Origin of the sequence: Nocardia sp. NPDC127526 (assembly GCF_042672265.1) — a bacterium.
Taxonomy (GTDB): domain Bacteria; phylum Actinomycetota; class Actinomycetes; order Mycobacteriales; family Mycobacteriaceae; genus Nocardia.
Map to the genome: position 1 here is coordinate 1 of NZ_JBHXVO010000035.1, position 56327 is coordinate 56327.

At 69.0% G+C, this 56327-nt stretch carries 56 protein-coding genes (1 of these 56 running past the window's edge); 30 read left to right on the plus strand and 26 right to left on the minus strand.

All coding sequences use genetic code 11. The features are described 5' to 3' along the window. Positions 1-356: 356 nt before the first annotated feature. The 3 genes from ACFVIV_RS34220 to ACFVIV_RS34230 all read right to left on the minus strand — a co-directional run bounded on the left by ACFVIV_RS34220 (position 357) and on the right by ACFVIV_RS34230 (position 4151). A complete protein-coding gene (locus ACFVIV_RS34220) occupies positions 357-1160 on the minus strand; it encodes an SDR family NAD(P)-dependent oxidoreductase (RefSeq protein WP_379203643.1) in 804 nt (267 codons plus the stop codon). A 135-nt stretch (positions 1161-1295) separates the two neighbouring features. Continuing rightward, complete coding sequence (locus tag ACFVIV_RS34225; protein WP_379203645.1) at positions 1296-2555, minus strand: FAD-dependent oxidoreductase; 1260 nt, start codon at positions 2553-2555, stop codon at positions 1296-1298. A 54-nt stretch (positions 2556-2609) separates the two neighbouring features. After that, positions 2610-4151 carry an alkaline phosphatase D family protein gene (locus ACFVIV_RS34230; protein ID WP_379203647.1) on the minus strand — a complete coding sequence of 514 codons (1542 nt, stop codon included), beginning with the start codon at positions 4149-4151 and terminating at the stop codon, positions 2610-2612. A 138-nt stretch (positions 4152-4289) separates the two neighbouring features. Here ACFVIV_RS34230 and ACFVIV_RS34235 point away from each other — a divergent pair, with 138 nt between their 5' ends. Together ACFVIV_RS34235 and ACFVIV_RS34240 are read left to right on the plus strand one after the other, a co-directional pair. Then, a complete protein-coding gene (locus tag ACFVIV_RS34235) occupies positions 4290-5498 on the plus strand; it encodes a hypothetical protein (RefSeq protein ID WP_379203649.1) in 1209 nt (402 codons plus the stop codon). Between the two features lie 110 nt (positions 5499-5608). Beyond that, on the plus strand, positions 5609-6163 hold the full coding sequence (locus ACFVIV_RS34240) for an NADAR family protein (protein WP_379203651.1): 555 nt from the start codon (positions 5609-5611) through the stop codon (positions 6161-6163). 177 nt (positions 6164-6340) lie between these two features. On the opposite strand, the gene ACFVIV_RS34245 is transcribed toward ACFVIV_RS34240, so the two are convergent. Continuing rightward, positions 6341-6904: an NUDIX domain-containing protein gene (locus tag ACFVIV_RS34245; protein WP_379203652.1), complete on the minus strand. Its 564-nt coding sequence runs from the start codon at positions 6902-6904 to the stop codon at positions 6341-6343. Positions 6905-6907: 3 nt separating this feature from the next. Then, complete coding sequence (locus ACFVIV_RS34250; RefSeq protein ID WP_379203654.1) at positions 6908-7393, minus strand: GNAT family N-acetyltransferase; 486 nt, start codon at positions 7391-7393, stop codon at positions 6908-6910. Between the two features lie 41 nt (positions 7394-7434). Between ACFVIV_RS34250 and ACFVIV_RS34255 the strand changes: the two genes are divergently transcribed. After that, a complete protein-coding gene (locus ACFVIV_RS34255; protein ID WP_379203656.1) occupies positions 7435-7590 on the plus strand; it encodes a hypothetical protein in 156 nt (51 codons plus the stop codon). 105 nt (positions 7591-7695) lie between these two features. Here the strand turns inward: ACFVIV_RS34255 and ACFVIV_RS34260 are convergent, their stop codons facing one another. Beyond that, positions 7696-8604 carry a helix-turn-helix domain-containing protein gene (locus ACFVIV_RS34260; RefSeq protein WP_379203658.1) on the minus strand — a complete coding sequence of 303 codons (909 nt, stop codon included), beginning with the start codon at positions 8602-8604 and terminating at the stop codon, positions 7696-7698. A 218-nt stretch (positions 8605-8822) separates the two neighbouring features. Between ACFVIV_RS34260 and cysD the strand changes: the two genes are divergently transcribed. From cysD to ACFVIV_RS34285, 5 genes are all read left to right on the plus strand, one after another. Continuing rightward, positions 8823-9728, plus strand: coding sequence for a sulfate adenylyltransferase subunit CysD (gene cysD / locus ACFVIV_RS34265; protein WP_379203660.1), 906 nt, complete (start codon positions 8823-8825; stop codon positions 9726-9728). Continuing rightward, entirely contained in the window at positions 9728-11614 is a 1887-nt protein-coding gene (gene cysC, locus ACFVIV_RS34270) for an adenylyl-sulfate kinase (RefSeq protein ID WP_379203662.1), read from the plus strand. The genes cysD and cysC overlap by 1 nt, the downstream gene beginning before the upstream one ends. Continuing rightward, a complete protein-coding gene (locus tag ACFVIV_RS34275) occupies positions 11614-12816 on the plus strand; it encodes a hypothetical protein (protein ID WP_379203664.1) in 1203 nt (400 codons plus the stop codon). Before cysC ends, ACFVIV_RS34275 begins: the two co-directional genes overlap by 1 nt. Beyond that, entirely contained in the window at positions 12813-13769 is a 957-nt protein-coding gene (locus tag ACFVIV_RS34280) for an SDR family oxidoreductase (protein ID WP_379203666.1), read from the plus strand. Before ACFVIV_RS34275 ends, ACFVIV_RS34280 begins: the two co-directional genes overlap by 4 nt. Positions 13770-13851: 82 nt before the next feature. Next, positions 13852-14988 carry a sulfotransferase family protein gene (locus tag ACFVIV_RS34285; protein ID WP_379203668.1) on the plus strand — a complete coding sequence of 379 codons (1137 nt, stop codon included), beginning with the start codon at positions 13852-13854 and terminating at the stop codon, positions 14986-14988. A gap of 3 nt (positions 14989-14991) precedes the next feature. Here ACFVIV_RS34285 and ACFVIV_RS34290 read toward each other — a convergent pair whose 3' ends face one another. Next, positions 14992-15630: a TetR/AcrR family transcriptional regulator gene (locus ACFVIV_RS34290; protein WP_379203670.1), complete on the minus strand. Its 639-nt coding sequence runs from the start codon at positions 15628-15630 to the stop codon at positions 14992-14994. 89 nt (positions 15631-15719) lie between these two features. On the opposite strand from ACFVIV_RS34290, the gene ACFVIV_RS34295 reads away from it, so the two are divergent. From ACFVIV_RS34295 to ACFVIV_RS34305, 3 genes are read left to right on the plus strand one after another with little or no spacing between them, the layout of a single operon-like run. After that, positions 15720-16871, plus strand: coding sequence for an acyl-CoA dehydrogenase family protein (locus ACFVIV_RS34295; RefSeq protein WP_379203672.1), 1152 nt, complete (start codon positions 15720-15722; stop codon positions 16869-16871). A 13-nt stretch (positions 16872-16884) separates the two neighbouring features. Then, complete coding sequence (gene fabG / locus ACFVIV_RS34300; protein WP_379203674.1) at positions 16885-17634, plus strand: 3-oxoacyl-ACP reductase FabG; 750 nt, start codon at positions 16885-16887, stop codon at positions 17632-17634. A 13-nt stretch (positions 17635-17647) separates the two neighbouring features. Next, positions 17648-18106, plus strand: coding sequence for a MaoC family dehydratase (locus tag ACFVIV_RS34305; RefSeq protein ID WP_379203676.1), 459 nt, complete (start codon positions 17648-17650; stop codon positions 18104-18106). 45 nt (positions 18107-18151) lie between these two features. Here ACFVIV_RS34305 and ACFVIV_RS34310 read toward each other — a convergent pair whose 3' ends face one another. Continuing rightward, a complete protein-coding gene (locus tag ACFVIV_RS34310; RefSeq protein WP_379203678.1) occupies positions 18152-18820 on the minus strand; it encodes a YdcF family protein in 669 nt (222 codons plus the stop codon). A 210-nt stretch (positions 18821-19030) separates the two neighbouring features. Between ACFVIV_RS34310 and ACFVIV_RS34315 the strand changes: the two genes are divergently transcribed. Then, positions 19031-19306 (plus strand): Lrp/AsnC family transcriptional regulator, encoded by a 276-nt coding sequence (locus ACFVIV_RS34315; protein WP_379203680.1) that lies wholly within the window; start codon positions 19031-19033, stop codon positions 19304-19306. Positions 19307-19321: 15 nt separating this feature from the next. On the opposite strand, the gene ACFVIV_RS34320 is transcribed toward ACFVIV_RS34315, so the two are convergent. The 3 genes from ACFVIV_RS34320 to ACFVIV_RS34330 all read right to left on the minus strand — a co-directional run bounded on the left by ACFVIV_RS34320 (position 19322) and on the right by ACFVIV_RS34330 (position 21328). Next, positions 19322-19606: a hypothetical protein gene (locus ACFVIV_RS34320; RefSeq protein WP_379203682.1), complete on the minus strand. Its 285-nt coding sequence runs from the start codon at positions 19604-19606 to the stop codon at positions 19322-19324. Positions 19607-19726: 120 nt separating this feature from the next. Beyond that, positions 19727-20782 carry an anthranilate phosphoribosyltransferase gene (trpD, locus tag ACFVIV_RS34325; RefSeq protein WP_379203684.1) on the minus strand — a complete coding sequence of 352 codons (1056 nt, stop codon included), beginning with the start codon at positions 20780-20782 and terminating at the stop codon, positions 19727-19729. A 138-nt stretch (positions 20783-20920) separates the two neighbouring features. Further along, complete coding sequence (locus tag ACFVIV_RS34330; RefSeq protein ID WP_379203686.1) at positions 20921-21328, minus strand: hypothetical protein; 408 nt, start codon at positions 21326-21328, stop codon at positions 20921-20923. A 168-nt stretch (positions 21329-21496) separates the two neighbouring features. Between ACFVIV_RS34330 and ACFVIV_RS34335 the strand changes: the two genes are divergently transcribed. The 4 genes from ACFVIV_RS34335 to ACFVIV_RS34350 all read left to right on the plus strand — a co-directional run bounded on the left by ACFVIV_RS34335 (position 21497) and on the right by ACFVIV_RS34350 (position 25816). Further along, positions 21497-22108, plus strand: a complete 612-nt coding sequence (locus ACFVIV_RS34335; RefSeq protein ID WP_067547297.1) for a heme-copper oxidase subunit III — start codon at positions 21497-21499, stop codon at positions 22106-22108. Positions 22109-22188: 80 nt separating this feature from the next. Further along, positions 22189-23049, plus strand: coding sequence for a c-type cytochrome (locus tag ACFVIV_RS34340; RefSeq protein WP_379203688.1), 861 nt, complete (start codon positions 22189-22191; stop codon positions 23047-23049). Continuing rightward, positions 23046-24200: a ubiquinol-cytochrome c reductase iron-sulfur subunit gene (locus tag ACFVIV_RS34345; RefSeq protein WP_379203691.1), complete on the plus strand. Its 1155-nt coding sequence runs from the start codon at positions 23046-23048 to the stop codon at positions 24198-24200. Before ACFVIV_RS34340 ends, ACFVIV_RS34345 begins: the two co-directional genes overlap by 4 nt. Then, a complete protein-coding gene (locus ACFVIV_RS34350; RefSeq protein WP_379203694.1) occupies positions 24197-25816 on the plus strand; it encodes a cytochrome bc complex cytochrome b subunit in 1620 nt (539 codons plus the stop codon). Before ACFVIV_RS34345 ends, ACFVIV_RS34350 begins: the two co-directional genes overlap by 4 nt. 276 nt (positions 25817-26092) lie before the next feature. Here the strand turns inward: ACFVIV_RS34350 and ACFVIV_RS34355 are convergent, their stop codons facing one another. Further along, positions 26093-27826 (minus strand): DEDD exonuclease domain-containing protein, encoded by a 1734-nt coding sequence (locus ACFVIV_RS34355; protein ID WP_379203695.1) that lies wholly within the window; start codon positions 27824-27826, stop codon positions 26093-26095. A gap of 644 nt (positions 27827-28470) precedes the next feature. Here ACFVIV_RS34355 and ACFVIV_RS34360 point away from each other — a divergent pair. The 11 genes from ACFVIV_RS34360 (at position 28471) to ACFVIV_RS34410 (ending at position 38268) form a co-directional block, all read left to right on the plus strand. Next, the gene (locus ACFVIV_RS34360) at positions 28471-29094 is read left to right on the plus strand and encodes a C40 family peptidase (protein ID WP_379203697.1); all 624 of its coding nucleotides are present in this window, start codon (positions 28471-28473) and stop codon (positions 29092-29094) included. A 145-nt stretch (positions 29095-29239) separates the two neighbouring features. Further along, entirely contained in the window at positions 29240-30301 is a 1062-nt protein-coding gene (locus ACFVIV_RS34365; protein WP_379203699.1) for an NlpC/P60 family protein, read from the plus strand. Between the two features lie 282 nt (positions 30302-30583). Further along, complete coding sequence (locus tag ACFVIV_RS34370; protein WP_379203701.1) at positions 30584-31594, plus strand: hypothetical protein; 1011 nt, start codon at positions 30584-30586, stop codon at positions 31592-31594. A 38-nt stretch (positions 31595-31632) separates the two neighbouring features. After that, positions 31633-31857 (plus strand): hypothetical protein, encoded by a 225-nt coding sequence (locus ACFVIV_RS34375; RefSeq protein WP_379203703.1) that lies wholly within the window; start codon positions 31633-31635, stop codon positions 31855-31857. Between the two features lie 24 nt (positions 31858-31881). Continuing rightward, positions 31882-33039 (plus strand): glycosyltransferase family 4 protein, encoded by a 1158-nt coding sequence (locus tag ACFVIV_RS34380; protein WP_379203705.1) that lies wholly within the window; start codon positions 31882-31884, stop codon positions 33037-33039. Between the two features lie 15 nt (positions 33040-33054). Continuing rightward, positions 33055-33441, plus strand: coding sequence for a polyketide cyclase / dehydrase and lipid transport (locus ACFVIV_RS34385; protein ID WP_379203707.1), 387 nt, complete (start codon positions 33055-33057; stop codon positions 33439-33441). 59 nt (positions 33442-33500) lie between these two features. Further along, positions 33501-33938, plus strand: coding sequence for an SRPBCC family protein (locus tag ACFVIV_RS34390; protein ID WP_379203709.1), 438 nt, complete (start codon positions 33501-33503; stop codon positions 33936-33938). A gap of 41 nt (positions 33939-33979) precedes the next feature. Beyond that, complete coding sequence (locus ACFVIV_RS34395; protein ID WP_379203711.1) at positions 33980-35503, plus strand: ArsA family ATPase; 1524 nt, start codon at positions 33980-33982, stop codon at positions 35501-35503. Further along, positions 35500-36426, plus strand: a complete 927-nt coding sequence (locus ACFVIV_RS34400; RefSeq protein WP_379203713.1) for a hypothetical protein — start codon at positions 35500-35502, stop codon at positions 36424-36426. The genes ACFVIV_RS34395 and ACFVIV_RS34400 overlap by 4 nt, the downstream gene beginning before the upstream one ends. After that, positions 36423-37427 carry an ROK family glucokinase gene (locus tag ACFVIV_RS34405; RefSeq protein WP_379203715.1) on the plus strand — a complete coding sequence of 335 codons (1005 nt, stop codon included), beginning with the start codon at positions 36423-36425 and terminating at the stop codon, positions 37425-37427. The genes ACFVIV_RS34400 and ACFVIV_RS34405 overlap by 4 nt, the downstream gene beginning before the upstream one ends. Positions 37428-37542: 115 nt before the next feature. After that, positions 37543-38268: a lysophospholipid acyltransferase family protein gene (locus tag ACFVIV_RS34410; protein ID WP_379203717.1), complete on the plus strand. Its 726-nt coding sequence runs from the start codon at positions 37543-37545 to the stop codon at positions 38266-38268. Here ACFVIV_RS34410 and ACFVIV_RS34415 read toward each other — a convergent pair. From ACFVIV_RS34415 to ACFVIV_RS34425, 3 genes are all read right to left on the minus strand, one after another. After that, complete coding sequence (locus ACFVIV_RS34415) at positions 38265-38630, minus strand: DUF5655 domain-containing protein (RefSeq protein WP_379203719.1); 366 nt, start codon at positions 38628-38630, stop codon at positions 38265-38267. The genes ACFVIV_RS34410 and ACFVIV_RS34415 overlap by 4 nt on opposite strands. A 9-nt stretch (positions 38631-38639) precedes the next feature. Next, positions 38640-39137, minus strand: a complete 498-nt coding sequence (locus ACFVIV_RS34420; protein WP_379203721.1) for a polyadenylate-specific 3'-exoribonuclease AS — start codon at positions 39135-39137, stop codon at positions 38640-38642. A gap of 125 nt (positions 39138-39262) precedes the next feature. Next, entirely contained in the window at positions 39263-39631 is a 369-nt protein-coding gene (locus ACFVIV_RS34425; protein ID WP_379203723.1) for an Rv2175c family DNA-binding protein, read from the minus strand. Between the two features lie 108 nt (positions 39632-39739). On the opposite strand from ACFVIV_RS34425, the gene pknB reads away from it, so the two are divergent. Continuing rightward, entirely contained in the window at positions 39740-41734 is a 1995-nt protein-coding gene (gene pknB, locus ACFVIV_RS34430) for a Stk1 family PASTA domain-containing Ser/Thr kinase (protein ID WP_379203725.1), read from the plus strand. 238 nt (positions 41735-41972) lie between these two features. Here pknB and ACFVIV_RS34435 read toward each other — a convergent pair whose 3' ends face one another. The 5 genes from ACFVIV_RS34435 to ACFVIV_RS34455 form a co-directional block, all read right to left on the minus strand. Beyond that, positions 41973-43361 carry a class II 3-deoxy-7-phosphoheptulonate synthase gene (locus ACFVIV_RS34435; protein WP_379203727.1) on the minus strand — a complete coding sequence of 463 codons (1389 nt, stop codon included), beginning with the start codon at positions 43359-43361 and terminating at the stop codon, positions 41973-41975. 108 nt (positions 43362-43469) lie between these two features. Further along, positions 43470-44420 (minus strand): phytoene/squalene synthase family protein, encoded by a 951-nt coding sequence (locus ACFVIV_RS34440; RefSeq protein ID WP_379203729.1) that lies wholly within the window; start codon positions 44418-44420, stop codon positions 43470-43472. After that, a complete protein-coding gene (locus tag ACFVIV_RS34445) occupies positions 44417-46021 on the minus strand; it encodes an alpha-(1->6)-mannopyranosyltransferase A (protein WP_379203731.1) in 1605 nt (534 codons plus the stop codon). The genes ACFVIV_RS34440 and ACFVIV_RS34445 overlap by 4 nt, the downstream gene beginning before the upstream one ends. 65 nt (positions 46022-46086) lie before the next feature. Further along, entirely contained in the window at positions 46087-47685 is a 1599-nt protein-coding gene (crtI, locus tag ACFVIV_RS34450; RefSeq protein ID WP_379203733.1) for a phytoene desaturase family protein, read from the minus strand. Positions 47686-47723: 38 nt separating this feature from the next. Further along, entirely contained in the window at positions 47724-48833 is a 1110-nt protein-coding gene (locus tag ACFVIV_RS34455) for a polyprenyl synthetase family protein (RefSeq protein ID WP_379203770.1), read from the minus strand. Positions 48834-49058: 225 nt separating this feature from the next. Here ACFVIV_RS34455 and ACFVIV_RS34460 point away from each other — a divergent pair, with 225 nt between their 5' ends. Together ACFVIV_RS34460 and ACFVIV_RS34465 are read left to right on the plus strand one after the other, a co-directional pair. Beyond that, positions 49059-50057 carry a methylenetetrahydrofolate reductase gene (locus ACFVIV_RS34460; RefSeq protein WP_379203735.1) on the plus strand — a complete coding sequence of 333 codons (999 nt, stop codon included), beginning with the start codon at positions 49059-49061 and terminating at the stop codon, positions 50055-50057. Between the two features lie 106 nt (positions 50058-50163). Next, the gene (locus tag ACFVIV_RS34465) at positions 50164-50913 is read left to right on the plus strand and encodes a hypothetical protein (RefSeq protein WP_379203737.1); all 750 of its coding nucleotides are present in this window, start codon (positions 50164-50166) and stop codon (positions 50911-50913) included. A 19-nt stretch (positions 50914-50932) separates the two neighbouring features. Here ACFVIV_RS34465 and ACFVIV_RS34470 read toward each other — a convergent pair whose 3' ends face one another. The 6 genes in view from ACFVIV_RS34470 to ACFVIV_RS34495 are tightly spaced (at most 34 nt apart) and all read right to left on the minus strand, a layout consistent with a single transcriptional unit that may run on beyond the window. Next, on the minus strand, positions 50933-52225 hold the full coding sequence (locus ACFVIV_RS34470; protein WP_379203741.1) for a glycosyltransferase family 2 protein: 1293 nt from the start codon (positions 52223-52225) through the stop codon (positions 50933-50935). Next, entirely contained in the window at positions 52225-52986 is a 762-nt protein-coding gene (locus ACFVIV_RS34475; protein ID WP_379203743.1) for an LppM family (lipo)protein, read from the minus strand. The genes ACFVIV_RS34470 and ACFVIV_RS34475 overlap by 1 nt, the downstream gene beginning before the upstream one ends. A 3-nt stretch (positions 52987-52989) precedes the next feature. Next, positions 52990-53793 carry a carotenoid biosynthesis protein gene (locus ACFVIV_RS34480; protein ID WP_379203772.1) on the minus strand — a complete coding sequence of 268 codons (804 nt, stop codon included), beginning with the start codon at positions 53791-53793 and terminating at the stop codon, positions 52990-52992. Between the two features lie 34 nt (positions 53794-53827). Further along, positions 53828-54322: a hypothetical protein gene (locus tag ACFVIV_RS34485; RefSeq protein ID WP_379203745.1), complete on the minus strand. Its 495-nt coding sequence runs from the start codon at positions 54320-54322 to the stop codon at positions 53828-53830. Then, positions 54319-55887 (minus strand): phytoene desaturase family protein, encoded by a 1569-nt coding sequence (locus ACFVIV_RS34490; protein WP_379203747.1) that lies wholly within the window; start codon positions 55885-55887, stop codon positions 54319-54321. The genes ACFVIV_RS34485 and ACFVIV_RS34490 overlap by 4 nt, the downstream gene beginning before the upstream one ends. Continuing rightward, positions 55884-56327: the 3' portion of a GNAT family N-acetyltransferase gene (locus ACFVIV_RS34495; RefSeq protein WP_379203774.1), read on the minus strand. 168 nt of this gene lie beyond the right edge of the window; 444 of the gene's 612 nt are visible here — the last part of the coding sequence; its start codon lies off the right edge, out of view; its stop codon occupies positions 55884-55886. The genes ACFVIV_RS34490 and ACFVIV_RS34495 overlap by 4 nt, the downstream gene beginning before the upstream one ends.

The following is a 56327-nucleotide window of genomic DNA, read 5'->3' on the forward strand; positions in this document are numbered from 1 at the left end:
TTCGAGTACCACCTCGGACCCGAGAAGCAAGGAGCTGCACAGCAGAGCGCCCCACCCGAATTCGGATGGGGCGCTTTGCTGTTCCCGCCCCCGCTGCTAGGGCAGCGGGGGCGGGGTGGCGAAGGAGGGAGGGAACAGCAGGCGCGGCCCAGGCGGCTGGTGCCGACGGGCGGCGGCAGCGAAAGGTGGCGCGCCAGCGTTGAGGTCGCATCTGAAACAACGTCGACCGGGAACTGGTGGCGGGGGCTTCTCGGCGGATGCCGCCACCAGTTCCCGGTGATCGTTTGTCCAGGTGGTTGTGAAAGGCGGGGCCGCAAGGGGTTCGGCCCCGCCTTCCCCTCATCGGCGGGCGAGTTTCAGATGCCTAGGGCGTGTTTGAGGCGGGTGGTGGAGCGGGGGGCCATGCCTGCCAGGCCGAGGAGGGCTCGGGGGAAGCGGGGGTGGATTTGGGTGGGGCGGGTGCGGATTGCGGTTTCTATCCAGCGGGCGGCTTCGGCGGGCTCCAAGAGCGGGCTCTCGGTGTAGTAGGTGGGGGCGGTGGGGTCTATGCGGAAGGCCGGGTAGTGGACGGCGGTGATGTGGATGCCGCGGGGGGAGAGTTCGGCGTCGGCGCATTGGCCGAAGGTGGTCCAGGCGGCCTGGGAGCTGGCGTAGGAGGCGAAATTGGGGGCGGCGCCGGTGGTGAGGGACCAGGGGCCGACATTCACCACGTGGCCGGAGCCGCCGGCCAGCATGGCGGGGAGGAGGCCGAGGGTGAGGCGCAGCGGGCCGAAGTAGTTGGCGGCCATCATGCGCTGGTAGTCGGCGAAGCGGTCCAGGGATTGCAGGACGGGGCGGCGGGTGGGGCGGCCGGCATTGTTGATCAGGACGTCGATGCTGTCGAATTCGGTGAGCAGCCATTCGATCAGCTGGTCGACGTCGCCCAGGGCGGAGATGTCACAGCGATGCCAGTGGGCGCGGCCGCCGGATTCGATAATGGCGGCGCAGTCTTCGACGAGTTGGCTCCCGCGGCGCGCGACGAGGAGAACCTCTGCGCCGTGGGAGGCGAGTAATCGGGCGCTGGCGCGACCGATATCGGAGCACGCATCGGTGATGACTATGCGTTTTCCGGTAATGGAGCCGGCGGGGCGGGGACGGCGGGCAGCACGGAATTCGATCATGGGACAGGCAACCTTCACTCACGAACGATGATGGCACCGGCGCCCCGCCGACAGTACCGATACTGCGCCGCACTCCCCAGGGCTCGCGGCCGATCAGGCTGCTAGCCCGTTGCTGGAAGTGCGGCGGAACACATTCTAATCGGTTGGGTCATAACGCCGGGCGCGTTCGGCGACGCAGATCTCGTCGATTCCGGACACGATGTCGCGCAACAACTCCGACGGCAGCGCGGCCGGGCGCAAACGACAGGTGAAGGTAATGAACCCGTGGTCCTCGTTATCGAGTTCGCGCAGGTAGCGGGACCGCACGCCATAGGTCATGGCGGAAATGACGGTGAAGCAGCCGGTCTTCTCGCGATGCCCGGCAAACAGGTCGTGCAGGCCGTGGAAGACCCGGGTGTAGTTCGACAGCGGCGCGAACACCGAGATGCGGTAGGCCGGACCGCGTTCCGAGGAGGAGATGACGGTATCGGCCAGATACTCCGCATCGCGCAGTGTCAGCACCTTCGGAGCGAACATGAGCGCACCGGCGGCGGCATTGCGCACGGGCATGCCGGCGCGGCCGCCCGCGGAGGCGGCAATGGCGCCCAGGGACTTTCGGGCGCGCGCGCCGACCTCGCGGCGGGCGCGCAGCGACAGGTTCGGGGTGGTGGGGTGCAGGCTGGACCACTGGCCGAAGCGGACGGTGCCCAGCTGCACGGTTCCCGTACCGACCGGTCGTGCCACCTTCAGTGGCGCGGTATCCACCCAGCGGCCCACCTGGAGCATGGAATCACCGGGCGACTGGATCTCCTTGAACGAATGCTCCACCCAGGTATCGAAATCCAGGAACCGGTGCGCGTCGGTGGTCAGCCAGATGCGGTCCTTGTCCATATCCGCGACCTCGAGGGTGAGCGCGGTAATGATCCCGGTGCGCCCGCCCCCGCCCAGGATGCGCCGGAACCGCTCGGTGTGATGGGTGCGCCCGCAGGTCCCGAATCGCCCGTCCTGATCGACGTATTCGAGCTCCACCACATTGTCGGAGAACATGCCGAATCGGTGCGAGGCGGCGCTGAGCCCGCCCACCGCCGCGAACCCGCCCGCCGTGATGTCCCGATGGTCGCCGACAATGGGCAGCCCCAGCCCGTGCGCGGCGAGGGTGCGGTCGATATCGGACAGCCGCGCCCCCGCCTGCACCCGGACAGTCCGGGCGTCCGCGTCGACCACCTGCACGCGGTTCATCTTCCGCATGGACAGCACCGCGCCCTGCTCCGGCGGCGCCAGCTCCTCGTCCGGCCGCTCCCCACCGCGGATGATCAGCGGTTTCGTCGACTTGCGCGAATCCCGAACGGTACGAACGACATCCGCGGTATCGCGGGGCAGGAATTCATCCGGGTGAGTGGAGACGGGCGTGCTCATGGCGCTACAGCTAACCACAGTCGCGCCGATCGTGCTCGGGGTTGGACCGGCGTCTCAGTTAGCGGGGTTCAGACGCTGTGTGAACAGCACGTTTCCGGTCGCATCGCACAGGTTTACCGTGAGTTCGCGGGACCGGCCGTCGATGGTCAATTCGCCGAAATGCTGGTACGCCGCATCCAGCGGAGACGTGTTCTGCGCGGGCGGCGCGTGCACGAAAACGGCCTCCGGGCCGAAGGTTCCGTCCAGGTTGTTCGGACCGAACGCGCCCGCGTTCAGCGGGCCCGACACGAACTCCCAGAATTCATCGAAATCCTTGAAGGCGGCGCGCTCGGGCGAATAGCGGTGCGCGGCGGTGTAATGCACATCGGCGGTCAGCCAGACGACACCGGTCACCTTGTTCGCCTTGATGGCCGACAGCACCTCGGCGATCTCGGATTCGCGGCCCGACGGGGCGCCCGGGTCGGCATTGGCGACGCCTTCGAAGGCGGTCTCGCCGTCCTTGACGATCAGGCCCAGCGGCAGATCATTGGCGACGATCTTCCAGGTGGCCCGGGACTCGCGCAGGCCGTCGATGAGCCACTGGGTCTGCGCCTGGCCGAGAATGCGGCCGTCCGGGGCGGTGTTGGCATTGTTCGCGTCCTTGTAGGTGCGCATGTCGAGCACGAACACGTCCAGCAGCGGGCCGTAGGACACCTTGCGGAACAAGCGGCCGTCCATGGCCTCCTTGGGCTCCAATGGCATCCACTCGTGGAAGGCCTGCCAGGACCGCGCGGCGAGGGTGTCCATGCTGCGCTCGGTGTAGCCCTTGCCGTCGGCGACCGTGCCGCCGGGGAACCAGTTGTTCACGGTCTCGTGGTCGTCCCACTGCACCAGCTGCGCGACCGAAGCATTGAAACGCCGGTAGTTCTCGTCGCTGAGGTTGTAGGCGTAGTTGCCGCGGAACTGGTCGAGGGTCTGCGCCACGGCGCTCTTGGCCTCGGTGACGGTATTGCGCCAGATCCGGCCGTCCGGGAGGGTGACCGATTCCTTCAGCGCGTTGTCGGCGTAGATGCAGTCGCCGGAGTGCAGGAACAGGTGCGGGTCGCGTGCGGCCATGGCGGAGAAGATCTTCATGCCGCCCAGATCCGGGTTGATGCCGAAACCCTGCCCGGCCGTATCGCCGGACCACAGCAGCTTGATATCCGAATTCGCGGTGGGCACGGTGCGGAAGACGCCGGTGACGGCCTCGGAGACCGCCCCGCCCTCGCCCTCCAGGGTCACCCGGTAGTGCACCTGCTGCCCGGCGGGCAGGCCGTTGACGCGAATCCGCCCGGTGCCGTCCGAGGCCGGGGTGAGCATGGGGCCCTCGAAACGCTTGGCGTCGTTGAAGGATTCGGTGGCGGCGGTCTCGACAATGAGCTTCGCGGGCCGGTCCGAGCGCGCCCAGATCAGCGCGCCGTCGCTGCGCGGATCGCCGACCGCGACCCCGTGCGTCAATATCGGCCTTTCGCGTACCAGCCCGGGACCGTCATTGGACGAGCACGCCGCCAGACCGGGGGCGATGACCAGCCCGGCGGCGGAGGTGCGCAACAGGGTGCGTCGCGAGAATGTAGCCATGCGCCGACCTTTCATCAGCGAGCTCAACATCAGCTGAACTGTGCCGGACACGTCCGCGAATTCCGGGTACGAGCGCGGTGTGTCGGATGCGCGTTCGGTGTAGCCGGACTGTCATCCGCCGTGCGTATAGTCCGATTCATGGGCTTTCTCGGTGGTGTCTTCGGGTCGGCGCGAAATCGGTTCGGCAACAAGGTTCTTGCCCAGGTGCTGGCATACGACGCGGTGGAATCGGCGGAGTTCGACGAGGAGGCCTTCGAGGTCGTGGTGCGGCGGCGGGGCAGCGACAGCTACGCGAAACTGAGCCTGGAGGCGCTGTTCAAGCGGTGTGAGGGGCGGCCCGAGCACGAACGGGTGCAGCGGGTGGCGGATCTGGTGGAGCCGTTCCTGACCGATCAGCGGGCCGAACCCTGGGAGGAGGCGGCCAAGCGGCTGCGGCCGGTGCTGCGGCCCGCGGACCGCAGCCAGTTCGGCATGGCGGGCATCCGCGCCCGCGATGTGCTGCTCACCCGTCCCGTACTGCCGTTCCTGAGCGAGATGGTGGTCGTGGACAATCCGTCCACCATGCGCTTCGTCACCACCGCCGACCTCGCCGCCTGGGGTGTGGCGGCCGACGAGGTCTTCAGCACCGCGCACTACAACCTGACCGATATCGCCATGAGCACGCTGTCGGCGTTCGAACCCGCCGCGGGTGCGCAGGTGCTCGACTTCGCCGACGAGGACGGGGATTCCTATGTCGGCTCGCTGCCGCTGGTCGGCGGCTGGCTGGCCGGCGCCGAGGCCCGCAGCGGTACGCGCCCAGTGGTTTTCCTGCCCGGGCACGCCGGGATGCTGGTGATCCTCGGCGGTGATCCCGGCACCTTCGACCAGGTGCTCGCGCTGGCCGAGGAACGCTACGACGAGGCGCTGCGGCCGCTCTCGCCCGTGCCCTACACCATCGACGACGACGGTGAGCTCATTCCCTACCGGGTCCCCGCCGGACATCCGGCCTGGCAGTCCATCCGGCACGCCGAGACGCGCCTGGCCGCAGCCGTGTACGGCGGGCAGACCGACAAGCTGCGCGCCGACGACAATCGCGAGGAGGCCATCAGCGCGCTCATGCACCTGCGCGCGCCCGACGGCACCGAGCACACCATGACGCCCTGGACCGGCGGCACGCCCACGTTGCTCCCGCACGCGGACTACATCCTGTTCGTCATCACCGAGACCAATGCCTTCCGGGTGGCCTGGTCCGATGTCGCCGCGCTCGTAACCCTCACGCCCGTACCCGGATACGATCCGCCGCGCTATCGCGTGGACGATCATCCCTCGCCCTCGGTGATGGCGCGGCTGCGGGCACTGGCCAGCTGACCGGCCGCGGCGCGCTGACCGGATGCGGCGCGACATAGCCTGCGGCGGGTCGTATGACGCGCCGGATAATCAGCGGACGGTGTCAGAGGTGTGGGCTATCGTCCGGTGTCGTGGACAGGGCGCAGCTGACAGCTGACATGGCAGACGGTTCCAGACCGGAGTTCCTCTTCTTCTGGGGTCACACCCGCACCCCCGGCCACGCGGTCGGCAAATGGGTCCTAAGCCAGTGGTGGCCGGTCGAGTTCACCGTGGACGGCCAGACCTACCGCAGCGCAGAACATTTCATGATGGCCGAGAAGGCCCACCTCTTCGGCGACGAGGACATGCGCGCCCGCGTCCTGGAGAGTGAGACCCCCGCCGACGCCAAACGCATCGGCCGCGCCGTCCGCGGCTTCGACCAGGACGCCTGGGTGGCGCACCGCTACGACATCGTGGTCCGCGGCAGCATCGCCAAATTCGGCCAGCACGACGAACTCCGGGACTTCCTGCTCGCCACCGCCGGCAAGGTCCTGGTGGAAGCCGCTCCCCGCGACACCATCTGGGGCATCGGCCTGGGCGCCGACAATCCCGCCGCCCAGGATCCCGCGCAGTGGCGCGGCGAGAACCTCCTCGGATTCGCCCTCATGGACGCCCGCACCGCCCTCGCCCCCGCCCATCACCCGTAGCCGGATTCCGTTGGGGCGCCCTCATTTCGGGCGGCAGTGGGGGCTCGGATCGGCCCCGTGAACCGGCACCGGCAGCGGCCCGCATCCGGCAGCGGGCGGCCGGTGGTGGTCACTTCGGTCAGTGCGGCGACGAGGGTGCCGGCAGGCTCCTCGCCCGCCGCCCGCGTTCGGAACAGGTCAAGCCGGGTTCGCCCGCTCGTGCAACAGCAGCAGCATGTACCCCGCCACCGTGTCGCCGTCGGTGATCTTCCCGCTCGCGATCATCGATTCCAGTTCGGCGCGCGAAAACCAGGCCGCGCGCATGTCCTGCTCGGACGGCTCCCGTTCCGGCTCACCGATTTCGAGCTCGGTCGCGAGAAAAATATGCCCGTGATGACTACACGTCGCAGGCGCCGGCGAAATTCGGCCGAGGTAGGTCATCCGCCCGGCGCGTAACCCGGTCTCCTCCCGCAATTCCTGATGGGCGGTCGCGGTCGCGTCGAAGGCTTCGCCATTGTGCAGCGCGCCGCCGGGAAACTCCCAGCAGCGCCTCTGCTGCGGGTACCTGAACTGCTCGACCAGGTGAAACCGATCCCCGTCCCGCGGAATGATCACCGCGAAGTCCGACTTGTCGACCACGGCGTAAATCCCGGGTTCGCCATCCGCCTGGCGAATGACGTCCTCCCGGACCGTGATCCACTGATTCGAATAGACCTCACGCGAGCGAAGCGTTTCCATGACCCGATCCTGCCCGCCGATCACCCGTCACACAGCGCGCGCCATGAAAATGTCATCGACGAGCCGCCCCTCGATGATGAACTCGCCGCGCAGAATTCCCTCGACCTCGAAGCCCATGTCCTCGTAGAGGCGGCGCGCCGCAGGGTTCGTGGCCAGCACCCGCAGGGTCAAACGGGTTGCGCCTTGGAGACGGGTCTCCGCCAGAGCTCGTTCCAGCAGGGCGCGCCCGATGCCCCGGCCGCGCACCGATTCATCCACGACCAAGCCCTGAATCTGCCGGACGTGAGCGGCGCTGGGCACTGGAATCGGCTGCACCAATCGGAGATAACCAACCACTCGCCCATCCAGTTCGGCGACCAGATAGTCGCGCGGATCGCTGGCTTCACCGAAGAACGCCGCGCCCCGGGGCGGACGCGGAGTGATATCGGCGGCGGGGGACCAGGCGCGCCGGTTGAGGTCGGCGAGCGGGGCCTCGTCCCCGGGGACCGCTGTGCGGAAGATCGAATCGGCCATGGGGTCCAGCTTGCCCTGCTGCGCAGGACTTGGCCGACACGGTGCAGAGGGCGTGCCGGCTGGCGCTGCGTCGCCCGGCCGTTGGCGATGCGAAACTGGCGCTGGCCGGGCAGCGAGTCGCGTGGCTGGCCGAGAACGCGCCCCGCACACCGCAGTTGGTGCGCGTCATGGCGCTCTACCAGCTGCGCGCGGGGTGACCGGACCCGGCCACGGAACCGTGCCGGGAAGCGCTGCGTGGTGGGCTCTAGCCCGACGAGCGGGTGAACGTGCACGCCATCGATGCCTTGGCGGCGCGGGCGATTTCAGCGGGGGATGGAGTGGGTGGCGGCGATGGTGTCGGCGGCGAGGGTTTCGAGGGCGGCGGCGGTGAGGTTGGTGTCGGGGCAGGCGACTATGGAGGCGGTGACGCGGTTGGCGGTGAAGAGGGGGGCGGCTACCGAGACGACGGCGTTGTGGTCGGTTAGTTCGTCGGGGAGGTAGTCGATGGTGATGAGGTCGGTGATGAGGGCGTTGAGGCGGTGGCGGAGGGGGTCGGTGACGGGGGAGTGGCGGAGGGCGGTCAGGGCTTCGAGCATGGGGGCGGAGTCGTCGGCCAGGCGTTCTACGGTGTAGCCGCGGGTGCGGATGGCCTCGAGGACGGATTCGAGGCGGGGGCGTTGGGCCGGGTCGGCGGCGTCCAGCCAGGAGCGGCGTTCGGAATCCGGTGCCCAGGCGATGAATTCGCGGGCTACCGGCGGGGCCAGGGGGAGGCGGCGGCCGATGCGGATCCAGGGGACCGAGGGGGTGCCGAGGACTTCGGTGATGAGGATCGAGTCGGCGTCGCGTTCGGCGAGGAATACCGGGATGTCGTGCAGGGCGGAGAGTTTGCGCATGGCGTCGAGGGCTACGCGGCGCAGGGGGAAGGCCGACTCGGCGCGGCGGGCCACGGCGAGCAGACCCAGGCCCAGGCCGTAATTGCCGTCCCCGTCGCGAATGGTCCAGCCGTCGGCGGTGAGCTGGGACAGGACCGCGTGCGCGGTGGCGCGGGACATGCCGGTGCCGCGGATGATGCGCGCCAGCGAGAGGTGCTCGGCGGGGTGGCGGGAGAGCAGCTCGATGGCTTGGACCACGCGCCGGGTGGGGGGAGAGGCGGGGGCCTCGGGGGAACCGGCGACCGCTACGGGCTCGTCCGAAGCCGCGGATAGCGCTGTGGCGGTGCTGAATTCAGGCAAGTCGTCCTCGGTGCGGTCGTAGTCGGGATGTGGATGACGGTAGTGCGATTACGGGGGTGGCGGTGGGGCGAGACGGTCATAGTCGGCATGGGGTGAAAACCGCGCGAGGTATTGACCCGGCGCAGGCTGCCGCCCTATCGTCGATGTCACATTATCGAACGATAGCGTCGAATATTCGACAACGCAAGTTGGCGGATGGCGCGGGCGAGTGAGTGACTATGCGCACGGGGTACGAGTTGGGGCATCTGGCCGCCTTGGAGGCGGAATCGGTGCACATCATTCGAGAGGTCGCGGCCACCTTCGAGCGGCCGGTATTGCTGTTCTCCGGGGGCAAGGACTCGGCGGTCATGCTGGAGCTGGCGCGGCGGGCGTTCTGGCCCGCCCCGCTGCCGTTTCCCTTGCTGCACATCGACACCGGGCACAATTTCGACGAGGTCGTCGACTTCCGGGACCGCACGGCCGCCCGGCTCGGGGCGCAGCTGCTGGTGGGCAGCGTGCAGGCCGACATCGACGCGGGCCGCGTGACCGAGCGCGCCGGCGAGACGCGGAATCGATTGCAGACCACCACCTTGCTGCGCAGCATCCGGGAATACCGCTTCGACGCGGTCTTCGGCGGGGCGCGCCGGGACGAGGAGAAGGCGCGCGCCAAGGAGCGGGTGTTCAGCTTCCGCGACGAGTACGGGGCCTGGGATCCGCGGGCGCAGCGGCCCGAGGTGTGGAATCTGTACAACGGCCGGCACCGGCAGGGCGAGCACATCCGGGTGTTCCCGCTGTCGAATTGGACCGAGCTGGATATCTGGGAATACATCGACCAGGCCGAAGTGGAGCTGCCGCCGCTGTACTACGCGCATCGCCGCACCGTTATCGAGCGCGACGGAATGCTGCTGGCGGACAACCGATTCCTGACCCCGCGCCCGGGCGAGCGGGCCTTCGAGACCACCGTGCGGTTCCGCACCGTCGGCGACGCCACCTGCACCGGGTGCATCGAGAGCGCGGCCGCCACCCCGGCCGAGGTGATCGCGGAAACCGCCGTCACCCGGCTCACCGAACGCGGCGCCACCCGCGCCGACGACCGAATCTCCGACTCCGGCATGGAGGATCGCAAGCGAGAGGGCTACTTCTGATGCGCCGCAACCTATTACGGCTGGCCACCGCGGGCAGCGTGGACGACGGCAAGTCGACGCTCATCGGGCGCCTGCTCTTCGACTCCAAGGCGCTGTTCACCGATCAGCTCGACGCCATCGAACGCGCCAGCATCGCGCGCGGCAATGGCGGCCCGGACCTGTCGCTGGTCACCGACGGGCTGCGGGCCGAGCGGGAGCAGGGCATCACCATCGATGTCGCCTACCGCTACTTCGCCACGCCCCGAAGGAAATTCGTCATCGCGGATACGCCGGGGCATGTGCAGTACACGCGCAATATGGTGACCGGGGCTTCCACCGCGGACCTGGCCCTCATCCTGGTCGACGCCCGCAAGGGCGTCTCGGAGCAGACGCGCCGGCACGCCTTCCTGTCCTCGCTGCTCGGCGTCGGGCACCTGGTGCTGTGCGTGAACAAGATGGATCTCGTCGACTTCTCCGAGCAGCGATTCGAGGAGATCCGCGCGGAGTTCGCGGATTTCGCCACCAAGCTCGACGTGGGCGACCTCAGCTTCCTGCCGCTCTCGGCGCTGCACGGCGACAATGTCGTCGAAACCTCCGCCAACACCCCCTGGTATCCGGGACCGCCGCTGCTGCGGCATCTCGAGGAGGTGCACGTCGCCTCCGATCGCAATCTCATCGACGCACGCCTGCCGGTGCAGTACGTGATCCGCCCGCACGGCGACCACCAGCGCAGCTATGCGGGCACCATTGCCGGCGGCATCTTCAAACCCGGCGACGAGGTCGTGGTGCTGCCCTCCGGACGCGCCAGCCGGGTCGGGCAGATCTGGGGACCGGGCGGCAGCAAGGTCGACGAGGCGTACACCGGCATGGCGGTCTCGCTCACCCTCGACGACGATATCGATATCGGCCGCGGCGATATGCTCGCCCGGCCCGGCAATCAGCCGCATCTGGATCGCGATCTCGACGCCATGGTGTGCTGGTTCTCCGAGACCACCGAACTGCGCGCCGGCAACGACTATTCGATCCGCACCGCCACCCAGACCTCGAAGGTGCGGGTGAGCGAGCTGGACTACCGGCTCGACGTGAACACCCTGCACCGGCAGACGGACGCGGATCGGCTGGGGCTCAACGATATCGGGCGCGTCACCGTGCACAGCCGGTCGCCGATCATGTTCGACCCGTACCGGGACAATCGCGCGACCGGCAGCTTCATCCTCGTCGACGAGACCACGAATCAGACGGTGGCGGCGGGCATGATCACCGGCCGCAGCTCCGGGCCCGCCGAACTCCCCAGCGGCCGCCCCGGTCACAGCCTGCGGCCGCCGCGCGAGGACGTGGTCTGGCACAAGTCGGCGGTCGATCGCACCCAGCGGCTCTCCACCGGCGCGACCATCTGGCTCACCGGGCTGTCCGGATCCGGAAAGTCCACCATCGCGGTGGAATTGGAACGCCAGCTGATCGCCTCCGGTCAGCCCGCGTACCTGCTCGACGGCGACAATCTGCGGCACGGACTGACCAGCAATCTCGGCTTCACCGACGCGGACCGGCGCGAGAACATCCGCCGCGTCGCCGAGGTGGCCGCACTGTTCGCCGATGCCGGGGTGGTGGCCATCGTCTCGCTCATCAGCCCCTTCCGCGACCAGCGCCGCGATGCCCGGAAGATGCACGACGACAAGCGATTGCGCTTCTACGAGATCTTCGTCGACACGCCCCTCGAGGAGTGCGAGCTGCGTGACCCCAAGGGCCTGTACAAACGCGCCCGCGCCGGGGAACTGCGCGAGTTCACCGGCATCGACTCACCCTACGAGCGGCCCGAATACGCCGAGCTGACCATTACGCCCGGCGACGGCACGCCCGCCGACATCGCCCGGAACATTCGCCGAGAACTAGGAATCGCAGACAACTGATGGACCAACCCGATATCGAACAGGCGGAACTGCCGCTCACCGAGCCCTTTCTTGCCGCAGTCGCGGAGGCGGAGAAGCTCATCGCCACAGCGGAATTCATTCGTGATGAGCACGATCTGGCCGAGGGCTACGACTATCTGCAGGGCAGTATCGCCGCCGTGCTGCAACTGTCGCGGGCGCACGGCACCTCACATCCCTATTTCGTGACCTCCACCGGGCCCTATACGAAGATGGGCCTCGACAATCCCGACACGCTGTACTACCACGCGAATGTCGATCCGCAGGGCGAGTACCTGCTCACCGGCCTGCGCGGCAGCACCGTCGACCTGAGCTTTCAAGTGCTCAAGGGCGATTACACCGCCACCGATGTGCCCAATGGGGACGACGCCTTCGACGACCGGCGGCTCGATATCGCCGCGGACGGCAGCTACCAGTTGCGGTTCGGGCCGCCGAAGGAGAATCCGGAGCCCGGCTATTTCCAGCTCGGTGAAGGTGCGTCCATGCTCGCGGTGCGCGAGGTTTACGGCGATTGGAATGCCGAGCGCAAGGGCTCCATTCGCATCGAGCGGGTCGACACCGTCGGCACCGCACCCACCGAACCCGGTGTGGCGCAACTGCGTAAGCGGTACCGTGCCGCCGGGCGCATGCTGCTGACTCGCGTGCACACCTGGTTCAACTTCCCCAAGTGGTTCTACTTGGACCTGCCGGTCAACACCCTCACCGAGCCCCGGCTCACCCCCGGTGGGCTGAGCACCCAGTACTCCTCGGTGGGGCATTACGACCTGGCCGACGATCAGGCGCTCATCATCACGGTTCCGAAATCCGATGCGCCGTACCAGGGTTTCCAGCTGGGCAGCCGCTGGTACATCTCCCTCGACTACGTCAACCACCAGACCAGCCTGAATCATCAACAGGCCCAGGTGGATCCGGACGGCCTGATTCGCATGGTGGTCTCGCACCGCAATCCCGGCATTGCCAACTGGATCGAGACCACCGGCCGCACCCGGGGCATTCTGCAGTTCCGCTGGCAGCGCGTCGCCCGACCCATCACCGAATCCGACGGTCCCACCGTCGAACTCGTGCCCTTCGACAAGGTGGCCGAACGGCTGCCGCACCATACCCACAATCGAATCGACGACGCGGGCTGGCGCGAGCGCATCGCCGCCCGGCAGCGCGGATTCGGCGAAAGGATGCTCGGATGAGTGACAACTCTCGTAGCTCTCAGGGGCAAGCCCCTGAAACCCCGGACGCCCTAGGCGGGGCTGGCGCCCCTACGGCCTCGGATGCCGCAGGCGGGGCTGGCGTCCCTGCGGCCGGGGATGCTGCGGGCGGGGCCGGCGTCTCGGCGGCTCCTGCACAAGCGGCGCGGCTGCGGACCGGTCTGCTGGCGGATCGGGTGGTTGTCGTGAGCGGAGTGGGTCCGGGCTTGGGTCGGTCGATTTGCCTGGAGGCGGCCGCGGCCGGTGCGAAGGTTGTGCTGGCGGCGCGCACCGAATCGCGGTTGAAGGAGGTTGCTGCCGAGATCGAGGCCGATGGTGGTGAAACCCTTTGTGTCGCTACTGACATCACCGATGACGCGGCCGTGCAGAATCTGGTGGCGCGCACGCTGGAGACCTTCGGGCGTGTCGATGCGCTGGTGAACAATGCGTTCGCGGTGCCGTCCATGAAGCCGCTGGCGCGCACCGATTACCAGCAGATTCGGGACAGTATCGATCTGACCGTACTGGGCGGTCTGCGGATGACTCAGGCGTTCACGGAGGCTCTCACCGAGAGCAAGGGCTCGGTTGTCATGATCAACTCGGCGGTGCTGCGGCACTCCGAACCCCGCTACGGCAGCTACAAGGTCGCGAAGTCGGCGCTGCTGGCCATGTCGCAGACGCTGGCTACCGAGTTGGGGCCCAAGGGCGTTCGCGTCAATACCGTGGCACCCGGCTACATCTGGACCGATCAGCTGAAGTGGTATTTCGGCGAGATCGCCAAGAAGTACAACATCACCCCCGAGCAGGTCTACGAACAGACCGCCGCCAAATCCGATCTGAAGCGGCTGCCCGAGCCGGACGAGATCGCCCGCGCCGTCGTCTTCCTCGCCTCGCCCTGGGCCAATGCCATTACCGGCCAGACCCTCGACGTGAACTGCGGCGAGTACCACGTATAGCGATCGAGCGGGGATCCATGGGGTGCCGGCCCAACGGGAGGCCGAAGTCGCCAGGATCCCCGCTCACCACAAGGAGTTACCCATGAGCGGACGCACAAACGTCGGCACCGTCGAGGATCTGCACGCCTCGGCCACCAAGGTCAGCGGGCTGGACGACTTCGGTCCGGACGACTACCGCGAGGCGCTCGGCGTCCTGCTGGAGTCCTATCAGCGCGATGCCGGGCTCACCGAACTCGGCTCCAAGATGAGCCGCTACTTCCTGCGCGGCGCGCTGGTGGCCCGGGCGCTGAGCGAGGCCTCCTGGAAGGCTCATCCCGGCCACGCCGAAACTCCGGTCGACCGGCCCATTTTCGTGACCGGACTGCCGCGCACCGGCACCACCGCCCTGCACCGCCTGCTCGCCGCCGACCCGCGGCATCAAGCCCTGGAGATGTGGCTGGCCGAATTCCCGCAGCCGCGCCCGCCGCGCGACACCTGGGCGCAGAACCCGGTCTATCAGCAGATCGACGCCGGATTCGCGCAGCACCGCGTCGAGAATCCGGAATTCATGGGCCTGCACTACATGAGCGCGGCCGATGTGGAGGAGTGCTGGCAGCTGCTGCGGCAGACCGTCAAGTCCATCTCCTACGAATCCCTGGCCTACCTGCCGACCTACTCGCAGTGGCTGCGAGAGCAGGACTGGACCAATGCCTATGTGCGGCACCGCCGGAACCTGAAACTCATCGGGCTCGGCGACAGCCGCCGCTGGGTGCTCAAGAACCCCAGCCACCTGTTCGCCCTCGACGCGCTCATGAGCGTGTACCCGGACGCGCTGATCATCCAGACCCACCGCGATCCGGTCACCATCGTCGGCTCCTCGTGCAGCCTGTCCGAGCACGCCGCCCGCGGCTGGTCGACCACCTTCACCCGGGAGAAGATCGGCGAGACCCAGCTGGAGCTGTGGTCGCGGGGACTGCGCGAGTTCAACACGGCAAGGGCGCGCTACAACCCGAACCAGTTCCTGGACATCCAATTCGAGGACCTGCGCGCCGATCCCATGGGCACGGTCGAGAAGATCTACGGCCAGTTCGGTCTCGAGTTCACCGAGCCCGCCCGCGCGGCCATGCTCGCACTGGACGAGGAGAGCAAGAGCGGCGATCGCAAACCGGCGCACCGCTATTCGCTCACCGACTACGGTCTCACCGAAGACCGCGTCAGGTCGGAATTCGGGCTCTCCTGAGCCCTACCGGCGGCGCTGCGGCAGCGCCTCATAGCGCAGCCGCAGCCCGTCGGTGAAGGCGGTCAACGCCAATTCGAAACTCTCGGAATCGATTTCGTCCGCCTTGGCGCGCAGCAGATGCGCTTGATCCAAGTGCGGATAGCGGTCGCGATAGACCTGCACGTCGTCGACGAACCCCCTGGAGAACGAGCCGATCGTCGCGCCCATCACCAGATACCGGGTGGCAGCGCCGATCATGGTGGCCTCGCGCGGCGGCCAGCCCGCGCCCACCAGCCCGCCGTGCACGGCGTCCGCGAAGCGCAGATGCTCATCGCGCTTACCCGGGCCGGTGGACAGATACGGCACGAAATTGGGATGTGCGACCAGGGCGTTCCGATAGGACCGCGCCCAGTCGATGAGCGCCTGCCGCCAATCCCCGCGCTCGAACGCGGAGACATCCACGCGCGCCATGATGTGCTGGGCGATGTCGTCGAGCAGCTCGTCCTTGGTCGGGTAGTGGCCGTACAGCGAGGCTGCCTGCACCCCCAGATCCGCGGCCAGCTTGCGCATGGACAGCGCCGACAACCCGTCCTGATCGATCAGCGCCAGCGCCGCGTCGCGAATGCGGTCACGACTCAGCAGCGGCACCCTCGGCCTGGGCATCGGCTCACCTCCTGCGGGCTCTTGAAAAACCGAACATCGTTAGGTTACCTTCGGGGCATAAACCTAACAACGTTCGGTTAGGAGCGTTCGTGGACTTCGAACTCGGCGAGGCACAGCGGGAACTGCGTGACCTCGCCCGGGACTGGGTGGACAAAGAGGTGGTGCCGCACGCCGCCGCCTGGGACCGGGCGGAATCGGTGGACACCGCCATCGTGGGCAAACTCGGCGCGATGGGATTCCTCGGCATCGAGATCCCCGAGGAGTACGGCGGATCCGGCGGCACCGCCCTGGACTACTGCATCGTCCTGGAGGAACTCGGGCGCGGCGACAGCTCGGTGCGCGGCATCGTCTCGGTCTCGCTCGGACTGGTCGGCAAATCGATCAAGACCTACGGCAGCGCGGCACAGCAGCGGGAATGGTTGCCGCGCTTGTGTTCCGGGGAAGCGCTCGGCTGCTTCGGGCTCACCGAACCCGGGACCGGGTCCGATGCCGGGAGCCTCGTCACCAAGGCCGTGCGCGATGGGGACGACTGGCTGCTGACCGGCACCAAGATGTTCATCACCAATGGCACCTGGGCCGATGTGGCGCTCGTCTTCGCCCGCACCGGCGGGCCGGGGCCCAAGGGCGTGACCGCCTTCCTGGTGCCCACGGCCGCACCGGGATTCACGCGCACCGAGATCAAGGGCAAGCTCGGCCTGCGCGGTCAGGCGACCGCCGAACTGGTCCTCGATCGGGTCCGCGTCCCCGATACCGCGCGCCTCGGCGACGAGGGCCAGGGCTTCAAGATCGCCATGGCCGCCCTCGACAAGGGCCGCATGGGCGTGGCCGCCGGGTGTGTCGGCGTCGCCCGCGGCTGCCTGGAGGCCGCGGTGAAATACGCTGCCGAACGCGAGCAGTTCGGCAAGCCCATCGCCTCCTACCAGCTGGTCCAGGAACTCATCGCCGATATCGCCGTCGAGGTGGAGGCCGCGCGCCTGCTCACCTGGCGGGTGGCCGATCTCATCGAGCGCGGCAAGCCCTTCGGCACCGAGGCCTCGGTCGCCAAACTTTTCGCCAGCGAGGCCGCGGTGCAGGCCGCCAACAATGCCATCCAGGTATTCGGCGGATACGGCTACATCGACGAATATCCTGTCGCCAAATACCTGCGCGACGCGCGCGTGCTCACCCTCTACGAGGGCACCAGCCAGATCCAGAAACTGCTCATCGGCCGCGCCCTGACCGGCGTGAACGCCATCCTCTGACAAGGAGATTCACATGACCAATGTTGCCTTCGTGACCGGTTCGGCCCGCGGCATCGGCGCCGCCACCGCGGCCCGGCTGGCCGCCGACGGCTTCACCGTCGCCGTCGCCGATCTCGACGAGGCCGCCTGCAAGGACACCGTCGAGGCCATTGTCGCCGCCGGCGGCAAGGCGATCGCGGTGGGCTGCAATGTCACCGACGAGGCCCAGGTCGACGCCGCCATCGATAACGTTGCGGCGGAACTGGGTTCGATCGACGTGCTGGTCAACAATGCCGGCGTGCTGCGCGACAACCTGCTGTTCAAGATGTCCGCCGACGACTGGGACATCGTCATGAACGTCCACCTCAAGGGCGCGTTCCTGTGCAGCCGCGCCGCCCAGCGGCACATGGTGAAGCAGAAGTCCGGCAAGATCGTGAACACCTCCAGCGTCTCCGCGCTCGGCAGCCGCGGGCAGGCCAACTACTCCGCGGCCAAGATGGGCATCCAGGGCTTCACCCGCACTCTCGCCATCGAACTCGGCCCCTACGGCATCAATGTCAATGCCGTCGCCCCCGGCTTCATCGTCACCGAGATGACCGATGCCACCGCCGCCCGGGTCGGCGTCAGCCCCGAGGAATTCCGCACCAAGGCCGCCGAGATCACCCCGCTGCGCCGGGTCGGCAAGCCCGAGGACATCGCCAATGTGGTCTCGTTCCTGGTGTCCGCCGACGCCTCCTTCGTAACCGGCCAGACCATCTACGTCGACGGCGGCCGCCGCCTCTGACCGGGAGCCTCCCATGATCGACTTCACCGACTTCGACGCCCTGCGCGCGGCCGTCGGCACCGAAATCGGTGTCAGCGACTGGATCACGATCGACCAGGACCGCATCGACCGGTTCGCCGAGGCCACCGGCGACCATCAGTGGATCCACGTCGACCGGGAGCGGGCGGCGGCGGGACCCTACGGGCGCACCATCGCCCACGGGTTCCTGACCCTGTCGCTGATGGTGCCGCTGACCGCGCAGGTCGCGACGGTCAGCTGCGCGCGCATGGCAATCAACTACGGGCTCAACAAGGTTCGCTTCATCAACCCGGTCCCGGTCGGCAGTCGCCTGCGCGCCCGGGTCGAGCTGAACGCGGTGACCGATGTTCGCGACGGAGTGCAGGCCGAGCGCAAGGTCACCCTCGAGGTCGAGATCGACGGCGAAACCCGAATCGCCTGTGTCGCCGAGAGCCTCGCCCGCTACTTGGCCTGAGGATTCTCCTCGTCATTCCGGCGGGTGGGACTTCGGTCTGCGCGCTTACTCGCCGGGGCCGAACGGTTCTGCGGACAGCGGCGTGTGATCGGGAGTCATGGTGGCCACCACCGAGATTCCGGCCGCGTGGAAGTTGCTCAGCGCGCGGGCGATGTGATCGGCGGAGGTAATGAGAATCGCCGTGTGCGTGCCGATGGCCTCCATCAGCTGTGCCGAGAACGCGGCGTTCTGGACCGTCGAATTCGCTTGTGTCTCGGTGAAGATGCGGTGCGCTTCGATGCCGCGCTCGATCAGCCAGTCGGCCATGGCCTGGGCTTCGGTAATGCCATTGACCGGATTGCCGCCGGTGACGATGACCGGGGCGGCGGGGGAGAGCAGGGCCGAGACGTAGCCGGCGTAGAGCCGGTTGACGAGTTCGGGGCGCATCTCGCCGTCGGGTTCGAGGCCGTAGCCGAGGACCACGATGGCGGTTCTCGGGCTGAAGAGGGCGGGCAGGTCCAGGCCGGGTAGCCGGAAGGTGGTGACCGAGTTGATCATCGACATCACCTCGGTGGTGATGCCTTCCACGGGGTCGGCCGGTTCGGCGTGCGCGGGCGCGGCGCCGAGGGCCAGGACGGTGACGGTGGCGCCGGCCAGCAGGGTGCGGACGGCGAATCGGGCGATGTTTCGACTGAAGTGGCGGAGGGCGGGAACGGCCGGATGCGGAGCGGGCATTGGAAACCCCCTGACAATCACGCACTGAAGGCGTGGTGTTTCACAATCTTGCTCCCTCATGATCACTCGTGACCTACCGGCCGGTACAGGAATTCGGAAAAGATGTCGCCGCCGGAGAATCGACTGGCGGGCTCGGTCTATCGGGCTGTTGTCCAGGTCGGATCGGCGGGGACGGCGTGCGGCGGACGGTGATCACTTAGAGTTGGGCGCATGATTACCGCGATCGTGCTGATTCACGCCGAGTCCGACCGGATTCCCGAGACCGCCCAGGAATTGGCCGATATCGACGGCGTGGGCGAGGTGTATTCGTGCGCGGGGGACGTGGATCTGATCGCCATCGTGAAGGTGCGCGATCACGAGGAGATCGCCAAGGTGGTGACCGGGCGGATCAACAAGACCAAGGGCGTGGTGCGCACCGACACGCACATCGCGTTCAAGTCGTACTCGCGCGCGGATGTCGAGGCCGGCTTCTCGATCGGCGAGTAGCCGGCCGACCGGTCGTCAGGGCGCCATGACCGACGCGCCGTAGAAGGTGTTCGTCGAACCCTGGTCGACCGTGCCGGTGGCGTCGCCCTGGCAGTCGGCGTGGGTGTAGACGGTGACCGCGCCGGAGGTGTCGTTGTGGACCTCCAGGTTCATGCCCGTGGGGACGACATTGACGCAGCCCGCTGGGTCGATCCAGTCCATGCCGTTGACCGTGATGGTGCCGGGCGCGGCGGCCGCGGGGGCGGCCAGCGCGATGGCCAGGGTGAGCAGGCCGGGCAGGATCAGTCCGTATCGCTTCACGCTGTACTCCCTAGGTCGAGGGAAACTGCCTGATCAGAGCCGAAACTGTGGCGCGGAGGTCAGTATCCCACCCGAGGGAGGGAACCGGCCGCCCGGTATGGCTAGCGGCCGGTGCAGCGGTCAGTCCGAACCGAGCTCGTTGGTGAGGGCGGCCCAGCGGTCGAGCAGATCGGCGGCCGCACCGGTATCGATGGCGGCGGCGACACGCTCGAGGGCCGCGCCCAGCTTGTCGTGGATATCGCCCGACACGTGCTCGGGGACCAATTCGAAGGCGACGACCGCGGCGGCGGAATTGAGCAGCACCGCGTCCCGGACCGGGCCCGGCTCGCCGGCCAGCATATTGCGGGCGATGACGGCGTTCATGGCCGCGTCGCCGCCCTGCAGGGCCGCGGGCTCCACCCGCTCGATGCCGAGTTTGGTTGGGTCGATGGTGGTTTCGTAGCGCTGACCGCCGCACACCACCCAGGCGTCGGTGGTGCTGGCCGTGGTGATCTCGTCCAGGCCGTCATTGCCCCGCACGATCAGGGCGGAGGCCCCGCGATCGGTGAACGCGCCCGCGATGACCGGCAGCAGGTCGGCGAAGGCGCAGCCGATGAGGCCCGCCTTGGGCTGGGCCGGGTTGGTCAGCGGGCCCAGGATATTGAAGACCGTCGGAATGCCGATCTCGCTGCGGGCCGGACCGGCGAAACGCAGCGACGGGTGGAAGACCGGGGCGAAACAGAAGCCGATGCCCAGCTGACGGACGCATTTGGCGACCGATTCGGGGCCGAGGGCGATCTTCACGCCCAGCGCCTCGAGGACGTCCGCGCCGCCGCTCTTCGAGGAGGCTGCCCGGTTGCCGTGCTTGACCACGGGAATCCCGGTGGCGGCCACCACGATCGAGGACATGGTGGAGATGTTCACGGTGCCGGAGCGGTCGCCGCCGGTGCCGACGATATCCACGGCAGCGCCGTCGTACTGCACGCGGCGGGCATGGGAGAGCATCCCGGAAGCCAGGCCCGCCAGCTCCGTGGCGGTCGGGCCCTTCATCTTCATGGCGACGCCGAACGCGGCGATCTGCGCCGAGGTCGCGTTATCGGTGAAGATCTCGTTCATGGCCCACGCGGCCTCGTCCTCGGACAAACCGTTGCCGTCGGTGAGGATGCCGAGGATTTCCCTCCAGCTGCGCGCGCCCATGATTCATCTCTTTCGTATCGGCCCAACTCTCGGGGACTCTCAGGGGCTTCGCCCCCGAACCCCCGCGGACTCGTGATTGTCCTTACGCCGGTGTTATCGGACAAGCCTAGTGCGGAGCAACGATTTCTTGCCCCCTAGTTATAGCGGCTTCGGCTGCAGCGCCTCCCAGCCGAGCGCGTCGCCGTCGTGGCGCTGGGCCAGGCCCGCCATGCGTGCGCGCTCCTGCGAACAGTGCAGGGCGTCCAGAATCTGCACTCGATGCAAGATCAGCAGGGCCGGGTCCGATTCATCCACCGAACTGGTCTGATAGCCATCCTGCGCGGCGATGATTTGCACCGCATTCACCTGCGCCGCGGGTAGACGCAGGTGATGGCGCAGTACCGCGGGTTGTTCCGCGATCCACCCATCGGCCCTGGCCAAGGCGGCCGAACAGGCTTCGGCGTCATCGAAACTCGACGCCACCACCACCAGATCGCCACGCCCGGGATCCAGTTCCCTTGGCGCGGTGCGCCGCCGCAGCCGCCGCCACCACGATGTCGCTTCCATATTCGCCTCCACAGCGGCTCAGCATTCTCTTACCTGGGCAATCTAGGCTGCTCCGTGACACGCCGGGCCCCCTCCGAGACGCGCGCTCGCCCTGCGGTTTCCGACACGAACGACGAAGTTTCGTACCCGGCTACTCCTGTCGTACTACGACAAGTCATACTTACCGGCGTGACGACCGCAGTAGGGACCCCAGGATCGGCCATTACTCAGCGTGTGCACTCGCTGAACCGGCCCAACATGGTCAGCGTCGGTACCATCATCTGGCTGTCGAGCGAGCTGATGTTCTTCGCCGGCCTGTTCGCCATGTACTTCGTCGCTCGCGCGCAGGCCCATGGCAACTGGCCGCCGGAGCCGACCGAGCTGAACATGAAGCTCGCCGTACCGGTGACCGCCGTGCTGGTCGCATCCTCCTTCACCTGCCAGATGGGCGTCTTCGCCGCGGAGAAGGGTGATGTCTTCGGCCTGCGCCGCTGGTACTTCATCACGCTGCTCATGGGCGCGTTCTTCGTCGGCGGTCAGGGCTACGAGTACTACAACCTCGTGCACGAGGGCACCTCGATCTCCAGCAGCGTCTACGGCTCGGTCTTCTACATCACGACCGGCTTCCACGGCCTGCACGTCATCGGCGGTCTCATCGCCTTCGTGTTCCTGCTGATCCGCACCACGCTCAGCAAGTTCACCCCCGCGCAGGCCACCGCGGCGATCGTCGTCTCCTACTACTGGCACTTCGTCGACATCGTCTGGATCGGGCTCTTCGCCACGATCTACTTCGTCCGCTAGCCCGGACCGCCGCGGCCCAGCCCGCCGCCGGCACCCAAACTCTTGTACAAGTCGGTTCCGTCTACTCCAAAGGGACACAGATGAGTTCATCTCCCCCGTCAGTGCCAGATCCCGAAGGGATCGGCAAGGCCACCAAGACGCGCAAGCAGCGCCGCCTGCGTCGGCGTTTCGCCGGGGCAATGGTTCTCCTGATGGGCCTCGTCGGAGCCGGCTTCGCGGCCGCCGCCCTGACCCCGCAGGCGCAGGTCGCCACGGCGAACCAGGACGAGTCCGCGCTGATCCGCGAGGGCAAGCAGATCTACGACACCTCCTGCGTCACCTGCCACGGCGCCAACCTGCAGGGCGTCGCGGATCGCGGCCCCAGCCTGATCGGCGTCGGTGAGGCCGCGGTCTACTTCCAGGTGTCGTCGGGTCGCATGCCGGCCGTCCGCAACGAAGCGCAGATCATGCGCAAGCCCCCGAAGTTCGACGCCCACCAGACCGATGCCCTCGGCGCCTACATCCAGTCCCAGGGCGGCGGTCCGACCGTGGTGCGCGACGCGAACGGCGAGATCGCCGAGCAGTCCCTCATCGAGGGCGCCGATCTGGGCCGCGGCGGCGAGCTGTTCCGCATGAACTGCGCCTCCTGCCACAACTTCACCGGCAAGGGCGGCGCGCTGTCCTCCGGTAAGTTCGCCCCGCCGCTGGAGCCGGCGAGCGAGCAGCAGATCTACCTGGCCATGCTCACCGGCCCGCAGAACATGCCGAAGTTCTCCGACCGGCAGCTGACGCCGGAGGAGAAGAAGGACATCGTCGCCTACATCAAGGACCGGATGGAGACCAAGTCCGAGGGCGGCTGGGGCCTGGGCGGCTTCGGTCCCGCCACCGAGGGCCTCGCGGTCTGGCTGGTCGGCATCGTGGCACTGGTCGGTTCGGCCATGTGGATCGGTTCCCGGTCATGAGCGAACAGGAGCTTAAGAAGATGGGGGACAGCCCCAACCCGGACAACCTCACCGAGGAGCAGCTCGACGCCATGTCGCGCGACGAGCTCGTCAAGCTCGGTACCGAGCTCGACGGCGTGGACGTCGCCTACCGCGCGCCGCGCTGGCCGATTCCGGGCACCCGGGCCGAGAAGCGGGCCGAGCGTCAGGTGGCGATGTGGTTCGGCATCTCCGCGCTCGCGGCCGCCGCGCTCATCGGCGTGTTCCTGTTCTGGCCCTGGGAGTACAAGGGCCGCGGCGAGGACGGCAACGCCGCCTACACGCTGACCACCCCGCTGTACGGCCTCACCCTGGGCATCTCGGTGCTGGCCATCGGCATCGCCGTGGTGCTGATCCGCAAGAAGTTCATCCCGGCCGAGATCTCCATCCAGGACCGCCACGACGGCAAGTCCTCCGAGACCAACCGCCGCACCCTGGTCGCCGAGCTGACCGACGCGCTGGACACCTCCACGCTCGGCCGCCGCAAGCTGATCACCCGCACCGCGGGCCTGGGCGCCGGCCTGCTCGGCGTCGGCGCGCTGTTCGTGTTCGTCGGCGGCATGGTCAAGAACCCGTGGGCCAAGGGCGACAAGTCGCCGCTGTGGGTCTCCGGCTGGACCCCGGACTACCCGGGCCAGACCATCTACCTGCGCCGCGACACCGGCCGCCCCGAGGACATCGTCCTGGTGCGCCCGGAGGATCTCGACGCCGGCGCGATGGAAACCGTCTTCCCCTGGAAGGAAGAGTGGCGCGGCGACGAGCACGCGACCTTCCAGTCGCTGCGCGGTATCCGCAACGCGGTCATGCTGATCCGCCTGCGGACCGAGGATGCCGAGAAGGCCATCAAGCGCAAGGGCCAGGAGAGCTTCAACTACGGCGACTACTTCGCCTACTCGAAGATCTGCACCCACCTGGGCTGCCCCACCTCGCTGTTCGAGCAGCAGACCAACCGGATCCTCTGCCCCTGCCACCAGTCGCAGTTCCTGGCGACCGAATGGGGTAAGCCGGTCTTCGGTCCCGCCGCTCGCGCGCTGCCGCAGCTGCCGATCACCGTCAACGCCGAGGGCTACCTGGTCGCCGTACACGACTTCATCGAGCCCCTCGGCCCGGCCTTCTGGGAGCGTCGTTCATGAGCCCTAGCAAAGCGGCCGCACAGGCCAACGAGATCGACGAGCGGTACCACGCCGCGGCGTTCCTGAAGCGATCGATCAACAAGGTCTTCCCGACCCACTGGTCGTTCCTGCTCGGTGAGATCGCGCTGTACTGCTTCATCATCCTGCTGCTGTCGGGTGTGTACCTGACGCTGTACTTCGACCCCTCCATGTCGGAGACCGTCTACCAGGGCGCCTACCAGCCCCTGCGCGGCGTGACCATGTCGAAGGCGTACGAGACCGCGCTGAACATCTCCTTCGAGGTGCGCGGCGGCCTGTTCGTGCGCCAGGTGCACCACTGGGCGGCGCTGCTGTTCGCGGCGTCGATCATCATTCACCTGTTCCGCATCTTCTTCACCGGCGCGTTCCGCAAGCCGCGTGAGGCGAACTGGGTGATCGGCTCGCTGCTGCTCATCCTGGCCATGTTCGAGGGCTTCTTCGGTTACTCGCTGCCGGACGACCTGCTCTCCGGTACCGGTCTGCGCGCGGCCTTCTCGGGCATCACCATCGGTGTTCCGGTGGTGGGCACCTGGATTCACTGGCTCATGTTCGGCGGTGACTTCCCGGGCACGATCATCATCCCGCGCCTGTACATCGCGCACGTGCTGCTCTTCCCGGGCATCATGCTGGCGCTCATCGCGGCGCACGTGGCGATCGTCTGGTACCAGAAGCACACCCAGTTCCCCGGTCCGGGCCGCAAGGAAACCAATGTGGTGGGCGCGCGCATCGTGCCGGTGTTCGCCGCCGACCAGGGTGCGTTCTTCGCCTTCACCCTCGGCGTCATTGCCATGATGGGCGGCGTGCTGCAGATCAACCCGATCTGGAACCTGGGTCCCTACAACCCGTCTCAGGTCTCCGCGGGCTCGCAGCCGGACTTCTACATGATGTGGACCGACGGCATGGCGCGACTCATGCCGCCGTGGGAGCTCTACCTGGGCCGCTACACGGTTCCGGCCGTGTTCTGGGTGGCGCTCATCATGGGCCTGGTCTTCACGGTCCTGATCGCCTACCCGTGGATCGAGAAGAAGCTCACCGGCGACACCGCGCGTCACAACCTGCTGCAGCGTCCGCGCGACGTGCCGGTCCGGACGGCCATCGGCGCCATGTCGATCGCCTTCTACCTGGTGCTGACCCTGGCCTGTGTCAACGACATCATCGCGCTGAAGTTCTCGATCTCGCTGAACGCGACGACCTGGTTCTTCCGCATCGCGCTGCTGGTCGCCCCGCCGCTGGCGTACTTCGTGGCCTACCGCTTCTGCATCGGCCTGCAGCGGTCCGACCGCGCGGTGCTCGAGCACGGCGTCGAGACCGGTGTCATCAAGCGCCTGCCGCACGGTGAGTACATCGAGGTGCACCAGCCCCTCGGCCCGGTCGACTCGCACGGCCACCCGATCCCGCTGGAGTACCAGGGCGCCCCGGTGCCCAAGAAGATGTCCAAGCTGGGCTCGGCCGGCAAGCCCGGCTCCGGCTCCTTCCTCCGGGCCGACCCGCCCACCGAGGTCGAGCAGAACGCCGAACTCGCCCACCAGGAAGAGCACGACATGCTCGCCGCCCTGGAAGCCGCCCAGGACAGCGGAGCAGGCAAGCACGGCCACTGAGCTCGCGCGAACGTCACAAGGGAAGGCCCCGAGTCGAATTCGACTCGGGGCCTTCCCCGTTCCAGCGAAACGGCATCGGGGCCGTTGCCACATCCTGCTGGTGGTGGAAGTGACCTCGGAATGGTCCGGCCGCCGGTACTGCGCACACCGTACATCGGCGTGTGCTGCTGCTCGATGAGCCCGTCGAAGCGACCATCCCTTTCGACATCCTGGAACAGGAACAGCCGAAGCCGTCAGCGCCGCTGCGTGCGCGCACGCGCGGTCTCGTACTGCCGGCTATCGGAGGTGTGATTCCGCCGCTGCGGCGGCTTCGGCGCGCTCCAGCCAGGCCAGCCAGGAACCCGCTCCCGATCGTGGTTCGTGGTAGCCGTCGGTGGTGCGGACGATCCGGGTGCCCGGTTGTTCGAGCCAGCGGACGAGGAGGCCGGCCTCTTCGGGGAGGGCGCCGCGCAGCGGGGGATAGGGGGATTCGTCGTTCGGGGTGGGGGTGGTGAGGCGGGGTGGGATGACGGTTTCGGCGGAGGCGGCGAGGCGGTCTACGACGGCCATGGGGGAGATGCCTCGGGGGGCGGTGCCGGCGGCGGCGAGGCGGGCGTGGCGGATAACCGCGAACTGCCAGCCACCGGAGCCGTCGGGGTGGGCGGCTATCAGTTCGGGGATGCGGGCGAGGGCGGTGAGGCGTTGGGTGCGGCGGAGGGCGCGGACGACGGTGATGGTGCGGTCGCGGAGGCGGGCGGCGGCTTCGAAATGTTCTGCGGTGGAGTGGGATTCGATTCGAACCACCATGGTGTGCAGGATCGCGTCGGAGCTTCCGGAGAACAAGGCGCGGACCGCTGCGGGGGCCGGTGCGTATTCCTTTATATATAGGGGGCTGTTTTGGGCGGCTGCGGGGCAACCGCCGACTATGGCGGGCTGGCAATCGTGGTGGCCGGTTCTGGGGATACGGGTGGTGCAGGTGCGGAGGCCGGAGTGGTCGGCGATGGTGGCGGCGATCTCCTGGGCGTCGGTGCGAGAGGTGAAGGGGCCCAGGCAATCGCGGGTGGGGGTGCGGGAGACGGCGAAGCGGGGGAAGGGCTCGTCGGTGAGGGTGAGCCACCAGGCGCGCTGGGGGAATTTGGAGCGGCGGTTGTAGGGCGGGGTGTGCGCGAGGAGGAGGCGGAGTTCGCGGACGCCGGCCTCGAGGGCATGGGAGCACTCGACGTGATCGACCCGGGTTGCCAGCTGGACCATTTCGCGCATGCGCGGGCGGGTGTCGGAACCGGTGAAGTAGGTGCGGACGCGGCGGCGGAGGTTGACCGCGGTGCCGATGTAGAGGACCTCGTCGGAGGGACCGCGGAAGAGGTAGACGCCGGGGGTGGACGGGAGGTCCGCGGCCATGACGCGTTTGGCGCGCTGGCGGCGGGTGACCTCGGGGAGGTAGTCCATGAGCTCGGTGAGACTGTGCACGCCCTGATTGCCCACGCGGGCGATGAGGGCGTGCAGGACATCCACGGTGGCGCGGGCATCGTCGAGGGCGCGGTGGGTGGGGCGGGTTTCCGCGCCGAGGAGTTCGGCCAGGAAGGACAGCCGTGCCGAGGGGGCCTCGTCCTTGCCGAGGACGCGGCGGGCCAGCTGTACGGTGCACAGCACCTGGAAGGCGGGCCAGGGCAGCTCGCAGCGGGTCGCGGCGGCGCGCAGGAAGCCCGTATCGAAGCGGGCATTGTGCGCGACCAGGACACAGCCCGAGGCGAACTCCAGGAATCCGGGCAGCACCTGCTCGATGCGCGGGGCGTCGTAGACCATGGCGGTGGTGATGCCGGTGATCTGGACGATCTGCGGGGGGATCGACCGGCCGGGATTGATCAGGGTGGCGAACTCGCCGAGCACCTCGCCGCCGCGCACCTTGACCGCGCCGATCTCGGTGATGGCGTCGCCGTCGGGGCTCGTACCAGTGGTTTCGAGGTCGACGACCACGAACGTCGTGTCATAGAGCGGTGTTTCGAGTTCGTCGAAGGCCAGCTGTCCGGACACGGGCAGCAAGCGTAGGCCGGGGGTACGACACTCAGGCTGGGATCAGGTGCCCGTGCTAGGGGTCTGGACGCTCTACCTGCGCAGATGGCCCGAAATGCCCCGAATCGGCTGCGTGCCAATACAATTCCGAACCGGCGAAATGTCTGAATTTCCCATCGAGCTTCTCGAGATGAAATCCCCGAATTGCGCAAATATGCGACTTTGTGACCAGCGTCACACTAATTCATTTCGCGCATGAATTTCCGGGGACGTGCCGGTTGGTCCGCGGCGGCTTGGCGAGGATGCTGCGTCGCTATCACGCGGTCGGGCGCGTCGCGCATCGGCGTGGCGTCCGCCCAGGTCACAGCGTCGGGCTCTGACCTGCAATTATGCTGTATCCCTCCTGCAAGGAGGGGCCTTTCGGGCCGGTTCACTACTCGTGGGTAGCGGCTCGGAAGCTCCCCGAAAAACGATCACAGTTATCGTTTCGTGATTGCTGTGACTTTTATCGCACCGAAATGGTGACTGCTAACAATTTCGAGCCGCCGAACGTTGGTCGCGGCTTTACAAGGCACCGTTATGTGCTCGTAATCTTCCTGAGACCTCGCGGAGTCCGACCCACCAAACCGGTGCGGCGTCGCGGGGCAGATTGGAAGTTCCTCACCATGAGCAACACCGTCAAGCGACAGGTCCGGGGCATGCAGCGCGGTGCGCAGCGGGCCGTCGCGGCCGGAGCCGTCGGCGCTGCCACGCTGAGCGCGCTGCTGCTGCCCGCCGCACCCGCATCGGCGCAGCCGGTGACCATCCCCGGCGTCGGCACCTTCGAGGTGCCGGACCAGATCCAGCTCCCCGCCGGCATTCCCGGTGTCCCGGAATCGCTTCCGGTGCAGATCCCGGCCATCCCGGGCGTCGAGACCCCGGGCGCCCCCGCGCCGGCCCCGCAGGTCGACGTCCACCAGCAGGCCGTCGACGCCGCCATGAGCCGCATCGGCTCGCCGTACGTCTACGGCGCCACCGGCCCCAACGCCTTCGACTGCTCCGGCCTCATGCAGTGGTCCTACGCCCAGGCGGGCGTGAGCATTCCGCGCACCAGCTACGAGCAGCTCAGCTCCGGCACCCCGGTGTCGATGGATCAGCTGCAGCCGGGCGACATCGTGTCGTTCTACGGCGGCGGCCACTCGGGCATGTACGTCGGCAACGGCGAGGTCGTGCACGCGTCCACCTCCGGTCAGCCGGTCCAGGTCGCGTCCATCTCCTCGATGCCGTTCGCGGGCGCCGTGCGCGTCTGATACGACATCCGCAGGTCGCTGACCTGCGATCGAAGCGGCGGCCGTAATGATTCCGTGTCCTACTGGACATCAGCGGTCGCCGTTTCGTAATCTGTTCGAGACCTTCCTTTCCAGCTCGGGGCAAGAGAACGGGACACAGCCGACGGTGGCAGCGCATCAGGTGTATCGCACGAAACGACTGGTGGGTGGGGCACTCGCGGTAGGGGCCATCATGATCGGCTCCTACGGCATCGGACCCGCGACCGCCGACCCGGTCGCCGCACCGGCGACAGCCGGGGAAGCGGTGCAGCGACTCATGGACCTGTCGCGGGCCTCCGAACAGCTCAACCAGCAGGCGCTCAACGCACAGATCGATCTGGACAACAAGATCGCCGCCGCGCAGGCCGCGCACCAGGTGGCCGTGGACGCCGCCGGCGTGCTCACCGCCGCCCGCGCCGAGATCGATCGCTTCCGCCCGGCCATCGACCGCGCCGCCACCTCCGCCCTGCTCTCCGGCCGCACCAACCGGCTCACCTCGCTGCTGGTCAGCAGCTCGCCGCAGCAGCTGCTGGATCAGATGTCCATTGTGGATCTGGTCGGCGCGCGCACGAATGATCAACTGAGCCAGTACAAACAGGCCAGTGATGCGGCCGCCGCCGCCGAATCCACCGCCCGCACCGCCGCCGATGCGGCCCAGGCCGCCAGCGCGGCCGCCGACGCACTGCGCACCGACCTCGAACACAAGCGGTCCGAACTGCAGGGCTCCATTGCCGGCGTGGTCGCCGCCTGGGGCCAGCTGTCGGCCGGCGACAAGGCCGCGCTGGCCGGATCGGCCTTCCCGCCCGGCTTCGACAGCGAGACCCTGCTGCGCGGCCTCGTCCCCGGCAGCGGCACCAGCGCCCTGGCCGCCGGACTCACCCGCATCGGCGACCCGTATGTGTGGGGCGCGACCGGCCCCGACCAGTTCGACTGCTCCGGCCTCGTGCAGTGGGCGTTCAAACAGGTCGGCAAGAGCGTGCCGCGCACCAGCCAGCAGCAGTCGAATTTCGGCACCCCGGTCGCCGAAAAGGACCTGCAGCCCGGCGATGTCGTCTTCTTCTACCCCGAGGTGTCGCACGTGGGCATCTACGCCGGCAACGGGTTGATGCTGCATGCCTCGACCTTCGGCGTCCCCGTCCAGGTCGCGCCGATGGGGACCACCCCGTTCCACTCGGCGCGACGGTATTGATCCGGCCGTATGGGTGGCCCGAACGGTAGGAGGCAGGTGTGAGCGCCACGCTCGCCTCGCCGATTGGTTTCGGCTACACCGCGAGCCACCCCGCGACGGTGGCCGCGGCGCGCACGACGCGCGGCGCTCCGCGGCTGAGCGCCGTGCGGACGGTTCCGGTGCGAAGGAGGCGGTCGTGAACGCGGACCATGCGGGGGCGGGACGTCGCGGGGGTGGGCGGTGCGAGCGCGTAGGGTTCGCACTCGTGCCGAACCAAGCCCCGATACGCACGGCGAGCCCGCGATGAGCGCGCTGCGGCAGGTGCGCGGCTGGCTGGCGGCGAAGCGCCGATTCCAGTTCTGCCTCACCGTCGTCATGGTGGCCGCGCTGACCGCCGCCTGCGGCGCGCTGCTCATGGTGCCCAATTCGGTGCTGCCGAAGATTCGGGCGGTGGTGCCGGGTAGCGACACCAGCGCCCTGAATGCCTCGGATCCGCAGGTCGCCAAGCTGCACCAACTCATGGACTCCTACGGCAAGGTGGTCGCCGAACCGGTGGCGACCGGCGCCGGAAAGGTCGGCATCGTCCTCGGACACCCGGCCCGCCAGAACGATATCGACATCCTTTCGAGCGAACTCGCCTCCGCGACACTGGCGGTCAGCTCCCTGTGGGGGACCGACTGGTCGCAGGCCCCCGTCGTGGTGGTCGCCTCCGGCCCCGCCGAATTCGCCGCCCTCACCAACTCCACCGATCTGGTCCCGGCCGAGGTCGCCGCCTCCACGGTGTCCGACGCCTTCCACCCGGGCACTCGGCCGACCGGCCAGCGCGTCGTCTTCGGCCCGGAAGCGGGTCGCCGCCTCGGCGCGGAGGGGTTGAAATCGGTGCTCCGCCACGAACTCACCCACATTGCCGCCCGCGCGGTCACCGTCGACGGCTCGCCGCAATGGATGCTCGAGGGCTTCGCCGAGTACTCCGCCCACCGCGGCGCCCACCGCCCGATCGCCGACATCGCCCCCGCCCTGACCACCCGGGCCCGCTCCGGCAACCTTCCCGCAGACCTCCCCGCCGACGCGCTCTTCGAACCCGCCAGCGGCGAAGCGGCCGCCGCCTACGAACAGGCGTGGTCGGCCTGCGCCTTCATTGCCGACCGCTTCGGCGAACCGAAACTGGTCACCCTCTACCGGCAGCTGGCCACCGGCCCGAAGGACCAGCCCGCCACCGAAACCCTGCTCCGGCAGACCCTCGGCACCGATTACCGGACATTCCTCACCGACTGGCGGTCCTGGATCACCTCCCGCACCACCGAGGGCGCCTGACCGAACCATCCGCCGCAGCCGGGTGCGAGCCATAGTGTGTGAACAGGCAGAGGAAGGCGTCGATATCCGGATCGCCGGAGCAGGCGCGCGACCTCGAGCGATCATTGCGGCGCGTGTGCACGCTCGGATTCGTGGATCCGGCGCCGACCCGGCCGCTGCTGCGCCGTCAGCTGCGGGCCGCCGTCGACGGCATGCTGATCGATGCCCGCCTGCTCGGCCGCGACGGCGGCCGACTGCCGGATGTGCCCGTGCCGTTCCCGTGAGCCGGGGTGCAGTAGGTTTGGGGCATGGGGCGAACTCTGCTGGTTACCAATGATTTCCCGCCGCGACCGGGAGGTATCCAGTCCTATCTGCATGCGCTGGCCATGCAGATGCCGGCCGATGAGCTGGTGGTCTACGCGCCGCGGTGGCGGGGAGATTCGCACTGGAAGTTCGATGCCGAGCAGCCGTTTCAGGTGGTGCGGCATCCGACCACGTTGATGCTGCCCACACCGCTGGTGGTGCGGCGGGCGGCGAAGCTGTTGCGGGACGAGCAGTGTGATCGGGTGTGGTTCGGGGCGGCGGCGCCACTGGCCCTGATGTCGCCGCTGCTGCGCAAGGCGGGGGCGGAGCGGATCGTGGCCTCGACCCACGGGCACGAGGTGGGGTGGTCGATGCTGCCGGGGGCGCGGCAGGCATTGCGGGTGATCGGGGACAACACCGATGTGGTCACCTATGTCAGCAAGTACACGCGGCGGCGGTTCTCGGCGGCGTTCGGGGCGCAGGCCGCGCTCGAATACCTGCCGCCCGCCGTGGATTCCGAGGTGTTCAAGCCGGATCCGGCGGCGCGCGCCGAGCTGCGCGAACGGTACGGGCTGGGGGATCGGCCCACAATTCTGTGCCTGTCGCGGCTGGTGCCGCGCAAGGGACAGGACATGCTGATCATGGCCATGCCGGAGATTCGCAAACGCGTCGACGGCGCGGTGCTGGTGATCGCGGGCGGCGGGCCGTACGAGCAGAAGCTGCACCAGCTCGCCGAGGCCTTGGGCGTCACCGACGATGTCGTCTTCACCGGGCGCGTGCCGTCCCAGGAACTGGCCGCACACCACACCCTCGCCGATGTGTTCGCCATGCCCTGCCGTACCCGCGGTTTCGGCTTGGACGTCGAGGGTCTCGGCATCGTCTACCTGGAGGCCTCCGCCTCCGGTGTGCCGGTGGTAGCGGGCAATTCGGGCGGCGCGCCCGAGACGGTCAAGGAAGGCGAGACCGGCCGGGTCGTCAACGGCCGCTCGGTCGAAGACATCACCGACGCCATCGTCGAGATTCTCGCCGACCGCGATGCCGCCGCTCGCATGGGCGAAGCCGGCCGCGCCTGGGTGCAGCAGCAGTGGCGCTGGGACCGGATGGGCGCGCGCCTGCGGGAACTACTGGATACGAACGTGCGATCGAGTCGTGACGCACTCTGAGCTAGGCTCAGCCGCGTGAGCAGTATCCAGATCGCCGACCAGACCTTCGTCGCCGCGCCCGGCTCGGCCGTCGGCGAATTGCTGGCAGATCGTGCCCGCTGGAAGTCCTGGTGGCCGGATCTGCAACTCAGCGTGCGGGAGGACCGGGCCGACAAGGGAATTCGCTGGACCGTCAGCGGACCCGTGAACGGCACCATGGAGGTGTGGCTGGAGCCCATGCTGGACGGGGTCATCCTGCACTACTTCATGCACGCCGAACCGCAGGGCCTGGAACGCATGTCGGTGCGCGACCTGATGGCCGCCAACCGGGCCCGCCGCGTCGCCGGCAAGAAGATGTCCTTCGAGGTGAAGGCCCGTCTGGAGGCCGGCCGCAAGGCCGGCGTCGCACCCGCCGCGCGATAGCCGGACGCCGCCGCTCGCGGCCGCAACCCCCGCGCCTAGGAAAGGAAGCGTTGGCACCCATGGCCGATCGCACTCAACGGTCGATCGTGATCGACGCCCCCTCGGATCGAGTGATGGCCGTCATCGCCGACCTGGAGTCGTATCCGGAATGGGTCGCCGCGGCCCGCTCGGTCGAAGTCGTCGACAAATATCCCGACGGCCGCGCCCGCACCGCGCGATTCGTGCTCGACGCCGGAGTGGTGAAGGACACCTACACGCTCTCCTACACCTGGCGTCCCGACGGCAAGGCCGTCAGCTGGACCCTGGTCAGCGGTGATCTGCAGAAGGCGCAGGACGGCACCTACGAGCTCATCGCGCTGCCCGACGGCGCCACCCAGGTGGTCTACGAGTTGACGGTGGACCTGAACATCCCCATGATCGGCATGTTCAAACGCAAGGCCGAGAAGGTCATCACCGATACGGCCCTCAAGGAACTCAAGAAACGGGTCGAAGGCTGACCACGAGCACGACCGGTCGCCCGGCGCGGCCGACCACCCGCGTGGAATTGTTCGTCGGCAAGGGCGGGGTGGGCAAGACGACGCTGGCCTGCGCCACGGCGCTGGCCTACGCGCGCTCCGGGCAGAAGGTGCTGCTCGCCTCCCTGGATCAGGCCCATTCCCTCGGTGACGCACTGGGATTCCGCTTCCGCCACCAGCCCGGCGCCGCCCCCGCCGTGGCGAAGGTGCAGCCCTTCCTCGATGTGATCGAGGTGGATTCCCTTGCACTGCTGGAGAACCGCTTCCGCCAGCTGGCGATCATGCTCTCCGGCTCCGGCCACGAGCACGGATTCGACCTGGGCGCACTGGATCCCGCCGAACTGACCGGCCTGCCCGGCGTACAGGAAATCCTGGCGCTGCTGGAGATCACCGACTTCGCCGACGGCGGCCAGTGGGACGTCATCGTCCTGGACTGCCCGCCCTCGGCCGATATGCTCCGCATCATCACCGCCCCCGACACCGTCCTGGGCTACCTGGACCGCGTCTGGCCCGAACACTCCCGCGCCCTCACCGCCGGCGGCCTCGACTTCCGCCGCGCCGTCCTCGCGGTCACCGTCCAGGAGATCGTCGCCGCCATCGCCAAGGCCCGCGACCTCATAGCCGACCACACCCGCACCGGCGCCCGCCTGGTCACCGCCCCCGAACACGTCGCCATCGCCGAATCGGCCCGCGTCCGCTCCGCCGCCGCCCTCCTCGGCCTGCGCCTGGACGCGGTGCTGGTCAACAAGGTCCTGCCGGAGATGCCCGGACCCAATGATTCCGGAGCGCCACACGGCACCCGGACGCCCGACCCGGCCGCACCGCACGGCATCGCCGAAGAACCGCGAGGACACGGCCCGTTCGGGCCTCCGGTGGGTCCGGAAACCCCGGCAGCCGCGACCGCCGCACCGCGCACTGCGCAGGCGTCGTACGGGCCGCGCGATGTCCGGCACCCTCCGGCGTCGAATCCCACTGTCGCGCTCTTCGGTTCGGACGCGCCGGACCCCTTCGCGCCATCGACCGCCGCGGTGGCGCCGCCGCATCCCGCGGTGCAGTGGTACTTCAACCGGCGGGGCGAGCAGTTGGCCGTGGTGGCGGAGTTGCGCAAGCGGATGAGTGATATGCCGGTGCGGGTCGTCGGCCATACCGGCGCCGAGCCGGTGGGGCTCGGGGCGCTGGAGACGCTGAGTTATGCGGTCGACGCGAGTGGTGACTGGGTGGGACAGCGACCTGTACCTATGCTTGGCTCAGATGCGGACGGTGTGCTGTCCACTCCTGGAACGGGTATTGCGGAGCCGGTGGTGCGGCTCGAATCCGGGACGGGCGTGCAATCGGTGTTCGCCATGCGCATGCATCTACCCGTGGTCGATCCGTCGACCCTGCAGCTGGGACGAGTGGAGGACGATTTGATCGTGGGAGCGGACGGGGTCCGGCGACGGCTGCGGCTGGCGCCGGTATTGCGGCGGTGCACGGTCGAGGCCGCCGAACTCGACGGCGACCAGCTGGTGATCCGATTCCGGCCCGATCCGAAGGTATGGCCGAAATGACCACCTCCCACGACCGGCCGCGCGCCGGGCATCCGGACGAGAACCTCAAGGAGCTCGCCGAGGAGCTGCGGCTGCTCGCCGAGGCCGTCCTCGAACGCGTCGAACCGGTGCTGCGCCGCACCGCCGCCGACGGCCGCGTGAACTGGGACAGCTGCAGCTGGTGCCCGGTCTGCGCCGCCGCCGCGGTGGTGCGCGGGGAGCACCACGATGTGGTCGCCGCCATCGCCGACCACGGCACGGCCATTGTCACGGTGCTGCGCGAGGCCCTCGCCGGCGTCCCCGTCGAACCGGTCGTGCCACCGGATCTCGATCCCGAATCGCCGGAATACCATGCCTGGCAACACTATTCGACGCACCTCGGGGACGAGCCCGGAATGCGCGAAGCCGCCTTCGGCGATGATCCGGCAGGGCACGGCGGCGGATCCGGCGATGCGCGAACCGGCGACGAATCGGACTCGCGCGGTGCGGATTCCGGCGAATCCGCGTCCGGTGGAGCGCCGGGTTCCCGCCGTGGCGCGGGCCTCGGCGGCGGCGCGGGAGCAGGCGGTGCCGGCTTGTTCGCCCGATTCGTCGCGGGCATGCGGGGCGAGTCGCACGCGCATGAGGACGCGCCGGGCCGGGGCGGCGTACCGGGTTCGGTCGATACTCCGGGTGGCGAGTCGGCCGCCGGCGGTGCTTCGGGCTCGGGCGGCCCCACGGCTACCGGCGGCGGTGTGGCCGACGGCATTTCGCCCGGCACATCGGCGTCCGGCGACACGTCGCCTCCGGGCGGGGTGCGCGACGACGGCGAGGCCGATCCGCTCGGGCGCGGTCCGGGCACGGCGCGGCGGCCCGGCGGTCCGCCGCCCGGACGCGGCGGGCGATCCGGCGGACAGGGGGCGCGGTCCGGGTACGTTCCCATCACCGTGACGATCAAGGCATGAGGGGCGGTGGACAGGTGCCGCTGACCGTGGGAATCGATGTGGGCGGCACCAATATTCGTGCGTCCGTGGTCGACGGCTCGGGCGAGGTGCTCGATACCGTGACCGCGCCGACGCCGCAGTCGGCGCGCGCCCTCGAGGACTGCCTGGCGCGCACGGTGCGGGAGCTGTGCGGGCGGCACGCCATCGGCGCGGTGGGGCTGGCGGTGGCCGGATTCGTGGACGAGGATCGCGCCACCGTGCGGTTCGCCCCGCATCTGCCGTGGGAGGACGCGCCGGTGGCGCAGCGGCTCACCGATCGGCTCGGGCTGCCGGTGATCCTTGAGCACGACGCCAATGCCGCCATGTGGGCCGAATACCGGTTCGGCGCCGCGGCCGGCGGGCGCAATGTGGTGCTGGTGGCCATCGGCACCGGTATCGGGGCGGCTTTACTGGCCAATGGGCAGCTGTATCGCGGCAGCTTCGGCGTCGCACCGGAACTCGGGCATCTGCAGGTGGTCCCGCAGGGTCGGCCGTGCGCCTGCGGGAAGCGCGGCTGCTGGGAAAGGTATTGCAGCGGAACCGCTCTGGTGGACACCGCGCTGGAGATGCTGGCCACCGACCCGCAGCGGTCGACGGTGCTGGCGCGCGAGGCCGGTCGCGATCCGGGTTCGCTCACCGGGCGGCGGGTCGCGGGCGCGGCGCAGGACGGCGATCTGGTGGCTCTCGATGTGATGGCAGATTTCGCGCGCTGGCTCGGGCTCGGGCTGGCCTTCGTCAGCGATATCTTCGATCCGGACCTGATCGTCGTCGCGGGCGGCGTGAGCACTTCGGCCCCACTGTTTCTCGATGACGCGCGCGAGCATTACGCGGCGTCGATCACCGGTGCGCGGCATCGGCGGCTGGCTCGCATCCGCACCGCGCAGCTCGGTGAGGCGGCGGGCATGATCGGCGCGGCCGAACTCGCGCGCGCCGCACTGGCGGCCCAGCACGACGCGATCCCGGTCGCACCGGCGCGCCGGTGACATTCCACACCCCCGGCGGTTGGTTCCTGCAACGTCACAGCGGTAGAGTCGGCACCTGAGTGTGGTGCCCGCAACGAGGCCGGTCCCGGGTATCGAAAACAGGGGAAAGGACGCGATGTTCTACTGGCTGCTGAAGTTCGTCTTGGTGGGACCGTTCATCCACATCTACAACCGGCCCAAATTCGAGGGTGTGGAGAACATCCCGGCCGATGGCGCAGCCATTCTGGCGGGTAACCATCTGTCGTTCACCGACTGGCTGTTCACCCCCCTGGCGAGCCCCCGGCGCATCACCTATCTGGCCAAGGCCGAGTACTTCACGACTCCGGGCCTGAAGGGCCGCCTGCAGAAGTTCTTCTTCGCCGGCACCGGCCAGTACCCGATCGACCGCTCCGGCGCCGACGCCGCCGAGGACGCCCTCAATACCGCCCGCAAGCTCCTCGAAGAGGGACGCCTGGTGGGCCTGTACCCCGAGGGCACCCGTTCCCCGGACGGCCGCCTCTACAAAGGCAAGACCGGTGTGGCACGCCTCGCCCTGGAGACCGGCGTCCCGGTGATCCCGGTGGCCCTGATCGGCACCGACGAGGTGTGCCCGCCCGGCCCGTTCCGCTGGCGCCGCAAGAAGGTCACCGTCAAGTTCGGTGAGCCCATCGACTTCTCCCGCTACGAGGGCATGGGCGGCAACCGCTTCGTGGAGCGCGCCGTCACCGACGAGATCATGTACGAGCTCATGACCATGTCGGGTCAGGAGTACGTCGACGTCTACGCCGCCAGCCTCAAGAAGGGCGTGCCCTCGGGTAGCCGCCCCGACGCGGACCGCATGCCGCAGACCATGGCCGGCTAGCTGCCGTACCGGTGGGCCGCACCGATGAGTGCGGCCAGCCGCGGATCCCGCGCCTCGTCCAAGGTGTGCACCACGACCAGATGGTTCCACCGCGACTTGCCGATCGGCGTCACCCGATAGACCGGCGGTCCCTCGTGCGGTTCCCCCAGCGCGAGCATGATCTGCACGGTCCCTTGGGGATTCGCGCCGGTGATGTTGTACAGCCAGATCCAGGCGAACTTGCGCCGCGCGCCGAAGGAAATCTGCGCGCCGACGCTCATCGCGCAGTCACCCTGCTCCTCGATCAGCGCGCGCAGCACCGAGAAGATCTCGTAGGAGCGAGGTTTCCCGGCGAAGTACTCCCGCACCCCGTCGTCGGCCATGGCCCGAGCTTAAGACGCCTGCCGCCGCCGATGCGCTTCGATCGCCTCGAATTTGGCGAGATTGTGCCGGGCGTCGGCCAGCGCGTCGTGCGCGTCCTTCGGCACCGGCGGCAAGGGCGGGCACCCGTGCTGCGCCCAGTGCTGGCGCAGCTCATTGGTGTAGCGGGGGAGCGCGGTGGGCAGATCGACCATGGAACCCCACAGCTGGCACAGCGCCACATGGTCGTAGGCGCCGACCCAGGCCCACAGTTCGGGTTCCACTCCGGGGCGGGGAACCAGGAACTTGTATAGGTCGTCGCGAATGCGTTCGCGGCTGCGCCACAGCGGGGAGGACGGCGGCGGCAGTTTGGGGAGCACGTTGCGGCGGACGAACGGGCCCGCTTTCTCCGGGTCGAATTCAGTGGAGACCGCATAGTATTCACGGCCGTCCTCGCATACGACTGCAATGGAGACCAGGTCGATGACAACCCCGTCCTCAATGAATTCGCAATCGTAAAAATACCTCAAGCGAGGGCTTCCTTTCGGTTGGGCTGAATGAGGTTATTCCCATGCAGCCCCACGGCCGGCGAGTCGAGGACACGGTCGAATGGGCACCCGATGCGACAGCACCGGGTGCCGAGAGTTTCCACGATTCAGAACGGATCGGCGGCTGCGCGGCGGATGACCTCGCGGGCGAGGGGGCCGTGCAGGGCGTCGATGGGGCGGCCGGGGAGGCTGTCGTCCTCGGTGTAGATCCACTCGAGGATTTCCTCGTCGGTGTACTTCGAGTCGCGCATGACCGTGATCAGCCCGGTGAGGTGCTTGGCGACCGCACCGGTGGAGTCGAAGAATTCCTTGGGAATTCCGGCGATGCCGTCGCGGCGGACCGCGATGAGCTGATGCTCGCGCAGCATCTGGTGTACACGGGTGACCACCATGCCCAGCTGCTCGGCTACATCGGGCAGCGGGATCAGGGTCACCGAATCCGGCAGGACGTCATCGCTGCATGGGAAGGCACTCACCCGGATAACGGTAGTCTCTCGCGCCGCCGCCGTCGCATCACACCCCGGCACGACTACCATCGGGTGAGCCGCACGGGGCGGCGCGGAAGTCGGAAGGGTATCAGTTCATTGATCGGCCAGATGCTGGAAGGGCGCTACCGCATCGACGCGCCGATCGCGCGTGGCGGTATGTCCATGGTGTTCCGGGGGGTGGACACTCGGCTCGACCGACCGGTCGCCATCAAGGTGATGGATCCGAAGTTCGCCGCCGATCGGCAATTCCTGACCCGCTTCGAACTCGAGGCGCGCGCGGTCGCCAAACTCAAGCATCCCTCGCTCGTCGCGGTGTACGACCAGGGCATCGACGGTGATCATCCGTTCCTGATCATGGAATTGGTCGAGGGCGGGACGCTGCGCGAGCTGCTACGCGAACGCGGGCCCATGCCCCCGCACGCGGTGCGCGCCGTGGCCGAGCCGGTGCTGGAGGCGGTCGGCGTCGCGCACGCGGCCGGACTGGTGCACCGCGACATCAAGCCGGAGAACGTCCTCATCTCCGACTCCGGCGAGGTGAAGATCGCCGATTTCGGCCTGGTGCGCGCGGTCGCCTCCGCCAACATCACCTCCGATTCGGTCATTCTCGGCACCGCCGCCTACCTCTCCCCCGAGCAGGTCACCAGCGGCAATGCCGACGCCCGCAGCGATGTGTATTCCGCGGGTGTACTCATCTTCGAAATGCTCACCGGGCGCACGCCGTTCACCGGCGACACCTCGATCTCCGTGGCCCTGCAGCGCGTCGAGAAGGATGTGCCCGCCCCGAGCCGCTTCATCGCCGGCGTGCCGCCGGAGTTCGACGAGCTGGTCGCGCACGCCACCGCGCGCGAGCCCGCGCACCGCTACGCCAATGCCACCGAGATGGCGGGCGAGCTGCGCCGCATCGCGCGGGAACTGCAACTGCCCGGATACCGCGTGCCCGCCCCGCAGGATTCGGCCGAGCACCTCAGCGCCAAGTACCGGGTCGGGCCGACGCCCGCCCCGCAGCCCGCGCACGCCGCATTCGGCGCGACGGAGATGACCACCCGGATCCCCGCCGATCCGCCGACCGTGCAGGTGCCGCCGCAGCATCAGCACACCCGGGTCATGACGGCCGCGCGGGAGATGGCCCCGGACTACGCGCCCCAGGCTCCCGCCAATCCCCGTCAGGGACCGCCGAATTCGGGCTATCAGTCGGAGTTCATCGAGGACCGCGGCAAATCCCGGCGCACCGTGCTGGTCTGGCTCGGCATCGTGGTCACCCTGGCTCTGCTGCTCGGCATCGGCGGCTGGTGGCTCGGGGTGGGCAGATATGAGGCGGTGCCCTCGATCGCCGGGCTCGACACCCAGCGCGCGGTCGCCGCCTTGCAGGCCGCCGGATTCGAGACGGAGACCAAGAACAAGGCCTCCGACATCATTCCGGTCGGCAATGTGGTCGGCACCGATCCGCCGGCCGGTTCGAAGGTCGTCAAGGGCTCGACGGTGGCCGTGCTGGTCTCCAGCGGCAAGCCCAAGGTTCCCGAGATCACGGCCGGACAAGACGTGAGCGCCGCCAATGAGGCCATTCGCGATGCGGGCCTGACCCCGGTCGACTCCGGCGAAGTGGGCAGTTCCGCCCCCAAGGGGACGGTCGCCAAGGTGGAACCCGGTCCCGGCACCGTCCTGCCCGCCGGCGGCACCGTGAAGGTCTACCGCAGCAGCGGTTCCAAGCCGGTGAAGCTCCCCGACGTGCGCGGCAAGACCGAAGAGGAAGCCCGCGCCGCCCTGCAGAGCGCCGGCATCTCGGTCTCCTCCACCCGTACTCAATTCGACGCCAAGGTGAAGCCCGGCCAGATCGTCGGCACCGATCCCGCCGCCGGCACCACCGTCGACTCCGGCAACGGCGTGGCCCTGATCATCAACGACGCCGTCGAAATGCCGTCACTGCTGGGCGACAGCGTCGGCGCCGCGCGCGCCGAACTCCAAGCCCTCGGCCTCCAGGTGCAGGTGCGCCAGCTGGCGTCGAACGACAGCTCCATCGTCATCTCCCAGAGCACCTCCCCCGGAGCCAGTGTGGAAGCCGGCTCGACCGTCACCCTGGTCGCCTTGCCCTGAGCCACCCCCGAACCGCATATCCGCCTCGCTCCGACAGGAGCGAGGCGGATCCGTTTCCGGCCCCGCCGTATTGGACGAGTGATCACCGGGAATCTGTGGCGGCATTCGTCGAGAAGACCCCGCCACCAGTTCCCGGTCGGCGTCGTTTCAGTTCCGGGCTCGTACGAGTTCTCGTCGATCGGAACGTCGAAGGGCCCGAACCAGCGGGTGGTTCGGGCCCTTCGCGTCGATCATGCTGTCAGCGGAGCATTTCCGCGACCAGGAAGGCGAGCTCCAGGGACTGCTGGGTGTTGAGGCGCGGATCGCAGGCGGTCTCGTAGCGGCCCTCGAGGTCGGCGTCGGAGATGTCCTGGGCGCCGCCGAGGCATTCGGTCACGTTCTCGCCGGTGAGCTCGATGTGCAGGCCGCCCGGATGGGTGCCGAGGGCGTGGTGCACCTCGAAGAAGCCCTGCACCTCGTCGACGATGCGGTCGAAGTGGCGGGTCTTGTAGCCGGTGGAGGCCTCGTGGGTATTGCCGTGCATGGGGTCGCACTGCCAGATCACCTGGTGACCGGTGGCCTGCACCTTCTCGATGATGGCGGGCAGCACGTCGCGGACCTTGCCATTGCCCATGCGGGCGACCAGGGTGAGGCGGCCGGGCTCGTTGTTGGGGTCCAGGCGCTCGACGTACTCCACGGCCATGTCGGGCGTGGTCGTCGGGCCGATCTTCAGGCCGATCGGGTTGGCCAGCAGTTCGGCGAAGGCGATGTGCGCGCCGTCGAGCTGGCGGGTGCGCTCACCGATCCACAGGAAGTGCGCCGACAGGTCGTACAGCACCGGCTCGCCGGTGACCGGGCTCTCGCTCAGCCGCAGCATGGCGCGCTCGTAGTCGAGCACGAGGGCCTCGTGGCTGGCGTAGAGGCGGGCGCTGGACAGGTTCGGATCGTTCACGCGACAGGCGTTCATGAACGCGAGCGCGCGATCGATCTCGGCGGCCATGGCCTCGTAGCGGGCGCCGGCCGGGGACTGGGCGACGAACTCGCGGTTCCAGTCGTGCACCTTGTGCAGGTCGGCCATGCCGGCCGAGGTCAGCGCGCGCACCAGGTTCATGGCGGCGGAGGCATTGGCGTAGGCGCGCACCAGGCGCGACGGATCGTGTTCGCGCACCGCGGCGTCCGCGACCAGCGAGTTGATCATGTCGCCGCGGTAGGACTTCAGGCCCAGCGAATCCACGTCGGCCGAACGCGGTTTCGCGTACTGACCGGCAATGCGGGCCACCTTCACCACCGGCAGGCTCGCGCCGTAGGTGAGCACCACGGCCATCTGCAGCAGCGTGCGGATATTGCCGCGGATATGCGGTTCGGTGTTGTCGGCGAAGGTTTCCGCGCAGTCGCCGCCCTGCATGAGGAAGGCTTCACCGCGCGCCACCTCGGCCAGGCGCAGCTTCAGCTCCTCCACCTCGGCGGGCACGCAGATGGGCGGAACGCTCTCCAGCACGGTGCGCATGTTCGCGGCCTGCTCGGGGTCCCACGACGGCTGCTGCAGGGCGGGGCGGGCGAGCGCATCATCGAGGCGCCGACGCAGCTCCGCGGGCAACGGGGGAAGTTCCGGCAGGCGATCGATGGGTACGTCGACGGTCCAGTTCACCCGTTCAGGATACGGACCGACTCCGGTCATACGGGACCACACCCAGGGCTGGGATTTCTCACACCGTGCGAGATGAACCGCTTACCTCGGTCGCGGCCCGGCCTCGGGTTACGAGGCGTAAGTGCGGCGGAGGGGTTGGGCGGCGGCGAATTCTCGGGCGGCGACGCGGAGGCGGCGGTGGCGGGGGACGACGGCGCGGCGGGTGAAGACGGTGTAGTCGGTGCGTTCGATTTGGTCGAGGATGCCGCTGTAGAGGGTGGCGGCGGTGCGGATGCCGGGGCGTACACGCGGGGTGAGCAGGTCGATGCCGGGGGTGGCGGTGCGGTAGATGTCGCGGTTGACGGCGATCAGGTGGGACAGGGCGCGGCGGACGCGTGGGTCGGTGCGGCCTGTTTTGCGGCAATGCACGAGGAGGTCGGCGTCTACGCCGAAGGCGGTCAGTTCGTCGGCGGGGAGGTAGATGCGGCCGCGGTCGAGGTCTTCGGCGATGTCGCGCAGGAAATTGGTGAGCTGGAAGGCTTCGCCGAGGGCGGCTGCGGCCGGTTCGGCTTCGGGTACCGGAACGACCGTGCCGAGGACCGGGAGCAGCTGCAGGCCGATGGCGGCGGCGGAGCCGCGCATGTAGGTGCGCAGGGCGGCCATGGTGGGGTAGTGGGCGCGGAATTGGGGGGTGCCGGGGATGTCCATGCGCATGGAGTCGAGGAAGACCCAGAAGTGTTCGGGCGCAATGGCATAGCGGCGGATGGTGTCGGAGACGGCCAGCAGGATGCGGTCCTGCGGCGACGATACAGGCCATGATCCTGCGCCGGCGCGGCCGGTCCGGGCGAGGCGGCCGCGCAGCTCGTATTCGATCCGATCCAGTTGCGCCGCCGACTCTTCCGCGCGCACGGGCGCGGCGCTGTCGTCGACGATGTCGTCCACCATGCGGGCGAAGGCGTAGAGCGCGTGCACGGCGGGCCTGCGCTCCGGCCCCAGCAGCCGGGTGGCGAGGAAGTAGGTGCGCCCGTGCTGGGCGGCGATGCGGCGGCAGTTCTGGTAGGCGAGGTCCAGCTCGGTCATGCCGCGCTGGGCTGGTTGTGCTCGGTGCTCGCGGGCGCGCGCAGTTTGAGGGGGTCGACCTGCTTCAGCGCCACCGCCGCGACGATGGCGGCGAAGGTCGCGGCGGCCACGTGCCAGAACGTGTAGAGGCCCGGATTGCCGTCGGGCTGGAAGACGAGCATGAGCCACGTGCAGAGCCCGACCAGAATCTGCAATGTCCTTGTCGACAAGGCGAATCCGGCCGCCAGCGCCAGCGGCCACGAGTAGTACCAGGGCAGCGCGGCGGGGGACAGGATCACAATGGCCACGAAGGCCACGGTGATGCCGAAGACCGCCTCGCGTTCGGTGTGCCGGAAGCGCCACCACGCCCACACCAGGATGAGCACCAGCGCGATCGCGCAGATGGAGCGCGTCACCGACAGCACCGATTCCTGCCGCCACGGGGTCACCCAGGTGACCATGTGCGCCATGATGGTCGGCAGCGACAGCCAGTTGATGATCTTCTTGGATCCGGACAGCGCGGTCAGCCAGCCGATGCCGACGCCCGCGAGCGCCGAGGCCGCCGCGAACACGACCGCGAACACCGTCACCCCGAGCCCGGCGATCTTGGCGAACATCATGGCCGGATGCGGCAGCTCGCCCTCACCCCGCTCGGCGCGCCGCTCGCGTTCGTGAATCATCCAGATCCACACCAGGAACGGCAGCGCGATGCCCGCCGTCGCCTTCACGCCCACGCCGATGGCCACCACCACGATGCCGGCCACGTGATGGTGTTCCAGCACCAGCGCGATACCGGCCGCCATCAGGCCGACCATGAGCATCTCGTTGTGCACGCCGCCGATCAGGTGGATGAGCACCAGCGGGTTGAGCACCGCCAGCCACAGCGCGGTGGTCGGCTTGCCGCCCAGATGCTTGGTGAGATGCGGGATGGCCCACATCATGAGCGCCAGCCCCGGCAGCATGACCAGGCGCAGGGCGATGGTCCCCGCCACCACGTTGTCACCGGTGATGGAGGTGATCCCGCGCGCCATCAACAGGAAGATCGGCCCGTACGGCGCGGTGGTGTTGGTCCAGACCGAGCTCACATTGTCCAGCAGCACACCGGGATTCACGCTCGGGCCCACCGCGTACGGATTGAACCCGTCCCGCAGCAGCGCGCCCTGCGCCAGATACGAATAGGCGTCGCGGCTGAACATGGGCACCGCGAACAGCAGCGGGAAAACCCAGATGCCGACAATGGCGCGCAGCTCGTTGAGCGTCACCTTCGCCCCGGGCACCGTGCCGATGGTGGCCCGGCCCAACCGCACCCAGGCGGTGATCATGGCCAGCACGCCGATCCACACGATGACCGTCGAGATCATGTAGCCGTGCCCGTACCGCAGCCAGGACAGGTGCGCCTCTTCCAGCAGCGGGTCGGCCCGGCGGGTGCTGCCCGCCCCGAACCCGCCGAAGGTGATCATGATCGCGCCGAAGAATCCGAGCAGGGCCGCATGCCCTTCCTGGCTGCGCGCGAAGTCGGCGCATTGCCGCATCCAGTTGCCGTGCGTCACCGCGCCCGTGGTGAGCAGGTCGGCGGGAGCGGTGGTGGTGGCGATGGCGGCGTCCATATCGGGGGTCGGCATTGGCGGGCATTCCCCCCAGGAAAAGTCGGCGGCGGCAGCCGCGTGGGTTCAGGACGCCGGTCAGTCTAGTGCTTGTGCGGCGCGGCCACCGCGTCGGCGTCGGCGGATCCGGCCCGGGCATGTCGTAGATCACCCGTGATTCGGGTCGCGGCGAGTTTCCCGGACAGCAGCACCGTGGGCACACCCACCCCGGGCACGGTCCCGGAACCTGCGAGAACGACATTGTCGCGGCCCGGCACCAGGTTCCGGGTGCGGAAGGGACCGGTTTGCCGGAACAGGTGCGCGGCGGAGAACGGGGTGCCCGCGAGCATGCCCTTGTTCTTCCAGGTGCGCGGCGTGTCGAGGTGGTCGATCCGGAAATGCCGCGAAATGCCTTGGTATCCGCGGGATTCCAGGGTCTCCAGCAGCTCGCGCAGATAGTGCGGTGCGAGCCGGTCCCAGTCCAGTGGCGCCGCGTCGAGGTTGGGGCAGGGGGCCAGCAGCGACAGTGGCTCATATCGGACGTCGCGGTCGATGTAGAGCGCCGGATCGGTGAGCGCCGGGCGGGTGAGCAGCAGCGACGGATCGCTCATGAGCGCTCCGCGCCCGTGTTTGCTCCCGCCCCGCCGCCCCGGCCGGGCCGCGATCTCGGCGAAGGTGCGATCCCATTCCCGGCCGAAATCGATGGTGTGATGCGCCTGCACCGGCCAGCTCGCCGCCACCTCGGCGGGAATGCTGCCGTGCGCCACGACCGCGGACGGCGAGGCGCGCAGCCAGCGGCGGCGGCGCAGCCCGAACCGTTCGAAGGATCCGATATCCGCGGTGACCACCACGGCATCGCAGGGCCACACGCGCCCGTCGCCGGTGTGCACGGCGGTGGCCCGGCGTCCGGCGTAGTCGATCCCGACGACGTCCGCGCCGAATTCGACCGTGCCCCCGGCGGCGACCAGCGCCCGCACCAGGGCGTCGGCAATGGCCCGCATCCCGCCCTCCGGGTAGTACACGCCCAGGCAGGTGTCCATGTACGGAATCGCGCCGTACACGCCCAGCGCCCGATTGGGCGCCATGCCCGCGAACAGGGCCTGGAAGCTGAACAATCGCGCCAGTTGATCGTCGCCCATGATCCGCGCCACCTTCGGCCCGAGCCGCCCGAAAGCGCCCAGCCGCACCAGTTTCGCCAGCGCCGCCCGCTTCGCCGGATACCGCACCATGTCCAGCGGCGAATCGAAGTTGGTGTTCATGAAGTGCCCGAACTCGGCCTCGTACACCTCGCGCAGCCAGCCGCGCAGCCGCCGATACCGTTGCGCCGCACCGGCATCCCGTACGCGCGTGATCTCCTCCGCCATGGCGTCGGGATCGGAGTGGACTCCGACGACCGTCCCGTCCGCGAACCGCGCCCGATAGGCCGGAGCCATCTCCAGAATCCGCAGCCCCACCGATTCGCGGGTCTGCCCGACCGCCGCCAGCGCCTCGTCGATCACTTCCGGCACCGTGAGAATCGTTGCCCCGGAGTCGATCTCGTAGTCCGCCCCGCGATACCGCCCGACCCGCCCGCCGGCCTGATCGGCCCGTTCCAGCACCGTCACCCGCCGCCCGGCCCCCGTCAGATGCAGCGCGGCCGCCAGCCCGGACAGCCCGGCCCCCACCACGACGATCCGATCGCAGGGTCCCGCAACAGTTTTCATCCCACCCATGATTTTCCGTGAGTATCCGGCCACGCCGGTCAGTACGCGCGCGCCGTCGCGGCCAGCGCCATGGCCCGCAGCTGCCGCTTGGCGTCCGCGGTCGCGGTGCTGGCGTCCAGGGCGGTCAGCGCCTGCTCGGTGAGGCTGGTGATGCGCTTCTCCACCGCGTCCACCGCGCCGAGTTCGGTGAGGACCGTGCGTAATTCGGCGACCTGCTCCGGTGTGACATCGGTGCCGAGGCTGGTCCGGATGAGCGCCGCGGCCGCCGGATTCGTCCCGTCCGCGCGCTGCAGCGCCTCGGCGATGAGCACGGTCCGCTTGCCCTCGCGCAGATCGTCCCCGGACGGCTTCCCGGTCACGGCCGGATCCCCGAACACGCCGAGCAGATCGTCGCGCAGTTGGAAGGCGATGCCGATATCGGTCCCGAACTCGCGATAGGCGGCGACCAGTTCCGGATGCGCCCCCGCCAGCGCCGCGCCCATGTGCAGCGGCCGTTCGATGGTGTACGCCGCGGTCTTGTACCGGTTGATGCGCATGGCGGCCTCGACGGATTCGTCCCCGCCGGCCTCGCCGTGAATATCGAGCAGCTGCCCGCCCAGCACCTCGGTGCGCATGGCCGCCCACACCGGCGCGAACCGCGCCTGCGCACCCGCGTCCAGCCCGGCATCGCGGGTCATGTCATCGGCCCAGGCCAGCGCCAGATCTCCGATGAGAATGGCCACGCTGGTCCCGTACTGCGCCGCGTCCCCGGCCCACCGCCGATCCAGGTGCCGCTGTTCGTAATCCACGTGCACCGTCGGGAATCCGCGCCGGGTCCGGGAGGAATCGATGATGTCGTCGTGGATCAGCGCGCACGCCTGCACCAGTTCCAGCGCCGAACAGGCGGTCAGCACCGCGTCGGCCTGCGGATCCTCCGGATCGCGTCCCGCGCCCAGCCAGCCGGTCCAGGCGAAGGCGGGCCGGGTGCGCTTGCCGCCGCGCAGCACGAAGGATTCGAGGGCTTCGGTCGCCGCCACGAACACCGGTCCGAGGGGTTCGACGATCTCCCGACGGGTCCGGAAGAAGCCGGTGAGGCGGTCCTCCACGGCGGCGACGAGCGATCCCGCGCCGACCGGTTGGCGGGTCGGGGTACCGGGTCCGGCGGACAGGGGAACCTCCTGGGGTGAGAGCCGCGCTGCGAGTCGTGGTGGCCGCGGGCGAGTTACGCCCCCGACTGTACCGAGCAGCCCGGATCGGCAGCGAGCCGGTCATACCGCGCGAATCCGTCGGACGGCCGGGTCCGGAGCGCCGCGCGGGCGCGCTACGTGCTCGGATATTTCCCTCGAATCCAGGGGGAATACGAGCCGGTGGCGTGCGCCCCTTAAAATGGCCCGGTGAGTTTCGACAATGTACGGGGATATTCGACCCCTGGCCGAGTTTCCCGCACACCGCAAGTGTCCGGAACTCCCTCGGTGGTGCAACAGCTGGGCCCGCGGCCCGATGGGTCCGTCCCGTTCTCGATCGAGTTCAATCCGCCCCGCGACGCGGCCGGTGAGGCGCGGTTGTGGCGGGCGGCCCGGGAATTCGAGCGGATGCACCCGGCCTTCGTGTCCATGACCTACGGCGCGGGCGGCTCGACCCGCGATCGCACCATCCGGGTGACGGGTCAGCTGGCGCGCGAGACCACGCTGCTGACGGTGGCGCATCTCACCGCGGTGGATCACAGTGTGGCCGAACTGCGTTCGATCGTCGGCGCGTACGCGGATTCGGGCATTCGGAATCTGCTGGTGCTGCGCGGCGATCCGCCGGGCGATCCGCTCGGCGAGTGGGTCAAGCATCCCGAAGGCGTGGAGTACGCCGAGGAATTGGTGCGCATGGTGCGCGATCTCGGCGATTTCCACGTGGGCGTGGCCTCGTTCCCGCAGGGGCATCCGCGGTCGGCCGACCTGGACTCCGACACCGAATTCCTGCTCGCGAAACTGCGTGCGGGCGCGGAGTATTCGATCACCCAGATGTTCTTCGACGCCGAGCACTACCTGCGGCTGCGCGATCGCGCCGTGCGGGCGGACCCGGTCGAGGGCGGCAAGCCGATCATTCCGGAGCTCATGCCCATCACCTCGCTGCGCACCGTGGAGCGCGCGGTCGAGCTGTCCGGCCGCGAACTGCCGGAAGCGGTCATGACCCGCCTGCGCAAGGCGGCCGGCGACGGCCCGGAGGAGAACCGCGCGGCCGTGCGCGCGGCCGGCATCGAGATCGCCACCGAGATGGCGCAGCGCCTCATCGACGAGGGCGCGCCCTGCCTGCACTTCATCACGCTGAACTTCGCCAAGGCCACCAGCGAGGTGCTGGCGAACCTCGGCTACACGGTCACCGCCGCCCCGGCCCACGCGTGAACCGGCCCGGCGTGCCGGGCGAAATGTCGGGATTGGGCTGGTCGGCGGGGTAGCGTGCGTCCTCACCGCGACGTTGAGGAGCAAGGCGCTGAGAGGTGGCCCCCGCATGTCTGTGTTGCAGAACTTCGTCCGTGTCGCAGGTGCGCTGAGCGCCTGCGCGGTGCTGACCGCCGCGCCGGCGGCCGCGGCCCCGGGCGGCCCGGCCGGGGAATCCGCCGCGCCGGCGGCCGCGGGCGCCACCGACGCGTCCGCGGTCATCGCGGCCCTCGGCCGTGCGGGGGAGACCGCGGCCCCCTCCGACTGGTTCACCGCCTACGGCGAGACCCTGGGCGGCCTGCAAGCCTTGGGCGTCGACCCGTTCCTCTATCCGACCGCGGCCCCCTTCTGCCTGGGCGGCACCACGCTGGGCATCGCCCCCGCCGTCGCGGGCACCATTCCCGGACCGTGGCCCAGATACACGGTTTCCGTTCCCGGACTGGACCTTTCGGCCGTCAAAGCCGGTCAGGCCATGTTCGCCTTCGTCCCCTACGGCCTGAACCCGGACGGCGCCGACACCGCCGGCATGCAGGTGGCCTGGCTCAACCTCACCAATGGCAAGAGCGGCTTCACCCCCATGGGCCCGCTCAACCAGGTTCTGAGCGGCATGATCCCGCCCGCCGTCCCCAATGAGCTCCGCCCCGTCGTGGAGCGCGCGGTCCACGACTACTTCGCCGGCGCCCTGCCCCAGGGCGGCGTCCGCGCGGTCCCCGTCGACACCGGCTCCGGAACGGTCCTGGCCGCCATGTTCGGCATGGTCCGCAACGGCCAGAGCTCCTGCTTCTTCTTCCCCACGGTGGGAATCACCCCGGTGCCCTGAGCCTGGGACCGCAGTGTGGTCACCGGCTGTTGTTGAGCGAGCGGCCTTTCCAGGTCAGCGTGCCACTGCCCTGAGCTCGATGTGATCTTGCCGATAAGCGGAAGTAGGCCGCTATCGATAGCGGATGCGCAAGTGCCGCAATCACATCCGCGCCGGTGAGCCGTCCGCCGGACTCGGTGGAGCGGGCCAGCACGCGGCCCGTGACCGCGGCGCCGTAGCCGATCGCGCCCGTGCGGCGCAGCCGTCCCCGCCCGAACAGCGCGGCCAGCGGCGGCGCCCAGAACGCGAGCGCCGCCACCGCGCCGACGGCGAGACTCCCGGCCCGGCCCCCGTACGCCGACCACAGCCAGCGGGTATATCCCTCGTCGAGTTCCCTTGCGCCCCGGTACATCCGGGTCTCGGCCAGCCGTCCCCCCGCCGCCAGCGCGGTGCGCCGACCGGCGCGGCGCAGTGCGCGGGCCAGGGCCAGATCCTCGGTCACCTGATCCGCGACCGCCGCATGCCCGCCTATCTCGCGGTAGGCCGCGGCATCGAACACCAAGAACTGCCCGCACGCCACCGCCGTCGACGGCCGCAGACTCCGATTCGCCGCGACCACCGGCAGCGAGGCGGCCCACGACCAGCACAGCAGCGGCTGCACCAGCCACTCGGCGACCGATTCCGCCCGCTGCCGCGGCCACGGGCACACCAGATCGGTTCGCGCCCGGTGCAGTTCACCGACCGCCGCCGCCAGTGCGTACTCCGTCAACCGCACATCCGCGTCGAGGAAGACGAGCACGACGGCCGGATGGTCGGGCGATCTCTCCGTCATCCCGGCGCGCTTTTGGCCGGGCTCCAGGCTGGCTTGGTGGATTCCGGCCAAATACACGCCGGAATGACGAGGGGAATAGTCGGCAGGCCGGTCGGGGGTGGCTGTGCCGACTCCCGCCTGTGCCGCCAGCCGGGCACAGGCGGCGTTCTTGCCGGTCCAGCCTTCCGGCGGTTCGATCTCGTTGCGCACCACGGTGAATCGTTCATCGCCGGCGACGGCGTCGAGCGCGACCCGGTAGGTGTCGTCGGTGGAGGCGTCGTCGAGGATCAGCACTCGCAGGCGCGGGATGCCCTGCTGGGCACGCAGATCCGCGATCAGGGCGGGGAGCCGCTCGGCTTCGTTGCGGGCCGGTATGCAGACGGTGACCGGCTCGATGACGGCCGGTCCGCCATTGCGCAACTGCCGCAGCGTGATCCGATTGAGCAGGGCGAGGCCGGCGCCGAGCGCGGCCACCGCGGTTCCGGCCCGCACCGCGAACTCGCCGGTGCGGGATCCGATCATCAGTGGTCGCGGTCCGGGCGCACCCAGCGGGCGGCGCGCACATAGGCCGGGGCGTCCGGATTGCGGGTCATATAGGCGAGCACCGCCACCACCGCCGCGACCGCGAGGGTGATGCCGCCGACGATGCCGGCCCAGCCGGCGAAGGAGCGGGTATTCGGGTCGGAGTAGCCGACTTCGGCTTTCAGGGTGGACACCTCACCGGCGGGCAGCTTCCAGGTCACCACGGAATCGCCCTCGCGGGTGCCGTTGGTGGTGGCCACGCGGGCCGGGAAGGCCACGGTGAACTGCACATCCGAGCCGTGCGGGGGCAGGCTCTTGAGATCGATGCGGCCATTGAGGGTGACCAGGTCGCCGACGCGGCTGAAGCCCAGCTGGAACATGCCCTGGGTCTGATCCGAGAGCGCCCCGAGCTGCTGCACCTCACCGAAGGTGAGATCGTCGAAGTACACCTGGCTGCCGGAGTAGCCGTCCTGCGCGTAGGGGGTCACCCGCACCTTGGCGGCGAGCGCGTCGGGCGCTTTCAGCTGCGGCCCTTTGTCGTTCTCGTTCTGCGGAACGGTGGCGGCCACGATCCGCCCGGACACCCGGTCATTGGAGGACACGCCCATGGAGGCCTGCACCCGCAGGCAACCGGTCAGCATGATCGCCAGCGCCGCGAACAGCACGGCCGCCGATATCCGCACCCACCGGCGGTGTCTGCGCACCGCGGTCACCGGCTGGTGCGTGTCGTCTGCTGTGGTGGGGTTCGGGCTCGGCTGCACGGCTCACATCGTGCCATGGCCCACCGGCCGCAGCGTGATTCGACGGGCCCTCAGCCCGCGAACCAGCGGAATCCCCAGCACCGCCAGCCCCGCGAACCCGTAGGCCGCCGACACCGGCAGCCCCAGGAACACCGCGTGCGCCAGCGTCGAGCCGAGCCACGTCCACAGGAAGACCGCGACCGGAACCATCAGCGCGGCCCGGTTGTCCGCCGCCGTCCGATCCCACAGTTCCAGCAATCCGGCCATGACCATTCCCACGGCGAACCAGCCCAGATAGTTGGTGACCGGAATATCGCCGAGCCCCGGCAGTCCCGGCACGCCCGAGCACCAGGTCCACTGCCCGTCGGCCACCATCTGCGGATCCAGGAACAGATCCCAGCCCACCGCGCCCAGTGCGGTCAGCGGAATCCGCGTTCGCGCAGCCGAACCCAGCAGTCCGGCCACGATCCAGACCGGATACACCCCGCCCGTCCACGCCAGCGGCACCACCAGCGGCACGCCCGCCAGCTCCGGCCCCAGCCGCCCGGTGGCGTAGTCGTAACACCCGAACGGCATACCGGTGGCCGTCCCCGCCACCTCGGCCGCCAGGCCGACTCCGGACAGGATCACCAGAAGCCCGGCCGCCCAGCGCAATCCGCGCGTGAGGGCGGCGTGCGTCAGCGCGGTGAGCGCCGACAGCACCACGACCGCGACCGTCACCCGGTCGCGTCCGGCCCCTTCGGTCAGCGGGTACGCGATCTGCACCGCGACCAGCAGCACCGCGGGCGCCGCCGCGGCGAGCCGCCGTGTGCCGTCGTCCGAGCCGATCGCGACCGGCTCGCTCAATGCCCGGATTCCGGAGTCACTGTTCGGATTCCGGATCCGGCCGCGCGCCGGCCGCCTCTCCGGGCGTGGCCGCCTCCTCCTGATGTGGGCGGGCCTGGAAGAAGCTGGCCGCCTTGCGCGGATTCGAGCGCACGCCGCGCGGCCCGCGATGCGCCTCGTCCACGGTGGTATCCACGGCGGATTCCATGGCCGCGACGGCGGATTCCATGGCCTCCACGGCGATGTCCACCGTGGCCTCGGCGGCCGGAGCCCCGAGGCCCGGCACCGGATCGGGCCGGTCCGGCAGTTCCGCGCCCGGCTCGCGGCGGGGCAGCCGACCCGCGCCGCGCGGCCAGAACTCGGCGATCGCCTCGTCCTGGCGCTCCTCGAAGGTGGCGGGATCCCACTGCGCGAGGCCGTGCGCGGCGGCGGGCCGGTGGCGACGCGAATCGTCGCCTCCGGCAGCGTGTCTCGGAAGGGCCGCAGCGGGCGGCTGCTGCGGTTCGGGCTGAGGTAGAGAGTCTTCGATCATCGATTCAGTAGCGGTATCCGGGTTCGGCGTAGGTCGCGGTGGACAAGGTGTGCGACGCTGCGGCCGCTGGCACCGGAGACACCGCCACCCGGGTGGGTGGAGGCGCCGGTGAGATAAAGACCGGCTGCGCCGGGGACTCGGTGGTTGGACAGTTCGGGGATCGGCCGCCACATGAACATCTGATCCAGTGACATTTCGACATGCATGACATTGCCACCCAGCAGGCCCATTTCGCGTTCGATATCGGCGGGTGTCTGCACGAATCGCTGCCGGACCGCGCCAGCGAAACCCGGTGCGCAGGCCTCGACCTCGGCAATGATGCGATCGGCCTCGCGTTCGGCGTGGTCCGCCCAGGAGCTGCCGTCGGCGAGCGCATAGGGATGCCACTGCGCCCACAGCGACAGCTGATGCTCGCCCGGCGGGGCGATGCTCGGATCCAGCGCGGAGAAGCTCATGGCCAGCACCACCGGCCGTGGCGGCAGCTCGCCGGCCAGCGCCGCGCCGTGCGCCAACCGCAGTTGACGGCGGTCGGTCACCAGCAGCTGGAGTCCGTGAGCGGATTCGCCGGGGGTCGCCCCCGGATACCGCGGCAGCTCGCTCGCCGCCGCCCGGACGACCATGCCGATGCCGGGGCCGACCCGGATGCGCCGCCGCCAGTCCCGCAGGGGCGCGGCGTCGAATCCGCCCTGCTCCAGCAGATCCAGGGTGGTGAGAATGTGTGTGCCCGAAATCACGGTGTCCGCGTACAGGTTTCGGCCGCCCGCGGTCCGCACCCGCCAGCCCGTGCCCGACCGCTCGAGCGCCGTGACCGCGTCCCCGCCTGTCACAGTCCCGCCGTCGGAGCGCAAACGCGCCACCAGCGCCGCGCTCAGCGCGCCGCTGCCGCCGACCGCGCGACCCGGCGGCAGCGTGTGCATGAGCGCCGCGAACCCGACCATGGGCGCGGAGCCGGGCTCGGACATCGGCGGCCCGGATTGCGCGCCCCACCAGGCCAGCGCCGCCTTCAGCCGCTCACTGTCGAACAGGCTGTCCAGCAGCGCATCCCCGGACTGGAGGAATTCCCGCGACAGCGCGCTGCCGCCGTTCTTCGCGTCCAGCCCCCAGAACGACCGCAGCAGCCGCCCCGGCGTGGGCGCACCCGAGAACGACCGCATGACGCGCGCCGTCCGCGGTCCCCAGACCCGCACGAACCGCCGGTACGCCGCGGCGTCGCGGTCGCCGCAGGCCGCCGCGATGGCGGCGCAGGTCTTGTCGAGGTCCTGGTGGAAGACGATCGGCGGCAGATCGGTCCCGGGCGGTGCGGGTGCGAAAGCCCAAGGGTCGCAGTCGATATAACGGAGACCGAAGCGTTCCAGCCCGAGCTCTTCGATGATCCCGGTGTGCCGGATCATGATGTGCGCCGACGAGCCGCGATCCACCTTGTGCCCGGGGAACCGTTCCACCGTCGAAACCGCCCCGCCCAGCACGGTATCCCGCTCGAGCACCTCCACCGCGTGCCCGTCCCGGGCGAGATAACAGGCGGCGACCAGCGCATTGTGGCCGGAGCCGATGATCACCACACTCACAGGGGCAGCCGCCGCCCGAGCACCGCGAACCGCCGGGTATCGCCGGAGAAGATGAAATGCCGCACCACGTCACCGAATCCGGCCCGCCGGTACAGCTTCCAGGCCCGATTCGCCTCCCGATCCACCTCGGGCGTCGACAGCAGCACGGTCCGTTCCGGCCGGTTCTGCAGCAGCCGGGTGAGCAAGGTCTCCCCGATCCCGCGTCCCTGCGCGCTGGGGTGCACATGCAGTTCGGTCAGCTCGAAGTAGTCCGAAAGCAGGTCGCGCGCCGCGTGTTCGGGCCACCCGGTGCGCCGCATGCCGCTGTACACCTGCTGATGCCACCACTGGTGCGGCGCACCGTGATACCCGTAGGCAATGGCCACGATCGGCGCGGTGCGCAGGTCCAGCCGGCCGTCGTCATCGGGCAGCACCGCGGCCACGGCCTGCCAGCCCGGCCG

Excerpts from the sequence above, each read along its gene's own strand:
- ACFVIV_RS34380 (WP_379203705.1), top strand. The coding sequence starts at position 31,882 with ATGGGGCGAACTCTGCTGGTTACCAATGATTTCCCGCCGCGACCGGGA.
- ACFVIV_RS34280 (WP_379203666.1), top strand. The coding sequence starts at position 12,813 with ATGAGTGACAACTCTCGTAGCTCTCAGGGGCAAGCCCCTGAAACCCCG.
- ACFVIV_RS34350 (WP_379203694.1), top strand. The coding sequence starts at position 24,197 with ATGAGCCCTAGCAAAGCGGCCGCACAGGCCAACGAGATCGACGAGCGG.
- ACFVIV_RS34415 (WP_379203719.1), bottom strand. The coding sequence starts at position 38,630 with ATGGCCGACGACGGGGTGCGGGAGTACTTCGCCGGGAAACCTCGCTCC.
- ACFVIV_RS34225 (WP_379203645.1), bottom strand. The coding sequence starts at position 2,555 with ATGAGCACGCCCGTCTCCACTCACCCGGATGAATTCCTGCCCCGCGAT.
- ACFVIV_RS34470 (WP_379203741.1), bottom strand. The coding sequence starts at position 52,225 with ATGATCGGATCCCGCACCGGCGAGTTCGCGGTGCGGGCCGGAACCGCG.
- trpD (WP_379203684.1), bottom strand. The coding sequence starts at position 20,782 with ATGGGCGCGCGCAGCTGGAGGGAAATCCTCGGCATCCTCACCGACGGC.
- ACFVIV_RS34230 (WP_379203647.1), bottom strand. The coding sequence starts at position 4,151 with ATGGCTACATTCTCGCGACGCACCCTGTTGCGCACCTCCGCCGCCGGG.
- ACFVIV_RS34485 (WP_379203745.1), bottom strand. The coding sequence starts at position 54,322 with ATGATCGAAGACTCTCTACCTCAGCCCGAACCGCAGCAGCCGCCCGCT.
- ACFVIV_RS34315 (WP_379203680.1), top strand. The coding sequence starts at position 19,031 with ATGATTACCGCGATCGTGCTGATTCACGCCGAGTCCGACCGGATTCCC.
- ACFVIV_RS34290 (WP_379203670.1), bottom strand. The coding sequence starts at position 15,630 with ATGCCCAGGCCGAGGGTGCCGCTGCTGAGTCGTGACCGCATTCGCGAC.
- ACFVIV_RS34390 (WP_379203709.1), top strand. The coding sequence starts at position 33,501 with ATGGCCGATCGCACTCAACGGTCGATCGTGATCGACGCCCCCTCGGAT.
- ACFVIV_RS34400 (WP_379203713.1), top strand. The coding sequence starts at position 35,500 with ATGACCACCTCCCACGACCGGCCGCGCGCCGGGCATCCGGACGAGAAC.
- fabG (WP_379203674.1), top strand. The coding sequence starts at position 16,885 with ATGACCAATGTTGCCTTCGTGACCGGTTCGGCCCGCGGCATCGGCGCC.
- ACFVIV_RS34330 (WP_379203686.1), bottom strand. The coding sequence starts at position 21,328 with ATGGAAGCGACATCGTGGTGGCGGCGGCTGCGGCGGCGCACCGCGCCA.
- ACFVIV_RS34250 (WP_379203654.1), bottom strand. The coding sequence starts at position 7,393 with ATGGCCGATTCGATCTTCCGCACAGCGGTCCCCGGGGACGAGGCCCCG.
- ACFVIV_RS34285 (WP_379203668.1), top strand. The coding sequence starts at position 13,852 with ATGAGCGGACGCACAAACGTCGGCACCGTCGAGGATCTGCACGCCTCG.
- ACFVIV_RS34440 (WP_379203729.1), bottom strand. The coding sequence starts at position 44,420 with ATGACCGAGCTGGACCTCGCCTACCAGAACTGCCGCCGCATCGCCGCC.
- ACFVIV_RS34465 (WP_379203737.1), top strand. The coding sequence starts at position 50,164 with ATGTCTGTGTTGCAGAACTTCGTCCGTGTCGCAGGTGCGCTGAGCGCC.
- ACFVIV_RS34340 (WP_379203688.1), top strand. The coding sequence starts at position 22,189 with ATGAGTTCATCTCCCCCGTCAGTGCCAGATCCCGAAGGGATCGGCAAG.
- ACFVIV_RS34235 (WP_379203649.1), top strand. The coding sequence starts at position 4,290 with ATGGGCTTTCTCGGTGGTGTCTTCGGGTCGGCGCGAAATCGGTTCGGC.
- ACFVIV_RS34405 (WP_379203715.1), top strand. The coding sequence starts at position 36,423 with ATGAGGGGCGGTGGACAGGTGCCGCTGACCGTGGGAATCGATGTGGGC.
- ACFVIV_RS34275 (WP_379203664.1), top strand. The coding sequence starts at position 11,614 with ATGGACCAACCCGATATCGAACAGGCGGAACTGCCGCTCACCGAGCCC.
- ACFVIV_RS34220 (WP_379203643.1), bottom strand. The coding sequence starts at position 1,160 with ATGATCGAATTCCGTGCTGCCCGCCGTCCCCGCCCCGCCGGCTCCATT.
- ACFVIV_RS34345 (WP_379203691.1), top strand. The coding sequence starts at position 23,046 with ATGAGCGAACAGGAGCTTAAGAAGATGGGGGACAGCCCCAACCCGGAC.
- cysD (WP_379203660.1), top strand. The coding sequence starts at position 8,823 with ATGCGCACGGGGTACGAGTTGGGGCATCTGGCCGCCTTGGAGGCGGAA.
- crtI (WP_379203733.1), bottom strand. The coding sequence starts at position 47,685 with ATGAAAACTGTTGCGGGACCCTGCGATCGGATCGTCGTGGTGGGGGCC.
- ACFVIV_RS34360 (WP_379203697.1), top strand. The coding sequence starts at position 28,471 with ATGAGCAACACCGTCAAGCGACAGGTCCGGGGCATGCAGCGCGGTGCG.
- ACFVIV_RS34410 (WP_379203717.1), top strand. The coding sequence starts at position 37,543 with ATGTTCTACTGGCTGCTGAAGTTCGTCTTGGTGGGACCGTTCATCCAC.
- ACFVIV_RS34445 (WP_379203731.1), bottom strand. The coding sequence starts at position 46,021 with ATGCCGACCCCCGATATGGACGCCGCCATCGCCACCACCACCGCTCCC.
- ACFVIV_RS34310 (WP_379203678.1), bottom strand. The coding sequence starts at position 18,820 with ATGCCCGCTCCGCATCCGGCCGTTCCCGCCCTCCGCCACTTCAGTCGA.
- ACFVIV_RS34305 (WP_379203676.1), top strand. The coding sequence starts at position 17,648 with ATGATCGACTTCACCGACTTCGACGCCCTGCGCGCGGCCGTCGGCACC.
- cysC (WP_379203662.1), top strand. The coding sequence starts at position 9,728 with ATGCGCCGCAACCTATTACGGCTGGCCACCGCGGGCAGCGTGGACGAC.
- ACFVIV_RS34370 (WP_379203701.1), top strand. The coding sequence starts at position 30,584 with ATGAGCGCGCTGCGGCAGGTGCGCGGCTGGCTGGCGGCGAAGCGCCGA.